Raw genomic sequence first — 56,594 nt, forward strand, 5'->3', positions numbered from 1 at the left:
GCGGAAGCGGCCCGGGCGCTCGGGGGTCTCGATCTTCTCGTCAACAATGCGGGGCTGGCCGATCCCCGCGGATGGACGGATGATCTCGAGAAGATGACGGACGATCTCTGGATGAGGGTCCTGCGGACGGATCTTCTCGGAGCGTTCAAATGCAGCCGGGCCGCGGCGCGCCTCATGCGGCGGGGGAAGATCATCAACGTCGCTTCCATCCCGGCGCTCGTGGGGGACCGGGAGGGGCTCGTCTACGCCGCCGCGAAGGCGGCCGTCGTCGGAATGACGAAGTCGCTCGCGGTGCTTCTGGCGCCGCGGATCCAGGTGAACTGCCTGGCGTTCGGCTCGCTGGCGACCTCGTGGGTCGAGTGGCTCTCCCCGGCCCGGCGCGCGGCCTACCGGCGGGCGATCCCTCTGGGACGCTTCGGGACGCCGGAGGAGGCGGCGCAGGCGGCGCTCTTCCTGGCGGAAAACGACTGGGTGACGGGCCAGACGCTCGTTCTGGACGGCGGGGAGGCGCGGGTGTGAGGAAGGCGCTCGTCTTGGTCTCCGGAGGGATCGACTCCGCGGTGGCGCTTTGGTGGGCGCGGGACCGGTACCGCGTCACGGCGCTGTCCTTCGAGGGGCCCGCCCGGCCGCGCGGGGAGCGCCGCGCCTGCGGCGAGATCGTGCGCCGCGCGGGCGTTCCGCATCTGACGGTTCCGGCGCCGTACCTGCGGCCGCGTCCGTCGGGATACATTCCGGCGCGGAACCTGGTGTTTCACGGCATCGCGCTGTCCATCGCCGAAGACCGGGGCATGGAGGCGGTTGTGGCGGGGCACAACCGGTCGGATGCGAAGATCTTCGAGGACGCCCGGCCGGAGTTCTTCCGGCGCCTGGAGCGCCTGGCCGGACGCGTCCGGATCGAACTTCCTCTGGCGCACTTCACGGACGCGCAGGTGGTGGCTCTGGGCCTGCGGTGGGGCGTGCCCCTCGAGGCGACGTGGAGCTGCTACCGGAACGGCTCCCGGCCGTGCCGCCGTTGCAGCGCCTGCCGGGATCGGCTAGAATCCTTCCGCGTCGCCGGAAGCGAGGATCCCCATGAAAGTCGGCGTTCTCGAGCATTTCGATAGCATGCATCTCCTGCCGGGCCACCCCAAGTGCGGGGTGCCCCACGGGCACACCTATCGCGTGGAGGTGGTCGTCGAGGGTCCCGTCCGGGACGGGATGGTCGTCGATTTCGACGTCCTCAAGCGGTCGCTCCGCGAGATCCTGAAGACCTACGACCACACGGATCTCAATCGTCTCCTCCCCATGCCCTCCTGCGAAAACATCGCGCTCGATCTTCTGGCCCGGCTCAAGAGCCGGGTTCCGCACGAGAAGATGTCCGTCCGCGTCTGGGAGGGCGACGGCAAGTGGGCCGAGTGCGAGGGGTAGGCCGCCGGGTCGAAAATCCCTCTTGACCCGGCCGGCGGAGCCGGGTAAGGTACTTAGTGTAAGATTGACACTAAGAGGAACCGCCGGATGACGGCCGAAACGGAACGCCGGGAGATCGTGGAGGACATCCTCCGCCTCAAGAAGGAACGGCGGGCGGTCATCCTGGCGCACAACTACCAGCGCGGCGAGATCCAGGACGTGGCGGACTTCCTGGGGGATTCCCTCGGGCTCACCCAGGCCGCGGCCCGCACCGACGCGCGCGTCATCGTCTTCTGCGGCGTCCACTTCATGGCCGAGACGGCCGCGATCATGAACCCCGACAAGATCGTGGTCATTCCCGACCGGGAGGCCGGATGCTCCCTGGCGGCCATGATCTCGGGGGAATCGCTCCGGCGCTGGAAGGCCGAACATCCCGGGGCCGTGGTCGTCTCCTACATCAACTGCACCGCCGAGGTGAAGGCGGAAAGCGACTACATCTGCACGTCCACGAACGCGCTCAAGATCGTCGAGGCGATCCCGCCCGACCGGGAGATCCTCTTCGCGCCCGATCAGTTCCTGGGCACCTACATCATGAAAAGGACCGGCCGCCGCATGCACCTCTGGCCGGGTTACTGTCACGTCCACAACAAGATCAAGACCGACAGGATCCAGGACCTCAAGAAGGAACATCCCGACGCGAAATTCATCATGCACCCCGAGTGCGGGTGCCTGACCTCCTGCATGCCCCTGGCGGACAAGATCGTTTCGACCGAGGGCATCATCCGCACCGTGCGCGAGTCGCCGGAGCGGAAGTTCATCGTGGGGACCGAAGTGGGGATCCTCCACCGCCTGCGCAAGGAGAATCCCGAGAAGGTCTTCTTCCCCGCGGCCGAGGAGGCCTCCTGCGAATTCATGAAGCTCAACACGCTCGAGAAGCTCCTGGCGTCCCTCGAGGACCTCGAATACCGCGTCACGGTTCCCGAGGAGATCGCCCGCAAGGCCCGCCGGGCCATCGAGCGGATGCTCGAAATCAGCGACCCGGGAGGATACGTGCGCAAGCCCGATCCGGCCGATTGACGCCGGTGGTATAGTAGGGCGTGGGGCGAGGCGCGCCCCTCGGGAGGGAACGATGCTCGACCGTGTGGGCGGGGGATTCAAGGAGTACGCGGCGCCGTCGCTGCGGCTGGGACTGGCGCTTGTTCTCATTCTGTACGGCGCGCGGCTCCTGCCGCCGTCGGAGCGCGTCGGGGAGCTCGTCGCCCTCGCCGTCACCCTTCTCGGAGGGCTCTTCATCCTGATCGGCTTCCTCACGAGGTGGGCCGCGGCCGCCGTGCTCGTCTGGTCCGCCTACAAGATCTTCAACGGCCCCGGGACCTCCGCCTTCATCCATTTCCACAGCCAGCTCTGGCTGGCCCTGCTCTCGATGAGCTTCGCGCTGTTCGGTCTGGGCGGCGGGAAGTGGAGCCTGGACGTCTCGAGCAAGCGCAAGAAGGACGAAGGTTAGAGGCACGGAAATCCGGAAAACCCGCTTGGTCCGGCCCGTCCGCCGTGGTAGGCTGAGGCCGTGACCGAGGCGCGCGACGTCACCCCGATTCTTCTGGCCGCCGGGGCCTCCACGCGCATGGGCCGGCCGAAGGCGCTCCTGGATTTCGACGGCCGCACGGTCCTCGATCTGGCCCTGGACGCGGTGCGCGGGCTGGGCACGCCGGTGGTGGTCCTGGGCGCCGCGCGGGAGGAGATCCAGGCGCGCGTGCCGCTCGGCTCGGTGCAGGTCGCCTACAACGACGACTGGGAGCGCGGCCAGACCTCGAGCCTGAAGGCGGGGCTTTCCTGCCTGGCGCCGGCCGCGGCGGCCTTCCTCTTCCACCCCGTGGACTTTCCGCTCGTGAGTCAGGAAGAAGTGGGTCGGCTCGTCGAGGCGTTCCTGGGCTGCAAGGACCCGCGCAAGGCGATCTTCATCCCCTCCTACGGCATGCAGCGCGGCCATCCCGTGCTCTGCCGCCGGGAGCTCGCCCCGGAGTTCCTGGCCCTGCCCGACGACGCTCCCGCGCGCACCGTCATCAACTTCCACCCGCAGAGAATCGCGTACGTGGACTACGACCAGGCGTATATTCTCATGGACATGGACACCCCCCAGGATTACGCCCGGTGCCTGGAAGCCTACCGGGAGCGCCGGAGGCGGCAGGATCGATGAGGGCGATCCAGGAACGGATCCTGCGGCTTCTCGACGAGGGCAAGGCCTTTGCGGTGGCGACCGTGGCCGAGGCCCGCGGAAGCGTCCCGGGAAAGCCCGGCGCCAAGATGGTCTATCTCGAGGACGGCACCCAGTACGGCACGGTCGGAGGCGCGGGCCTCGAGGAGAAGGTCAAGGCCCTCTGCCGCAAAGCCCTCGAGGAGCGCCGGGGCGGCCTTCACTCGTTCGATCTCATGTACTATAAGGAAGGAGCGCTCGACAGCCTGTGCGGCGGGAGCGTCCGGATCCTGATCGAATACATGGCTCCGACTCCGCACCTGCTCATCGCCGGCGGCGGCCATTGCGGCCTGGAGATCGCGCGTCTGTGCGATCAGCTCGGGTATTTCTATTCGGTCCTCGACGACCGCGCCGAGTACGCCTCGCGGGAACGCTTTCCGAACGCGCGGCGCGTCCTTCAGGCGACCCCGGAGGAGTTCTTCGCGCGCGAGGATCTCTCCCCCTACTCGCACGTGGTTCTCGTGGGCTGGTCCCACAAGATCGACACGGAGCTGCTCTTCCACCTCGTGCAGAAATTTCCGAGGTGGATCGGCGCCATCGCCTCCAAGACCAAGCGCCTGGAGATGTTCCGGCGGCTCCGGGCCCGCGGAATTCCGGAGGAGGCGCTCGGGCGCGTGGCGGCGCCCGTGGGGCTTCCCATCGGCGCGGAGACCCCGGCGGAGATCGCCGTGAGCATCCTGGCGCAGATCATCCAGACCGTGAAGAATCCGTCCGGAAGCCATGAGCCCAGCCAAGAGGCGGAGCCCGCCGGCCGCGGGACGGCGGACTAGGACGCTGGTCGCGGCGGCGCTGGCCGCCGCGTTCGGCGCCGCGCCGGCGGACGCGCAGGAGGGGGAGGCCCGTCCCCCGGCCGCGCCGTTCGAAGGCCGGGGGCGCCTGGTCTGCCTGCTCGAGGAGATGAAGGAGCGCCACGGACTGGAGCTGCCGCCGCTGCACGCGCACCTCGTCGGGTTCCGGGTGGACGACGGACCGGGACGACCTCCCCGGTACCTGACGATCCTGCGGACGAAGTCGTCCGAGGCGCTTTTTTCGGATCCCCGATTCCAGGGGCGGGATCTTCGCCTCCTGGGGCGGCTTTTTTCCGAGGGCGCGCTCCTCGAAGTCGCGCACATTCAGGGGTGGCGGGACGGGACGCTCGTGGAGCTTTACTATTGGTGCGATGTCTGCCGGATCCGCGAACCCGTGCCGGGGGCGTGTTCGTGCTGCCAGGATCCGGTCGAGTTCCGGGAGACGCCCGTCGAGCCGCGAAAATAGGTTCGCGTCGCGCGCTCGAGGCGTATAGTAGAGGGACCGCCGGGCTCGCCCCGGCGACCGAAGGAGCTGCACGATGAACGAAGACCCGAAGTCGCCCCGCGCCCGGGAATTCAGCCGCCGCGCCTTCCTCCAGAGCGCGGGGCTGGCGGGCGTGGCGGCCGGTTGCGCCTCGACGCCGTCGGAGTCCGCCGGCGGGACGCCCCCGCAGGGGCTCGGGCCGGGCGCCGTGCCGGTGACCCTCAAGGTCAACGGCCGCGAGATCCGGCTGGAGCTGGAGCCGCGCGTGACGCTCCTGGACGCGCTGCGGGACCACTTCGAAGCGGGCGGCGGACGTCCCGTGGATCTGACGGGGTCCAAGCGCGTGTGCGACCGGGGCTCCTGCGGCGCCTGCACGGTGATCCTCGACGGCCGCACGGCGTACGCCTGCTCCATCCTGGCCGTGGACGCCCAGGGACGCGAGATCCGCACGGTCGAGTCCTTCGAGAAGGCGGGGGCGCTCCACCCGGTGCAGGAGGAGTTCCTGGCCTGCGACGGGCTGATGTGCGGCTTCTGCACGCCGGGCTTCGTGGTGTCCTCGGTGGCGCTTCTCGAGCGCAATCCCTCGCCCACGCGCGAGGAGATCCGCCGGGCGCTCGACGGAAACATCTGCCGCTGCGGTACGCAGCCGCGCAGCCTCGAGGCGGTCGAGAAAGCCGCCGCCCGCATGAAGGGGAGGAGGTAGATCGCCATGCCCGAGTGGCCCAAGGAACGCCGGATCATCGGGACGGCCGTCCCCCGCGTGGACGGCGCGCTCAAGGTGACGGGAAAGGCCAAGTACTCCTACGACCGCGTCTTCCCGGGGCTTCTTCACGCCAAGATCCTGCGGTCCCCCCACGCGCACGCCAAGATCCGAAGCCTGGACCTCTCCGCCGCGGAGAAGATGCCCGGCGTCAAGGCCGTGCACGTCATCAAGAACGCGGGCGCGGAGCTCCGCTTCGTGGGGGACGAGATCGCCGCCGTGGCCGCCGAAACCGAGGAGCAGGCGCGCGACGCGGCGCGGGCGATCCGGGTGGAGTACGAGGTCCTGCCCCACGCGGTCACCGAGGAGGACGGCCGCAAGAACGTGACCGAGGCTCCCCAGGAGCAGAAGGCGGGAGACGTCGAGGCCGCGCTGCGCGGCGCGGCGGCCGCGATCGAGGGGACGTACGGATCCCCCGTCATCACCCACCTTTGCCTGGAGACCCACGGTCTCGTGGCGCAGTGGAGGAGCGAAAAGGAATTCGTCGTCTACTGCTCCACGCAGAACGTGAGCGGCGTGGGGCGCGACCTGAAGGGCCGCTTCCGCGACATGCCCGACCTCAAGGTGGTCTGCGAGACGCCTTTCATGGGCGGCGGCTTCGGCAGCAAGTTCGCCGCCGGCGTCGAGGGCGAGGTCGCGGTGCAGCTTTCCCGCAAGACCCGCCGGCCGGTCAAGCTCATGCTCGAACGCGAGGAGGAACAGATCGCCGGGGGCAACCGCCCGTCCCTCTTCGCGCGCGTCAAGGCCGGGGCGGACGCCCAGGGGAAGCTGGTGGCCTTCGACGCGGACTGCTGGGGCACGGGCGGCTACTCGGGCGGCCTGGGCCAGCGGCTGCCGTACATCTATGCGCCGCAGACCCGGCGCGTGCGGACGCTCCCCATTCCCACGAACTGCGACCGCCAGCGCGCCTGGCGCGCCCCGGGGAGCCCTCAGGCGTCCGTCATCATGGAACAGGCGATGGACGACCTGGCCGACAAGCTCGGCATCGACCCCGTGGAGTTCCGGATCAAGAACCTGCCGGACAACAACCTCAAGCCGATCTATGAGCGGGAGCTCAAGCTCGGAGCCGAGCGGATCGGCTGGGCCCGCCGGCACAAGCGCGGGGACGAGACCCCCGGTCCGCTCAAGCGCGGCCTCGGGTGCGCCCTTTCCACCTGGGGCGGCCGCGCCCACGACTCGCAGGCCACGACAACCCTTCATCCCGACGGCCGCGTCGAGGTCCGCTGCGGGACGCAGGACCTGGGGACGGGGACGACGACGCTCGTTCCCCTCGTGGCCGCCGAGATTCTCGGGCTCGAGGTGAAGGACGTCACCCCGCTCATCGGGACCTCGGACTATCCTCCGTCGGGGGCCAGCGGCGGCTCGACGACGTGCGGGGGCGTGAGCCTTTCGGTCGCCATGAGCGCGAAGAAGGCGCTCGAGGAGCTTTTCAAGAAGGTCGCTCCGGAGCTCGGCGCGGATCCCAAGGATCTTCAGGCGCAGGGCAAGCGCGTCTTCGTCCGGGGGAATCCGCAGAAGGGGCTTTCCTGGAAGCAGGCCTGCGCGCTTCTGGGGCAGCAGCCGGTGACCGCCGCCGGAAGCCGCGCCGAGGCCCCCGCGGGGATGTCGAGCGAGGGCGTCGGCGGCGCCCAGTTCGCCGACGTGACGGTGGACGTCGAAACCGGCGTCGTGCGGATCAACAAGATCGTGGCGGTGGCCGACTGCGGGATGGTGATGAACCGTCTCCTGTGCGAGAGCCAGGTCTACGGCGGCGTGGTCATGGGCGTCTGCCACGGTCTGTTCGAGGAACGCCGGATGGATCCGCGCACGGGCCGGATGCTCAACCCCGACATGGAATGGTACAAGGTGGCGGGTCACTCCGATCTCGGGGAGATCGAGGTGCATCTGCTGGACTATCCCGAGCGCGGGGTGATCGGGATCGGGGAGCCCCCGGTCATTCCGACCGCCGCGGCGATCGCCAACGCGGTGGCCAACGCGATCGGCGTGCGGGCGGGGATCGTGCCTCTGACCCCGCGGCGGGTGCTGGAGGCCCTGGCGGCCAAATAAGGGAGCCGAGCATGAAAGCCTTTACCTATCACAGCCCCACGAGCGAGCAGGCGGCCGTGAAGCTCCTGGGCGCCGGGGCGGTTCCGCTGGCCGGCGGCTCGAGTCTGCTGAATCTTCTGAAGGAGCGCGTGCTGGAGCCCGAGCGGGTGGTCAACCTCAAGGCGATCGCGGGGCTGGCCCGGATCGAGCCGGCGGGCGAGGGCCTGCGGATCGGGGCCAACGTGACGCTCGCGACGCTCCTCGAGAGCGCGGAGGTTCGGCGGGCCTATCCGGCGCTCGTCCAGGCGGCCGAGACCGTGGGCACGCCGCAGATCCGCAACGTGGCGACGGTCGGCGGGAATCTGTGCGCGCCGCCGGCCTGCTGGTACTACGTGCACGAGGGATTCCCCTGTCCGCGGAAGGGCGCGGCGCAGGCCTGTCCCGCCAAGGCCGGCGAGAACGAGTATCACGCCATTTTCGCGACCGACGGGCCGTGCGTCGCGGTGCACGCCTCGAGCCTGGCGCCGGCGCTGGTGGCCCTGGGAGCGCGGGTGCGGATCGCGGGGCCGGGAGGGGCGCGCGAACTCGAGATCGAGAAATTCTTCCGACTTCCCAAGGCGGGAGAGCACCGGGAAAACGTCTTGGCGGCCGACGAGATCGTGACGCACGTCGCGCTGGGGCCGGCGCGGCCCCGGAGCGCCACGTACGTGGTGCTTCACAAGGAATCCCACGACTGGCCGGTGGGGCTGGCGTCGGTGAGCCTGGAGATGGAGGGCGACGCGGTGCGGGCCGCCCGGGTGTGCCTGGGGGCGGTGGCGCCGGTGCCCTGGCGCGCGGCGGGAGCGGAGGCGGCGCTCGCCGGCAAGAAGGTGACGGCCGAGGTCGCCGCGCAGGCCGCGGAGGCGGCGGTGGCGGGGGCGGCGCCCCTGGCCCAGAACGCGTACAAGGTCGGGATCGCGCGGGCCGCGGTGCGGCGGGCGATCCTCCTGGCGGCCACGGGCAAGTGGATGTAGGAGGGGCGGACATGCCGAACGAGACGAACCGGTGGTGCCTTCACCTGCGGTGCAAGGAGATGTATTACTCCTCGCCGGCGGAGCCGCCCTCCGAGCGCGAGCAGGAGGAACGGCGCCTCTACGGCGAATGGGACAACCGCTCCTACTGGTGCCACTGCACCCAGACGGGCGTGGGGCCGGACGATCGGCTGGTGAGCCGATCGGAGTGCAGCCGGCCGGATCGAAAGTGCTACCGGGGGCTGGAACACCTGGCGTGAGACCGGCGCGGGTTCCGCCCGGGACCTTGATTCGCGCGCGGGCGGAGCGGAAAATGGAAGCGTTGATCGGTACGGAGGGAACGACCATGCGGTTTCTCGGAGCGATTCTGGCGCTCGGGCTGGCCTCGGCGGCGCCGGCGGCTTCGGACGGCGCGCCGTCGGTCCGGGGCCTTTACGTCGAGGCGCGCAGCTGCGACGTCTGGACGGGCCCGTGCTTCTCGAACTCGGAATTCAACGTCGTGGGCAACCTCGCCGTGGTGGGCTGGACGGTGACGGAAGGGGTGTGGGACGGCGTCCGGCTGGACGGCCGTTCGGTGGTGGCCGTGATCGAGGCGGAGGGGACGCTCATGACGACGGTGGAGGGCCGCACGCGGGCGGGCCTCTATGTGGACGCGGGGGCCACGTCGGAGCAGGCGCGGGCGCTCGAGGCGATGGCGCGGGCGCTGGCGCCGGGGCATCTCGGGCGGATCGTGCGGGTGGAGCGCCGGCCCATCTCGATCCGTGTGGAGGGCGCGGAGGCCACGCTCTCGGTCGGCCGCGACGAGGCGGTGGTCCGCACGGGGCCGCTGGGACATTGCGACGCCGTCTGCGGCAACGAGCAGCAGGCGTACGCTCCGATCGGCGCCGGCGCGCGGGTGCTCTGCGCGAAGGCCCTGGAGCACGCGTATCGGGGCACGGTGATCGAGGACCGCAGCTGGAGCTATCCGAACCGGCGCAGCGCCATGGTGGGGAGCTTCGAGCGGTAGCGGCGCGCGGATTCCGGGGATTTCCGGAGCGGCGGCGTCGTATCTCCTTTCATCGCGAGAAAAGAGGGTCCTTCATGAAGATCCGGACGGTCGGGGTCTTTCTCGTTCTGACGGCGGCGCCGGGGGAGTATGTGCTGGAGCCGCTGGGGGAGGCGGCGCCGGGGGAACTCGCCGCGGGGGTGCGGGGGGAACTGGCGGCTTCGGGCTTCCGGGCGGCCCAGGGGGGCAAGCCGTTCGTGGATCTCTGGCTCCGGAAGGAGGTGCCGCTGGGTCCGGCGCGGGATCTTCTGGGGGTGCGCTATCCGAAGCTGGAGGACGGGGTGCTTCTGGGGGCGGTGCGGTATCACGCGGAGGGGGCGGATTTCCGGGGGACGAAGATTCCGCCGGGCGTGTACACGCTTCGCTACATGACGCAGCCGGAGGACGGGGACCATCAGGGGACGGCGGAGAGCCGGGACTTCGCGCTGCTTTTGCCGGCCGGGGAAGACGGATCCGCGGCGCGGCTGAAGGCGGAGGAGGCGGTGCGTCTTTCGACCAAGGTGTCGCGCAAGAAGCATCCGGCGGTTCTTTACCTGGCGCCTCGCGAAGGGGGGGAGGGGGCGGCGCGGCTGGGTCGAGATGAGGAGAAGGGGTGGTGGTTCTTCGAGGTCCGGATTCCGGCCGCGGGGGGAGGGGAGGCGGTGAGGCTGGGGCTCGTCTTCGTGGGCAAGGCGGCCGAATAGCGGGCGCCTCAAGGGGCCGGCGGGGCGTTGCCGATTCTCTTCCTTAAGGATGCTCTATCGCCGGCCGATCGTTTACATTCCGCCGTACAGCTACTGCGACCGGGTGTGCGCGCGGTGCGCGATCGACAAGACCCGGTGTCTTCTCTATCAGGTCGAGATGGACGACTATCTTCATCGGGTGATCGACGGCGAGGAGGAGCCGGCGCCGGAGGAAGCGGCTCGCCGGATCGTGAGGCGGGCGGAGGCGGCGGCGCGTTCGGTGGAGGAGCGCGCGCGGGCGCTGGGGGCGGGGCAGGAGATTCCGGCGCGGCGAACGGAGGAGCGGCCGGAGGCCGCCGGTCCGGCGGCCGATCCGCTGCTCGGGCGGGCGGAGGCGCTCGTGCGGGAGGGGGCGGCGTTCCTGCGGGAGCGAGGAGAGGCGCTCGGGGGGGAGGAGCGGGCGCGGGTGCGGCACGCGCTTTTTCTCGTGCCCGGGAAGCTGGAGCGGGCGGCGCGTCCGGCGGGGGACGCCTTCGAGGAGGCCGACGCGATTCTTCAGGCGCAGGCGGCGCACCGGGCGCTCGGGGTGGTGGCGGAGGCAGCGGGGGCGGGGGAGCTTCGGGCGCGGGCGGAGGGGCTCCGGCGCGAGATCGAGGCGCGGTGGCTAATCCGGCCCTCGGAGCTTCTGGAACCGGTGCGGGACGGCGTCTGGTGGGGTCCGCTCCGGGACGTGACGGGGACGCTGCGTCGCCTGGCGGGCGGGTTCTGAGCCCGTGTGAGGTTTTCTTTTCCTTCATTTCCGGTCCGATCGGCGGGTCCGTCCGCTATAATGCAATATTGAAGGCGGACTTCGGACCGGGGGTGGGATTGGCGGGTGCGACGCGGCGGGAGGTGGAGGAGGTGCGCCGCCGGCTGCGGGAGCGGGCGGATGCGCGCGCGGCGCGGCTTCTGCGGGCGGGCGGGAAGACGCCGCACCGGGTGATCGGGGTGGTTCCCCCGGCGGTGCGGGAGGTGGCCCGCCAGGTCGCGCGCCGGCACCGGCGGGACGCGGGGCTTTCGGCGCTTTTCGGGGTGGCGCGCGCGCTCTGGCGGAGTCCCTGGCACGAGGAGCGTTCGGCGGCGATCCACATGCTGGCGGTCCTGTCGCGGCGGCTGGAGGCGCGGCACTGGGGGGAGTTCAAGCGCTGGATCGGGCAGGCGCGGACCGCCGAGCACTGCGACGCGATCGCCACGGGGCTTCTCGGGCCGCTCGTCAAGCGGGACCGGAGCTGGTGCCGGGTGCTCAAGCATTGGGCGCGGTCGCGCAACCCCTGGGAGCGGCGCGCGGCGGCGGGGGCGGTGTTCCTGCGGGTGCGGCACATGGGGGACGTGGAGGCGGGGCTGGAGATCTGCGAAGCCCTGATGCGGGACCCGTCCCCCGTGGTACAGGAGGGGGTGGGAGCGCTCCTTCAGGAGGCGCAGGCGGTGGACGCGAGAGCGACGGGAGAGTTCCTCGAGCGCTGGCGCGCCAAGGCGCGCCCCGAGATCCTGCGCGCGGCCGGGGCGGACCCTACGGACAAATAAACGGGGGTGCTGACATGCCCTCCCAAGGCCCCCTATAGGTTCGGTCCGTAAGTCACATCTATCCCCTTGGACTCGAGTTCCTTCCGGCTAGCTTCCGGCTTTCGTGTCAGCGCATTAGAAAAGTTAATCTCGTTTGTTCTTGACATTAGATGAATAAATAGTATTCTGTCGCGAATGCAGTTTGAGTCGCTCAAGGTGTACTGTGACGTGGCGCGGTACCGGAGCTTCTCCGAGGCCGCTCAGGCCAACGGCATTTCCCAGTCCGCCGCCAGCCAGATCGTCCTTCAGCTGGAGAAACGGCTGGGCGTGCGGCTTGTGGACCGCTCGCGGCGGCCGCTCGTTCTGACTGCGGAAGGCAGGGCCTACTACGACGGCTGCAAGCGCCTCGTCGAGGAATACCTCGAGGTCGAAGCCCGGGTGCGGACCCTGAGCGACCGGTTGGCCTCCCGCATCCGTGTAGCCGCGATTTACTCGGTGGGCCTGCGCGACATGAACCAGTACGTCGAGCGGTTCACCGCGCGGCACCCCGGGGTCCTCATCGAAATCGACTACCTCCATCCCGACCGGGTCTACGAAGCCGTCCTCGAAGGAACGGCCGATTTCGGGCTGGTTTCCTTTCCCCGCCGTTCCCGCAAGCTGACGGCGCTTCCGTGGCGCGAGGAGGAGATGGTCCTGGCCTGCGCGCCCGCCCATCCGCTGGCGGGGCGCGCGTCCGTGCGCCCCGGGGACCTGGCGGGCCAGAAGTACGTGGGTTTCGACCGGGGACTGGCGATCCGGAAGGAAGTGGACCGTTTCCTCCGCGAACACGGCGCGGCCGTGGACGTGGTCCTCGAGTTCGACAACATCGAAAACATCAAGGATGCCGTGGAGGTCTCCGCCGGCGTGGCGCTTCTGCCGCTGCCGGCCCTCCAGCGTGAAATCCAGGCCGGGACGCTCGCCGCCGTGCCGCTGGAGGGCGCGCGCTTCGTGCGCCCCCTGGGCATCATCCACCGGCGCAACCCCCGGCCCTCGGTCAACGCCCGCCGCTTCATCGAGCTGCTCCGCCGGCCCGACGAGCCGGCCGCCGCGCCTCCCGGCGCCGCGGCCCCGCCCGCGGCCCTCGCCGGAGGGGCCTCGAGGGCGTGCTAGGGCGGTCTTCCGGAAAGGTTTCCAAGTAGGGAGTGGGTCCCATGACGAATCACGGCGAACCGAAGGCGCAGGGCCTGTACGACCCGCGCTTCGAACATGACGCCTGCGGCGTCGGCTTCGTGGCCGATCTTCTCTCCCGCCCGTCCCACGAAATCGTCCGCCAGGCGCTCGAGGTCCTCGTCCATCTCGACCACCGCGGCGCCTGCGGCTGCGAAACCAACACCGGCGACGGCGCGGGCATTCTCCTTCAGACGCCCCACGCGTTCCTCGCCCGCCAGGCGGACCGCCTCGGCCTGCGCCTGCCCAAACCCGGAGGCTACGGCGCGGGCATGGTCTTCCTTCCCCGCGATCCCGCCTCCCGCGAAGGCTGCGAGAAGATCTTCGAGCGCGTCGTCGCCGAGGAGGGCCAGCGCCTCCTCGGATGGCGCGACGTCCCCACCGACAACCGGGACCTCGGCCCCACCGCCCGCGCCGCCGAGCCGCTCGTCCGCCAGATCTTCATCGGGCGTTCCGACGATCTGGCCGACGACCTCGCCTTCGAACGCAAGCTCTACGTCATCCGCCGCCGCGTCGAAAACGCCGTGCGCGCCTCGGATCTGCCGGGCCGCCGGTTCTTCTACGTCCCCAGCCTCTCCTTCAAGACCATCGTCTACAAGGGAATGCTCAAGGCCACGCAGCTGGCCTCCTACTACCCGGACCTCCGGGAGGCCGACGTCGAATCCGCGCTCGCCATGGTCCACTCGCGCTTCTCGACCAACACCTTCCCCAACTGGGCGCGCGCGCATCCGTACCGCTACCTCTGCCACAACGGGGAGATCAACACCCTTCGCGGCAACATCAACTGGATGCACGCCCGCGAGAAGCTCTTCGAAAGCCCCCTCTTCGGCCGGGACCTGGCGAAACTTCTGCCCATCATCGACGCCGAGGGGAGCGACTCGGCCATCTTCGACAACGTGCTCGAGATGCTGACCCTCACGGGGCGCTCGCTCCCCCACGCCGCCATGATGATGATCCCCGAGCCGTGGGCCAACCACGAGTCGATGAGCGACGAGAAGAAGGCCTTCTACGAGTACCACGGATGCCTCATGGAGCCGTGGGACGGCCCGGCGCTCATCGCCTTCACCGACGGCCGCCGCATCGGGGCCGTCCTGGACCGCAACGGGCTGCGCCCCGCCCGCTACACGATCACCAAGGACGATCTCGTCGTTCTGGCCAGCGAAACGGGCGTCCTCGACATTCCTCCGGAGCGCGTCCGCGTCAAAGGCCGCCTTCAGCCGGGACGCATGTTCCTGGCGGACCTCGATCTTCACCGCATCGTGGGCGACGCGGAGATCAAGCACCAGATCGCCTCCGAGCGGCCCTACCGCGTGTGGCTGAACGAGAACCTCGTCGAGCTGGAGAAGCTCCCGGCGGCTCCCGCGGCCCCCGCGCCCGAGCCGGACGCCCTCCTCGTCCAGCAGCACGCGTTCGGCTACACGACCGAGGACGTGAAGATCCTCGTGGCGCCCATGGCCCAGGACGGCGTGGAGCCGGTGGGCTCGATGGGTACGGACACGCCCCTGGCGGTCCTCTCCGACCGGCCGCAGCTGCTCTACAACTATTTCAAGCAGCTTTTCGCCCAGGTCACCAACCCGCCCGTGGACGCCATCCGCGAGGAAATCATCATGGCGACCGGAACCACGATCGGGCGGGAGGGGAATCTCCTGGATCCCCGGCCGGAGTCCTGCCGCCATATCAAGCTCAAGAATCCCGTGCTCACCAACGAGGAGCTCGCGCGCCTGAAGGCGCTCGACGGATTCCGCGGCTTCAAGGCGCGGACGCTGTCGATCCTCTATCCGGTCGCCGAGGGCGGAGCGGGCCTCGAGCGGGCGATGGACGAGCTTTGCCGGCAGGCGTCCCGGGCGATCGCGGAGGGGGCGGATCTCCTGGTCCTTTCCGACCGGGGCGTCCGAAAGGACCGGGCGCCGATCCCGGCGCTTCTGGCCGTGGCGGGCGTCCACCACCACCTGATCCGGGAAGGGACCCGCACGCGCGCGGCCCTCGTCGTCGAATCCGGGGAGCCGCGCGAGGTTCATCACTTCGCGATGCTGCTCGGGTACGGAGCGGGGGCGATCAACCCCTACCTGGCGCTCGACACGGTGGTGGAGCTTTGCCGCCGCGGGGCGCTCGGCGATCTCGACGAGGAGCACGCGGTCAAGAACTACGTCAAGGCCGCCGTCAAGGGAGTGGTCAAGGTGATCTCCAAGATGGGGATCTCGACCATCCAGAGCTACCGCGGCGCGCAGATCTTCGAGGCGATCGGCCTGGGGCGCGACGTCATCGACCGATACTTCACCTGGACCGCCTCGCGCGTGGGCGGCGTGGGCCTCGACGTGATCGCCGAGGAGGTCCGCCTGCGCCACGAGCGGGCTTTCCCGGACCGCCGGATCGACGGCCGCGTCCTCGACCCCGGCGGCCAGTATCAGTACCGCCGGGACGGGGAATACCATCTTTTCAACCCCGAGACGATCCACCGGCTCCAGTACGCCTGCCGCACGGGCAACTATCAGGTCTTCAAGGAGTACACGCGCCTGGTGGACGATCAGTCGCGCCGGATGTGCACGCTCCGGGGGCTCATGGAACTCAAGTACGCCGAGAAGCCCGTGCCGCTCGAGGAGGTCGAACCCGTCGAAGAAATCGTCAAGCGCTTCAAGACGGGGGCCATGTCCTACGGGTCGATTTCGAAGGAGGCGCACGAGGCGCTGGCGATCGCCATGAACCGGATCGGCGGGAAGTCCAACACCGGGGAAGGCGGCGAAGATCCCGCGCGCTACGTGCCCGACCCGAACGGCGATTCCCGCAACAGCGCGATCAAGCAGGTGGCCTCGGGCCGCTTCGGCGTGACGAGCCTCTACCTGGTCAACGCCCAGGAGCTTCAGATCAAGATCGCCCAGGGGGCCAAGCCCGGCGAGGGCGGCCAGCTTCCGGGGCACAAGGTCTATCCCTGGATCGCGAAGGTGCGGCACGCCACGCCGGGGGTGGGGCTCATCTCGCCGCCGCCCCATCACGACATCTATTCGATCGAGGATCTGGCGGAGCTCATCTACGACCTCAAGTGCTCCAACGACCGCGCCCGGGTGAGCGTCAAGCTCGTGGCGGAGGTGGGGGTGGGAACGATCGCCGCCGGCGTCGCGAAGGCCAAGGCGGACGTCGTCCTCATCAGCGGCCACGACGGCGGGACGGGCGCCTCGCCCCTGACCTCGATCAAGCACGCCGGGGTTCCCTGGGAGCTGGGGCTGGCGGAGACCCAGCAGGTGCTCGTTCTGAACAACCTCCGCAGCCGCATCCGCGTGGAGGCGGACGGGCAGCTCAAGACCGGCCGGGACGTCGTGATCGCGGCGCTTCTGGGGGCGGAGGAGTTCGGGTTCGCCACGGCGCCGCTCGTCGTGCTCGGATGCATCATGATGCGGGTGTGCCACCTCAACACGTGTCCGGTGGGGGTGGCCACGCAGGATCCCGCGCTCCGGAAGAAGTTCACGGGCGACCCGGCGCACGTGGTGAACTTCATGCGCTTCATCGCCCAGGAGGTCCGGGAGTACATGGCGCGGCTCGGGTTCCGGCGGCTCGACGAGATGGTCGGCCGCTCCGACCGGATCGAGATGCGCCGGGCGGTGGACCACTGGAAGGCGAAGGGGCTGGATTATGCGGAGATTCTTTATCGCCCGCCGGTGCCGGAGGGGACGCCGCTTCACTGCACCCAGGCGCAGGACCACGGGCTGGAGCGGACGCTCGACAAGGAGAAGCTCCTGCCCTTGTGCCGGCCGGCCCTGGAGCGGGGCGAGTCGGTGGCCGCGACGCTTCCGATCCGGAACGTGAACCGCACGGTGGGCACGATTCTGGGCAGCGAAGTGACGCGCCGGTACGGGGCCAAGGGGCTGCCGACGGACACGATCTGGCTCCACTTCCAGGGTTCGGCGGGGCAGAGCTTCGGGGCTTTCGTGCCGAAGGGGATCACGCTTGTTCTCGAAGGGGACGCCAACGACTATCTCGGCAAGGGCCTCTCGGGCGGCAAGATCATCGTCTATCCGCCGAAGGAGGCGACCTTCCTTCCCGAGGAGAACGTCATCGTGGGGAACGTGGCCTTCTACGGGGCCACGGACGGCGAGGCGTACATCCGGGGGATCGCGGGGGAGCGGTTCTGCGTGCGCAACAGCGGCGTCTCCGCGGTCGTCGAGGGCGTGGGGGATCACGGCTGCGAGTACATGACGGGCGGCCGGGTGATCGTGCTCGGGCCCACGGGGCGCAACTTCGCCGCCGGCATGTCGGGCGGATACGCGTACGTCCTGGACGAGGACGGCAGCTTCCCCTCGCGGTGCAACAAGGCGATGGTGGGGCTCTACCCGCTCGACGATCCCGAGGAGATCGAGAAGGTCCGCTCCCTGATCCTGCGGCACGCGCAGTATACCCAGAGCCAGAAGGCCTGGAGGGTGCTGGCGCTCTGGGAGGAAATGTGGCCGCGCTTCGTCAAGGTGCTGCCGCACGACTTCAAGCGGGCGCTCGAGGCGGAGCGGAAGGTCCGCGCCCTGGGCCTGCCGGAGGAAGAGGCGGAGATGGCGGCGTTCGAGCTGAACGCCTCCGACAAGGCGGCCCGCGTGGGAGGGATGTAGGTTCCGCATCGCGAACGAAAGGCGATCCATGGGCAAACCGACCGGCTTTATGGAGTTCCCGCGGGAGGCCCCGCCGTACCGGCCTCCCGCCGAGCGCGTGGGCGACTGGAAGGAGTTCCACATCCACGTGGAGGAGGAAAAGCTCCGCCGGCAGGGCGCGCGCTGCATGGACTGCGGCGTCCCCTTCTGCCACACGGGCACGCTCCTGGGGGGCATGGCCTCCGGGTGTCCGATTCACAATCTGATCCCGGAGTGGAACGACCTGGTCTACCGCGATCGCTGGCGGGAGGCGCTCGACCGGCTTCATAAGACGAACAATTTCCCCGAGTTCACGGGTCGGGTGTGTCCGGCGCCCTGCGAGGGCTCGTGCGTCCTGGGGATCAACGACAGCCCCGTCACGATCAAGACGATCGAGTGCGCGATCGTGGACAAGGGCTTCGAGATGGGCTGGATCCGGCCGGAGCCGCCCGAGCGCCGGACGGGGAAGAAGGTGGCCGTGGTGGGCTCGGGGCCGGCGGGGCTCGCCTGCGCCGCCCAGCTCAACCGGGCGGGGCACCTCGTGACCGTCTTCGAGCGGGACGACCGCATCGGGGGCCTTCTCATGTACGGCATCCCCAACATGAAGCTCGAGAAGGGGATCGTCGAGCGGCGGGTCCGCCTCCTGGAGGAGGAGGGGGTGATCTTTAAGACCGGCGTCGAGGTGGGGAAGAACTACCCCGCGGACCGTCTTCTGCGGGAGTTCGACGCCGTGGTGCTGGCGATCGGGGCGACCAAGCCGCGGGATCTGCCCGTCGAGGGGCGCTCCCTCCGGGGGATCCACTTCGCGATGGAGTTTCTCCTGAAGAACACCAAGAGCCTCCTCGACAGCGGCCATCGGGACGGGAATTACATCTCCGCCCGGGACAAGGACGTGATCGTGATCGGCGGCGGCGACACGGGGACCGACTGCGTGGGGACCGCGATGCGCCACGGCTGCCGGTCGCTCGTCCAGTTCGAGATCCTTCCGCGGCCGCCTCTGGAGCGGGCGCCGGACAATCCGTGGCCCCAGTGGCCGCGGGTGTACAAGCTCGACTACGGCCAGGAGGAGGCGGCGGCGCGCTTCGGCGGCGACCCGCGGGTGTACGCGATCACGACCAAGCGCTTCGTGGGCGACGCGGAGGGGCGCGTCCGCGAGGTCCACACGGTGCAGGTCCGATGGGAGAAGGGCCACAACGGCCGTCCCGCGATGGTCGAGATTCCGGGGACCGAGAAGGTCTGGCCCGCGCAGCTCGTGCTTCTGGCGCTCGGGTTCCTGGGCCCGGAGGAGTTCCTGCTCAAGCAGCTCGGGGTCGCCACGGACGAGCGCTCCAACGCCAAGGCGGAGTTCGGCTCGTTCGCCACGAGCGTCCCGAAGGTCTTCGCCGCAGGGGACGCGCGGCGGGGACAGTCGCTCGTCGTCTGGGCGATCGCCGAAGGCCGCCAGTGCGCCCGCGAGGTGGACCGCTACCTCATGGGACGGACCGCGCTGCCCTGAGTTGTTCGGGGGCTAGCGTTCTTCCTCCTTCAGGCGGCAGTTCCGGCACTGGCGGGCGTAGGGAATCGCCTCCAGTCGCTCCCGGGCGATGGGGCGCCCGCAGTCTTCGCACCGGCCGTAGGTGCCCTCCCGAAGTCTCGCCAGAGCCTCGTCGATCTCCCGCAGCTCCCGGGCTTCCTCGGAGCGAAGCTCCAGGGCCAGAGTCTGCTCGAACTGATCCGTTCCGAGGTCCGCCAGGTGGTTGGGCAGCGTGGAGATCTCCCCCGTCTCCGACGTCGACTCCCGCTCCAGGCGCCCCAGCCGTTCCAGGAGCTCCGTTCGGCGTTCTCGAAGAAGCGCTTCGAAGCGTTCAAGCTCCTCGGGCGCCAGAACTTCGCGAGGCGAAACCGACAGAACCGCCATTTCCCATCACCTCCCGGAAAGGCGCTAAAGCAAGTTTCGCGCCACGGGTGTGATGAGAAGATGTGCATAACACGTTGAATGTAAAAGCGTAAGAATGAAGGCTGCATGGAACCTTCGATGAGGCTGTAAAACGGGCAGATTGAGGGCTTGACATGGCAGGGTACCGAAATGTAGGGTGTGGCCTCCTTCGGTACGTAACGGTAGGATCCTTCGAGGATCCCTTCCACGAGGTGGGATCATGGCGGCGGGCGGCGAGCTGGGCACGGTCAACCGGCGGGATCTGAAGGAGCTCCGGCTCCTTTTCGAGATCAGCCAGATTCTCGACCGGAGCATGGATCTCAGGGACGTGGTGGGGCCGGCTCTGGAGGCCCTCTCGCAGCACACGGGGATGGTGCGCGGGACGCTGACGCTTCTGGACCGGCAGACGGGGGAAATCTTCATCGACGTGGCCCATGGGCTTTCGGAAAGCCAGAAGGAGCGGGGCCGCTACCGGCTGGGCGAGGGGGTCACCGGCAAAGTCATCCAGAGCGGCCGTCCCATGGTCGTCCCGCGGGTCTCGCAGGAGCCGCTCTTTCTCAACCGCACGGGCGCCCGCGACGGGCTGCGCAAGAAGGACATCGCCTTCATCTGCGTCCCGATCAAGATCGGCACCGAGGTGATCGGGGCGCTTTCGGCCGATCACGTCACCCCGAGGGACGTGGAGCTGGAGGAGGACGTCCGGATCCTCAGCATCATCGCCTCCATGATCGCCCAGGCGGTCCGGCTGCGGCAGTCCGCGCAGGAGGAGCGCCGCAAGCTCCTGGAGGAGAACCGGCGGCTTCAGGACGAGCTTCGGGACCGGTTCCGGCCGTCCAACATCATCGGCAACTCCAAGCAGATGCAGGACGTCTACGATCAGATCGCCCAGGTCTGCCGCTCCAGCACCACCGTCCTCATCCGCGGCGAGAGCGGCACGGGCAAGGAGCTCGTGGCCCACGCCATCCACTACAACAGCGCCCGCGCGTCCCGTCCTTTCATCCGCGTCAACTGCGCGGCGCTGCCGGAAACGCTCGTCGAAAGCGAGCTCTTCGGCCACGAGAAAGGCGCCTTCACGGGTGCCCTGGCCACCCGCCAGGGCCGTTTCGAGCTCGCCCACGGGGGGACCATTTTCCTCGACGAGGTCGGCGACTTCTCGCCCGCCACCCAGGTCAAGCTCCTGCGCGTTCTGCAGGAGCGCGAGTTCGAGCGCGTCGGCGGCTCCGCCTCGATCAAGGTGGACGTGCGCGTCATCGCCGCGACCAACCGCGACCTGGAGGCCATGATCGCCGAGGGCCGGTTCCGCCAGGACCTGTACTACCGCCTCAACGTCTTTTCCATCCACCTGCCGCCCCTGCGCGAGCGCAAGGCGGACATCCTGCTTCTGGCCGACTACTTCGTGGAGAAGTACGCCAAGCTTCACCACAAGAGCGTCAAGCGCATCTCCACGCCGGCCATCGACATGCTCATGAGCTATCACTGGCCGGGCAACGTCCGCGAGCTCGAAAACTGCATCGAACGCGCCGTCCTCGTCTCGGACGACGAGGTGATCCACGGGTATCACCTTCCGCCCACCCTCCAGACCGCCGAAGCCAGCGGCACCGTCACCGTGGGGCCGCTGCAGGCCGCCCTCGACAACGTCGAGCGGGAGATGATCATCGAGGCGCTCAAGAGCACCCGCGGGAACATGGCCAAGGCCGCCAAGGCCCTCGGCATCACCGAGCGTCTCATGGGGCTGCGCGTCCGCAAGCACGGCATCGACCCGAAGCGCTTCCGCGCCGACTGGTAGCGCGGACGTCCTGAAACCGTCTTTCCCTCCCGCGCTGTATACCCGGAACGATGATCCGGAGGATCCCGGCGCTGCTCCTGGCCGCCGCGCTCGGATGCCGAAACGACGGCGGCGACGGCGCTCGCGCCCGTCCCTTTCTCATGGGCTTCAGTCCCTGGCCGTACGATGCGACCCTCGAGGCCAAGGACTGGGTCTACGCGCGCATCCACGCCGAAGGAGACATCGTTTCGCACCATCTGGAGGAAGGGGTACCGTGGCCGGACATGGCGGACGGGCGCGGCTTCTCCGGTTCGTTCCTCGCGGAGCTCGAGGACCGCCGGAACCGGCGCGTGCCGGGGAAGAAGACGCTCATTCAGATCAACCCCTTGAACGTCTCCCGGACGGGTCTGGCCGCCTTCCGCGGCGCCACGCCCAACGAGCCGCTCCCTTCGCCCTGGGACGGATACGCCCTCGACAGCCCCCAGGTCAAGAGCGCCTTCCTGACCTACGCGCGCCAGATGGTGGAGTTTTTCGAGCCCGACTGTCTGCTCATCGGCGTCGAGGTCAATCTGCTCATCCGGAACAATCCCTCGCTCTGGCCGGCCTACGTCGATCTTCACCGCCATGTCTATTCGGGCCTCAAGGCGCTCTTTCCCGAACTTCCGGTGGCCGTGTCCTTCTTCAGCGTCCCGTTTTTCCCGGAAGCGTCGCCGGCCGACGACCTGGCCGCCCAGCGGGCGGGGCTGGCCGACCTGACGCCCTGGCTCGACTTCGTGGCCTTTTCGGTCCATCCCTTCATGAGCGCGTTCCTGGCCGACACGTTTCCGGACGACTCCTTCGACCGCCTCTTCGCGGAGACGGCCCGGCCGATCGCGATCTCGGAGAGCAGTTACCCCGCGCAAGTGTGGTCGAACGCCGCAGGAACGACGTGGTACGGATCGCCGGAGAAGCAGGATGCCTTTCTCGCCAAGATGCTCTCGGCGGCGGACCGGCGCCGCGCGCGGTTCGTCATCTGGTTCTGCATCCGCGATTACGACGCCCTCTGGAACGGCGTCCTCGGACGCTCGGAGGAGGCGCTCGTCTGGCGGGACACGGGCCTCTACGACGAAGCGGGGGCGGAGCGTCTTGCGCTGCGCTCGTGGCGCTCGTACCGCCTCCGCCCGTGGGCTCCCTGATTCCCCGGGCTTCCGCTTTCCGGTCCGTTCGCTTTACCGCGCCGTATCTTTTCGGGCGGGATCCTACCAAACGGTATCCCGACGGGGCCGCGCTCCGGGGGCGCCGGCTGGCATGAAGGTTGCTTCTCTCTCGTCGGTTTAAGATCCAGGGTCGGTCCCATGGAACCTCGGGAGGAGCCGTTGAAGCCGTTGACGCCTCGGCAGCGCGAGCTGATGCGCCTGATCCAGGGCCTCGCCCCGGACGCGCGGCATACGATCAAGATCGTCTGCCGGGGATCCGAGCCCTGGGAGATCCAGGAGATCGTCGAACATCGAAAGATCGGAGACGTGAAGCCCGACGGCGCCAAGTAGCGCAGAAGGGGTTTTCCGGCGCCCCGAGAGGGCGCCGGAGCCGGCACGGAGCCCACTCGAACTCAAGCCGGCGTCCCCGCGAGGGGATGCCGGCTTTTGTTTTTTCGGATCGCACGAGCCATGTGGGTCGCGGTTGCGCGGTTGGAGGACCTGCCTCCGCAAAGCGCGCGGGTGGCGCGCGCCGGAGGGCGCGAAATCGCTCTCGTCCACGGCAAGGACGGAATCTTCGCGCTCGACAACGTCTGCCCTCACGCGGGAGGCTCACTGGGGGAGGGCGTGGTGCAGGGGAACGGCGTCACCTGCCCCCTCCACGGCTGGCAGTTCGACGGCCCTTCGGGGAAATGTCTGACGGAAAAAAGAGCCCCTCAGGAACGCTACGCCGTCCGCGTGGAGAAGGCCGAGATCCTCGTGGAGCTGCCCGATCCCGCGGGTCCGACCGCCGCGCCGGCCTCCGAGTGGATCGCCGTGGCCGACGCCTCCGAGATGCGGCCGGGCACCGTGCGCGCCGCCAAGGCGGGCGCACAGGCCGTGGTTCTGGCCGCCACCGACCAGGGCGTCTTCGCCCTCGCCCAGGCCTGCTGCCACGAAGGCGGCCCCCTCGGAGAAGGCACCCTCGAGGGCAAAATCCTCACCTGCCCGTGGCACAACTGGCAGTTCGACTGCCGCACCGGAAAGTGCCTCACGGACAAGCGGTTCTCTCAGAAGACCTTCGAAACCAAGGTGGACGGAGGCAAAGTCTGGGTGCGTCCCGGCGCCGCCCCGCCGCCTTCGGCCAAGACGCCGGAAGATCCCGCCGTCGCCCTGAGCTCCGTCGAACAGTGGAAGCGGGCCAAGCACGGAATCGACGTCTGGCCGGACGTCCTGCGCTACGCGCGGGAGAAAACGCCCATGGACCGCATCGAGGTCCCCGACCTCGAGCGCATGAAGTGGTACGGCTTCTTCTATCGCAAGAACAACGACAACGACCGCTACATGGTCCGCGTCCGGATCCCCGGCTGCGAGATGACCAGCGAGCAGGCCCGCGCGCTCGCCTACATCGCCTACGAATCCGGGTACAGCATCCTCGACGTGACGACCCGAGGCAACATCCAGATCCAGGGCTTGACGATCGACAAGCTTCCGGCCGTCCGCGCGGCGCTGGAGCGCGTGGGACTGACCGCCCGACAGTCCGGACACGACAACGTCCGCAACGTGACCTCCCACCCCTACAGCGGCATCGACCCCGAGGAGCTCCTCGATACGAGGGATCTGGCCCGCCAGATCCAGGACCTCGTCATCGGCGACCGCGACTTTTCCGATCTTCCCCGCAAATTCAACATCGCCCTGGTAGGGCGCCCTTCGGCCCCCGCGCACGCCTGGACGCAGGATCTATGCTTCGTCGCCGCCCGCGGGCCCGACGGGTCGATCGGCTTCCGGCTGCTGCTCGGAGGCAACCAGGGGCAGGCGCCCCGCCTGAGCTGGCCGATCCCCGTGTTCGTCCGTCCCGGCGAAGTCCGCGAGGTCGCCGCCGCCGTTCTGCGCACCTTCCGCGAATGCGGCTGGCGGCACAATCGGCACCAAGTGCGCTTCCGGTTTCTCATCGAGCGCCTGGGGCCCGACGGGGTGCTTCTCGAGATCGAGAAACGCCTGGGCCGGGAAATGACGCGCTTCCCCCAGCCGCCTCCGCCCCCGGCGGGCGAAGAGGATTTCATCGGGTGGTTCAAGCAGAAGCAGGACGATCTCTGGGCGCTCGGGGTGTGCGTTCCCGTCGGGCGCCTCACCTGGGACCAGATGGAGGGCCTGGCCCTCGTGGCGCGCCAGTACGGCTCGGGGACCCTGCGGACGACCTACGACCAGAACCTCGTTCTGCCGGGGATTCCTTCGGCGGTGCGCCCGAAGGTGGGCTATGCCATCGCCCGCTACGGCCTGAGCTTCGAGCCGGATTCCTGGACCCGAAACACCGTGGCCTGCACCGGCAAGCAGTTCTGCAACCTCGCGGTCACCGAGACCAAAGGATACGCCTACCGGCTGATCGAGGAGCTGCGCCGCCGCAAGGTGCCGCTTCACGGAATTCACCTGGCGATGAGCGGATGCCCGAGTTCCTGCGCCATGAGCTACACGGCCGACATCGGCCTCAAGGGCGTCAAGATCCGCCGGGGGCTTCGGGTGGTGGACGCCTTCGACGTCTATCTGGGCGGCGGCTGCGCGGGCGAGATCCAGATGGGGGTCCTTTACCGGAAGGCCGTGCCGTTCGACCAGCTTCCCGAGCTTCTCGAGCGGGTGGTGCGGGAATTCTATCTCCGGCGCGGCGACAACGACACGTTCAGCGCCTACTGGCGGGCGCGCCTGCGCGGCGCCAAGGCCGAAAAACCCAAGGAGGATCTGCCCCGCTGGCTGTGCGGGGCGTGCGGACACCTTCACGTGGCGGAGGATCCGCCCCCCTTCTGTCCGGTGTGCGCGGCGCTGCGGGCCCGCTTCGAGCCCGCGCCTGAAGAAAGTCCCGCCTCCGAGACCCCGCCAACCGGCCCGTGGGCGTGCGGCTCCTGCGGGCATAAGCCCGAGGGGGATCCCCCCGAGCTCTGCCCCGTGTGCGGCGCTCCCCGGAGCGGGTTCCGCCGCGGAGCTCCGGCCGCCGCCCGGCCCGCGCCCCCCCCGGCGGGGAAGCGCCTTCTCATCGTGGGCGGAAGCATCGCCGGCCACACCGCCGCACAGACGGCCCGGGAACTCGACCCCGCCTGCCGCATCACCCTCGTCACCGACGAAAAGCATTCCTTCTACAACCGCCTCAATCTCACCCGATATCTCGCCGAGGAGGTCAAGCGCGACGATCTCTTCGACTACACGGCCGACTGGTACGCCGAGCGCCGCATCGAGGTCCTGACGGGCGCGCGCGTGATCGGCCTGGATCCCGTCAAGAAGACGGCCCTTCTCGACGAAGGCCGCGAACTTCCGTTCGACGCCTGCATCCTGGCCCACGGAAGTTCCGCCGCCCTGCCGCCCTTCTGGCGGCCCGACGTGCCGGGCGTGTTTCTCCTTCGGACGCTCGAGGACGTCGAGGGGATTCTGGGACGGGCCAAGCCGGGAGCCCGGGCGGTCGTCATCGGCGGCGGCGTCCTGGGACTCGAGGCGGCGTACGGAATCGTCAAGCGCGGCGGCTCGGTGCGGGTCTTTGAGCTCGCGCCCCGGCTCATGCCCCGGCAGCTCGACCTCGCCGCGGCGGCTCTCTTCGCGGAGAAGGTCCGCCGGAAGGGAATCGAAGCTCATTGCGGCGCGGCCGTGCGGACCCTCTCGGAGGGCGTTCTTGAGCTTTCCGACGGACGGCGGTTCGAGTTCGATCTGGCGGTGGTGTCCACCGGCATCCGCCCCAACATCGACTGGGTGAAACGCTCCGGGCTCCACTGTGCGCGAGGGGTGCTCGTGGACGATCGGATGCAGACGTCCGCCGAGGGGATCTTCGCGGCGGGGGACGTCGTCGAATGGCGCGGCCAGGTCGTGGGGCTTTGGGGAAACGCGATCGAGCAGGCCAAAGTGGCCGCGGCGGGCGCCGTCGGGAAACTCGCCTTTTTCCAGGGGTTCCTGCCGGTGACGATCCTCAAGTGTCTGGGGATTCCCCTCGTTTCCATGGGCGAAATTCTCGAGGACGGAGGCGGGGTGACCTCCCACGTGCGGAACGACGCCGCCGCGGGCACGTACCGGCGCGTCATCTTCCGCCACGGGATTCCGGTCGGCGGGATCCTTCTGGGAACGTCGGCGGGGATGGGCGAAATGCGCAAGCTCATCGAGGGAGGCCTGGAGCTCGAGAAGCTCAAGAAGAAGGTCGCCCCCGAGGAGGCGGTGGCCGTCCCATGATCGCCTACTTCCGATCGCTCGATCCGAAGGGGGTCCGCGCCGGCCTCCTCGCGGTGGCGGCGCTCGGGGCGGGAATCGTCCTGGGCTCCCGCACGCTGCGGTATTACGATCCGATTCTCCTGACGTACACCTTCGGGACGCTCTTCTCCGCCTTCGCGGTGGCGTACCGCTACGCGGTGTGGCTCCAGCGGCCGGCGACGCGCATGTACGCCGGACGGGTGCCGGAGCTTCTGCGACGGGGCGGCTGGGGACGGAACCTCGCGTTTCTGGCCCGCGCGGCCTGGGAGAACCTCCTGGCTCAGCGCTTCATTCGCCGGCGCGGCCGGCTCCGCTGGGTGACGCACTTCCTCATCGCCTGGGGCTGTGCCCTGGCGGGGGCCGTGACCTTTCCACTGGTCTTCGGATGGCTCCACTTCGAGAGCGTTCCCGAGCGGCCGGAAATCTACCGGGTGCTCTTTCTGGGGGTCGCGGTGGGAAGCTTCGACACGTCGTCTCCCGTGCGGTACGTCCTCTTCAATCTTCTCAATCTTTCGGCGGTCCTCGTGATCGTGGGGGTGGCTCTGGCGCTTCGCCGGAGGCTGCGGGATCCGGCGTCCCTGGCCCGCCAGCAGTTCGGAAACGATCTTGTGCCGCTCATCCTGCTTCTGGCGATTTCGGTGACGGGGCTCATGCTCACCTTCAGCACGCACGCGCTTGGAGGCGCCGGCTCCCAGGTGCTTTCCCTCGTTCATGCCCTCACGGTGTGCGCCACGCTCCTTTATCTGCCGTTCGGGAAGCTCTTTCACATCGTCCAGCGGCCGCTCCATCTGGCGGTGCATCTCTACCGCCGCGCGGAGGAGAAGGAGCCCGCCGCCCGCTGCCGTCGCTGCGGAGAGGCCTTCGCGCCGGCGCGGCAGATGGAGGATCTGCGACAGGTTCTGGCCGCGTCCGGATTGGCGCTTGAGGTCGATGTATGCCCCCGATGCCGGCGGCGCGCGATCGGCGTGAGCCAGGGGCGGTTCCTGGCGGAGGCGCGCCGTGGCTAGGCCGCCCCTTTCGATCGAGGATCTGGTGGCCGCCTACGGCCCGCGCCTCCACGACGCGCCGCCCGGGGGATGGGAAGACCGCCGGCCCCCCGACCGACGGGTCCGCACGCACTGCTGCTTCTGCGGCGTGCAGTGCGGCATTCAGCTCAAAGTCCGCGACGAACGCGTCGTGGGCTTCGAGCCGTGGGAGGAGTTCCCGGTCAACCGCGGCATGCTCTGTCCCAAGGGCGTCAAGCGGTACCTCCAGGGAAGCCATCCCGACCGGCTCCTGGCGCCTCTTGTCCGGACCGACGGGGGGTTCCGGGAGGCGGACTGGCCCGAGGCGCTCGATCTCGTGGAGGCGGGCATCCGGCGCGTCCAGGAGCGCTGGGGGAGGGACGCCTTCGCGGTGCTGTCGGGCGCGTCGCTGACGAACGAGAAGGCCTACCTCATGGGCAAGTTCGCCCGGGTGGCCCTGCGGACGAAGAACATCGACTACAACGGGCGCCTCTGCATGGTTTCCGCGGGAGCCGCCAACCGGATGGCGTTCGGCATCGACCGCGCGGCCAACCCCTGGAGCGACCTTCCGCTGGCCGAGACGATCATCGTGGCCGGGGCGAACATCGGCGAGTGTTTTCCGGTCCTGACGGATTACCTCTGGCGCGCCCGCGACCGGGGCGCGCGCCTTATCCTGATCGACCCCCGGATCACGCCTGTGGGGCGGACGGCGGATCTGGTTCTGCCCGTCCGCCCCGGGCGTGACTCTGCGCTTCTGAACGGGCTTCTGCACGTCTGCCTCCGGCGGGGGTGGATCGACCGCGACTTCATCGCGCATCACACGACGGGTTTCGAGGCGGTTGAGCGGGTCGTGCGGGAGTACACCCCGGAGCGCGTGGCGTCGATCGCCGGCGTTCCGGCGGTCGCGATCGAGCGCGCCGCGGAGGCGTGGGGAACGGCCCGGACGGGGATGTTCCTCCATGCGCGCGGCATCGAGCACCACACCAAGGGGGTCGAGAACTGCCTGGCGGCGATCAACCTCGTTCTGGCCACCGGCAAGATCGGCCGGCCGGGCTGCGGGTATTCCACGATCACCGGGCAGGGCAACGGCCAGGGCGGGCGCGAGCACGGCCAGCGGTGCAACCAGCTCCCGAGCGGCCGGGATATCGACAATCCCGAGCACCGCCGCCTCGTGGCCGAGCGCTGGGGAGTGTGCGAGGAGGAGCTGCCCGGGCCGGGGCTGCCCTCCACCCAGATGATGGAGGCGATCCACCGGGGGGAAATCCGCGGGCTTCTTTCGATCTGCTTCAATCCTCTGGTGTCGCTTCCGGACGCCGAGCACACGCGGGCGGCTCTCGAGAAGCTGGAGTTCTTCGCGGTCATCGACTTCTTCATGTCCGAAACGGCGCGCCATGCGGACGTGATTCTGCCCGGATCGCTTCACGAGGAGGACGAGGGGACGGTGACGACGGCCGAGGGACGCGTGGTGCGCGTCCGCCAGGCGGTCCGTCCGCCCGGAAAGGCCCGCCTCGACTGGGAAATCGTCTGCGATCTGGCGCGGCGGTTCGCCCCGTGGGACCGCTTTCCGTATTCGTGCGTGGAGGACATCTTCCGGGAGCTGCGGCACGTCTCGCGCGGCGGGACGTGCGACTACTACGGAATCACCTACGAGAAGATCGAGCGGCAGCACGGCGTATTCTGGCCCTGCCCGGAGCTCGACCATCCGGGCACGCCGCGGCTCTTCGAGGGGGGGCGCTTTTATCACCCGGACGGGCGGGCCCGGTTCCATGCGGTCGAGTACCGTCCGCCCGCGGAGGACGTGGACGAGGAGTATCCCGTGATCCTGACCACCGGCCGCGTGGTTTCCCAATACCTGAGCGGGAGCCAGACGCGCCGGATCGGTCCCCTCGTCGAGCAGTATCCCGAACCCCGGGTGGAGATGCATCCGGAGCTGGCGGCGCGCGTGGGGGTGGCCACCGGCGAGCGCGTGCGGGTGACGAGCCGCCGCGGCGAGGTGATCCTTCCGTGCCTGGTGACCCGGACGATCCGTCCGGACACGGTGTTCATCCCGTATCACTGGCCCGGCGAGAAGTCCGCGAACCGGCTGACGCTGCGGGCGCTCGATCCGGTTTCGAAGATTCCCGAGTTCAAGGTGTGCGCCGTGCGGGTGGAGAAGGCGCCGTGATCGATCCGGAGCTGGAGTTCGTCCTGGATCCCTCGCGCTGCATCGGCTGCCGCGCGTGCGTTCACGCCTGCGCGGAATGCGAGACGCACCGGGGAATCTCCATGATCCACCTCGAGGAGGCGGACCGGGCGGAGTCCACCCAGACGGTGCCGGTGGTGTGCCTGCACTGCGAGGATCCGGCCTGCGCCAACGCCTGTCCCGCCGATGCGATCAAGAAGACCGACGACGGCGTCGTGCAGTCGGCGCTGCAGTCGCGCTGCGTGGGGTGCTCGAACTGCGTTCTGGCGTGCCCGTTCGGGGTGCCCCGCTACGTCGCCCGGATCGACCAGATGATGAAGTGCGACCTGTGCTACGACCGCACGTCGGCCGGCAAGCGTCCGATGTGCGCCACGGTCTGTCCGAGCGGGGCGCTCTGGTTCGGGCCTCGGCGGGCGCTCGAGGGGACGCGCCGGGAGCGGCCCGCGTACCGGTTTCGGTTCGAGGGCCAGGTCGTGCGGACGAAGGTGGGCATGATGGTCCCTCCGGGGGCGGATGAGCTGGACGTGGCCCGCTGGATGGGGGAAGGAGGAGGCGATGGCCGGAACGCCGGCGTGGAAGGACGACTTCCCGATCTCGTGGGCCGATGACCACTACGTGACGCGGCGGGAGTTCACGAAGTCGCTGGTTCTGGTTTCGGGGGCGGCCTGCGCGGCCAACGGGACGCTGGCGGCGCTCGGGCTGCGCGACGCGCGGGCGGCGGCGCCGGAGCCCGTGCGGATCGGGACGGTGCGGGATCTTCCCGTCGGGGGTTCGCGGGTGTTCGAGTATCCGGGGCCGGGGGCGCCGTGCCTGCTCGTGCGCCTCGAGGAGGACCGTTTCGAGGCGTTCGGACAGAAGTGCACGCACCTGGGCTGCCCGGTGGTTTTCCGCGCGGCGACCCGGAAGCTTCACTGCCCGTGCCACGAAGGCTACTTCAGCGCCGAGGACGGGCGGGTGCTGGCGGGCCCGCCGCCGCGGCCGCTGCCCCGGATCGAGCTGGAACGCCGAGGAGACGAGCTGTGGGCGATCGGGATTCGTCGCTGAGAGCGCGGCGCGCCGAGCGGGCGCGGGAGATGTCCGTGATCTACGCCGTGATGGCGTGCCTGGTCCTTCTCATCCTCGTGCAGTTTCTTCTCCTCATGGCGGCGGTGGACGGATATCTGGCGGGACGGTGGGCGGGGCTTCTGCCGGCGGCGGGAGGCTCGGCGCTCTGCTTCGCGGCCTCCTGCGCGCTGGTCCGCTGCGTGGTTCCGCGACGGGAAGGGGGGCCGCGATGCGGATAGGGGACTTCCTGAGGTCGGGACACAAGCCGACGCTTCTTCTGGCCTTCCTCTACTTCGACGTGAGCTTCATGGTGTGGGTTCTCGTGGGGGCGCTCGGGATCTTCATCGCCGAGGAGTTCGGGCTGACGCCGGCTCAGAAGGGGCTGATGGCCGCGGTGCCGATCCTGGGCGGGGCGCTTCTTCGCGTGCCGATGGGGATTCTGGTGGATCGAGTCGGGCCGCGGCGGGCGGGGATTCTCGGTCAGATCGCGGTGCTGGCGCCTTTGGCCTGGGGGTGGCTCGGGGCCGCGCGTTGGGGCGAGGTGCTGGCCCTGGGCCTGCTCCTGGGGGTGGCGGGAAGCAGCTTCGCGGTGGCGCTGCCTCTGGCGGGGCGCTGGTATCCGCCCCGTCATCAGGGGCTGGCGATGGGGATCGCCGGGGCGGGCAACAGCGGGACGGTGGTGGCCGCGCTTCTGGCGCCGCGGCTGGCGGAGTCGTGGGGCTGGCGGGCGGTGTTCGGCGGTGCGCTTCTGCCGGCGCTCGTCGTGCTGGGGCTTTTCGTTCTTTGGGCGCGCGAAGCGCCGGGCCGTCCGGCCCCCCGGCCGCTCCGGGCGTATGTCGATCTCTGGAGAAAGCGCGACACGCTCGGGTTTTCGCTCCTTTACGCGGTCACGTTCGGGGGCTTCGTGGGACTGGCGAGTTTCCTGGCGGTGTTCTTTCATGATCAATACGCAATGGGGCGGATTGCGGCGGGAAATCTCGCCGCCTTGTGCGTCTTTGCGGGAAGCTTCATGAGGCCGGTGGGAGGATTCCTGGCGGACCGGTGGGGCGGGTTGCGGGTTCTGGTCCTGGTTCTGACGGGGGCGTCGCTGGGGTTGGGGGCGGCGGGGCTGGGTCCGCCCGCGGCGGGGGCGGCGGCGCTGCTGGTGGGCGCGCTCGCCTGTCTGGGGCTCGGAAACGGCGCGGTTTTTCAGCTCGTTCCGCAGCGTTTTCGGGAGGATCTCGGCGCCGCCACGGGCATGATCGGCGCGGCGGGCGGCCTGGGAGGCTTTCTGGTGCCGAACGTGCTGGGGCTGTGCCGGGAACTGACGGGAGCTTACGCGGCGGGGTTTTTTGTCCTGAGCCTGGCGGGGGCTTACGGAGTGGCCCTCCTGGGGTGGCAGCGGGAGCGGTGGGGGCGTTCGAAGGTCGAGCCGGGCGTACATCCGCCGGAGCCGTCCGCGCTTCGGCCCGCGGAGGCGGGTTCGCGTGGTTGATCGGGAGCTGGAGGCGTTCCTGGAGGAGTTCGATTCGTGCGCCACGGCGCCCACGCGGCGGCTGATGGGGGCGTACGTGCGCGGACAGCTGGCGCCGCTGGAGCGCAAGACGGTGCGGTCGCTGGCGCGCGCGGCGGGCGTGGCGGCGCGGACGCTCCAGGAGTTTCTGTCGCTGCACCGGTGGGACGAGGAGCGGGTGCGGTCGCTCGTGGCGCGAATCGGGGCGCGCCGGCACGGGGCCGCCGCCGAGGCCGCGTTTCTGCATCTTTCGGGCCGGCCCAAGAAGGGAGACCGCACGCCGGGCGTCGACCGGCAGCATTGTCCCTCCACGGGGCGCGTCGAGAACTGCTGTGTTCTCGTTCACCTGGGGCGGGTGGACGGGACGTTTCGATGTCTTCTGGAGAGCGACGTCTCTCTGTCCGAGCGTTGGGCCCAGGAGGAGCGTCGCCTCCGGGCCGGCATTCCGGAGGGGGTTGCCGGGCGCTCGAAGGGGCGCGTGGCGCTGGATCTCCTGGAGCGCGCCGAGCGGCGGGGGCTTCGGTTCGGCTGCGTTCTGGCGACGCGCGACCTGGGGCGGGAGCCGGAGTGGGTGGAGGAGGTGGCTCGCCGGGGACGGGCCTTCCTCGTCGAGGTTCCGGGGGATTTCGCAGGGCGCGCCGCGGGAAGAGAAGGGCCGGTCCGCGATCTGGCGGGCGCGGGGGATGCGCTTCTGGCTTTCGCCTTACGCGGAAATGAAGAAGATCGGCCGCTGAGACTGCTGGCGCTCCGGGAGGGCGGGTATTTTGTGACCAACCTTCCGGGTTCGCTCGAGGATCTGGCTGAACGCGCGCGGGACGTGGCGCGTCTCGAAAAGGCGTTCGCGGCGGACCGGCGCGCGGTGGGGCTGGAGGAGTTCGAGGTCCGCGGCTACCGTTCGCTGCGGCGGCACTTGGCGCTTTCGGCGGTGAGTCTTCTTTATTTGGCCTTGAGGCGCCAGGAATCGCCGATGGCCCGGCCGTTCGAGGGGCCCGTGGCGCTCTGAAGGCGCAAGTAGCGCATCATACCGAAGAGTGTCTTTTTCCATCGGATCCTACCGCCCGGTAGGACTCCTTTTCTTTCCGCGTCCGGCCGCCGTTCTCGCAACCTGATGATCTCCAAGGAGATTTATCGATTTCCGGGGCGGCCGTGGGTGTGGCACAGGGGTTGCGGTGGAGGGCGGCAGGCGACCGTGCGGGCGTTCCGCGCGGCGGCGTCCGGGGTTGCCAGGGACGCGATCGAAGGGGTGGCGCTTCTTCGAAGAAAGGGGACTGGAGTCATGCGCAGGCACGGGCGGTGGATGGCCAAGCTCGCGGTGGTGCTTCTGGTCGGGTTCGTCAGTTCGATCGCCTGGGCGGCGATTCAGGACAAACCGGCCGAGCCGACGAAGTCGGCGCCGGCCGCGGTGGACTGGGGCGCGAAGATCAAGGAGGCCCTGGGGTCCCAGAAGGTGATGGCGGACACCGTCTGGACGCTCATCGCCGGGATGCTCGTCTTCTTCATGAACCTCGGATTTGCGTGCGTGGAGACGGGCCTGTGCCGGGCGAAGAACGCGGTCAACATTCTGTCCAAGAACTTCATCGTCTTCGCGGCCAGCTCGCTGGCGTTCTGGTTCCTGGGGTGGGGACTGATGTTCGGCGACGGAAACTCGTTCGTGGGGACGAGCGGGCTTTTCTGCGTCGGGGGAGCCGACGCCAGTCCCCTGACGGGCGACGACTACAAGAACGCGGGAGGCGTCTACAGCGCCATCAGCTGGAGCGGGACTCCGCTCTGGACGAAATTCTTCTTCCAGCTCGTCTTCTGCGGCACGGCGGCCACCATCGTCTCGGGCGCCGTGGCCGAGCGCATCAAGTACGGCTCCTTCATTCTCTTCACGCTCTTCATGGGCATGGTGATCTACCCCGTGGTGGGCCACTGGATCTGGGGCGGCGGGTGGGCTTCCTCCATGGGCATGGTGGACTTCGCCGGCTCGACCCAGGTGCACTCGATCGGCGGGTGGGCCGCCTTGGCCGGAGTGCTTATGCTGGGGCCCCGCATCGGAAAATACGGGCCGGACGGAAGGGTCAACCCGATTCCGGGACACTCGATGGCGCTGGCCACGATCGGGACCTTCGTGCTCTGGTTCGGCTGGTTCGGCTTCAACCCCGGCAGCACGATGGGCGTGGATCCGGAAGCCATCGGCGAGATCGCCATGACCACGAACATGGCGGCCGCGGCGGCCACCGTGACGGCGACCCTGACGAGCTGGGTGCTGATGGGCAAGCCCGATCTCGGCATGACGCTCAACGGTTCGCTCGCGGGCCTGGTGGCGATCACGGCCCCCTGCGCGTTCGTGACGGTGGGAGCTTCGGTGCTCATCGGCGCGATCGCGGGCGTTCTCGTGGTGGTCTCGGTGATCTTCTTCGACAAGATCAAGGTGGACGATCCGGTGGGCGCGCTGTCCGTCCACCTGGCCAACGGCGTGTTCGGCACCCTCTGCGTGGGCCTTTTCGCCACCCCGGATCGGATCGGCCGGTCGGGAAATTCCGCCGCGACGGCGGGTCTTTTCTACGGCGGCGGCTTCGCCCAGCTCGGCAAGCAGCTGGCGGCGATCGGGGCGACCGCGGCGTACGTCTTGGTGGCGTCCTTCATCTTCTGGGGCATCATCAAGGCGACGGTCGGGATGCGGGTGTCGGCCGAGGAAGAGGTTCAGGGCCTGGACATCGGCGAGCACGGCCAGGAGGCCTACCCCGGCTTCCAGATGGTGCAGAAGTAGGGCAGGGAACAAGAAAGAGGAGAACGACCGTGAAAAAAGTGGAAGCCGTCATCAAGCCCTTCAAGCTCGACGAGGTCAAGGCCGCGCTGAGCCAGGTCGGCGTTCAGGGTCTCACCGTCACCGAGGTCCGGGGTTTCGGCCGCCAGAAAGGCCACAAGGAGCAGTACCGCGGGACCGAATACACGGTGGACCTCGTGCCCAAGGTCAAAATCGAGGTGGTCGTCTCGGATGCCTCGACTCCCGCCGTGGTCGAAGCCATCATCCGGTCCGCCCGCACGGGCGAGATCGGAGACGGAAAGATCTTCGTCTCGCCCCTCGAACAGGTCGTCCGCATCCGCACGGGCGAAAAGGGCGAGGCGGCGGTGTAGGAATCCCGTCTTCCGGGAGGGTCCGCCGACGGGGAGCGGACCGCGGCGGACCCCCCGGCATTCCGGCCCCCTGGAGGGAGGAGGAAACGGGCCTCCGGACGCAAGGAGGCGCCGGTTGCCCCGCGGGCCGGCCGCCGATATCATGCGGGTCCCATGGGCGAAGTCCTGGCCGCGGGCGGCCTGAAAGAGGGCTTGGCGCGGGAGCGCCTCCAGATCGAGGCGCTGCACCGCGCCGGCGCTCTCGGCGGACAGGTGTCCTCCGCCCTGACCGACCTGTACGACCGCGCCGTCGGCCGCGCGTACCGCGAGGCGGTCGAGCGCCTGCCCGCCGCCGAGCGCCCCCATGTCCTTCGGGAGCTGGCGCTCGTCGCCGTCGGCGGCTACGGGAGGGGCGACATGGCCCCTTACTCGGATGTGGACCTCCTTTTCCTCCATGTCCGCCGCCCCCGGGCTTCGGTTCTCGAGCTCGTCTCGGCGCTCGTGCGGGATCTTTGGGACGCGGGACTCAAGCTCTCCCAGAGCGTCCGCTCCCCTTCGGACGCGATCGCGTTTGCGCGGAAGGACTTTCCGCTGCGCACCTCCCTCATGGAGGCGCGGCTCGTCGTGGGAAGCGCCGCGCTCTTCGCCGAACTTCAGCGCCGCTGCCACCGTCTGATCGCCTCGTCGTCGCTGGAGCGCTTCATCGACGCCTGCCTTCAGGAGCGAGCCCAGGAGCACCGCGACACGGTGGCCAGCGTCAACCTCCTGGAGCCCAACGTCAAGAAGAGCCCCGGCGGACTGCGGGACGTGCACCTCTTGCGCTGGATCGCCCTGTCGCGGTACGGGACGCGCGATCCGGAAATGCTCCGCGTGGGCGGCGTGCTCACGGCCGAGGACGCTCAGACGCTTTCGGCGGGCGCCGAGTTTCTCTATCGTATCCGCCACGAGCTTCACTTCCACGCCCGCGGGGCCCAGGACGTCCTCACGCGCGAGGAGCAGGTCCGCATCGCCCGCTGGCTCGGGTTCGAGGATCAGGGGCCGCTCCTGGGCGTGGAACGCTTCATGCAGCAGTACTACCGGCACACGACGGCGGTCCACGACCTGGCGATGCGCTTTGCCGCCGGGGCGCGCCGGCGGGGACTGGCCCGCCGGGCGCTGGACCGTTTCCTCACCCGGCGGGTCGAGGAGCATTTTCTCCTGGGCCGCGAGACGATCGCGATCGATTCCCAGGCCCCTCCGGAGGAGCTGCGCCGGGCGGATGTTCTGCTGCGCCTTTTCGACCTGGCCCGCAAGCACGGCGTGGCCGTCGCCCACGAGACGCTGGAGCGCGTGCGCGCCGCCGCGCCGGGCTGCGAGCTGACGCCGGAGGCGCGCCGCCGGTTCCTGGAGATCATGGCGGACCCCGAGGGGCTCGGCGGCCTGGTCCGGAACCTCCACCGGGTGGGACTTCTGGGGCGCTTCATCCCCGCCTTCGAGCACGCCCGCTGCCTGATGCAGTTCAACCAGTACCACAAGTACACCGTGGACGAGCACTCCATCCGCGCCCTCGAGGCCGCCGCCGCGCGCGCCCGCGACCCGGGTCCCATCGGACAGGCCTACCGGGAAACCCGCCGCAAGGACGTTCTCCACCTGGCCGTCCTCCTGCACGACATCGGCAAGGGGCGCGAGGAGGATCACAGCGAGGTGGGACGGCGGATCGCCGAGGAACTGGGACGGGAGCTGGGGCTCGACGAGCACGACCGCGCCCAGCTCGTCTTCCTCGTCCACAAACACCTCCTCATGGCCCACACCGCCTTCCGGCGCGACGTCGCCGACGTCAAGACGATCGTCCAGTTCGTCCGGGCCGTGGGGACCCTGGAGACGCTCCGGATGCTCTACGTCCTGACGGCGGCCGACACGGAGGCCGTCGCGCCCGGAAGCTTCACGGGATGGAAGGAGTCGCTCCTGACGGAGCTCTACATGCGCGCGTCGGAGGAGCTCTCCGGTTCCGCTCCGGTGGCCGACGAACGCCAGCGCGCTGAGGCCGTGCGTTCGGCGCTTCGCGCGCGCCTGGCCGTCCGGGAGCCCCTCGAAGCCCTGGAACGCCGCCTGGCGGCCATGCCCGACGCCTATCTTCTGCGCACCGATCCGGAAACGCTGGCGGCTCACCTGCGCATTCACGCGGAGCTCGATTCCGAACGGGGCGTCCGCGTGGAATCGGTCTATCTCAAGGAGACGGGACTGACCCAGTACACCGTCTTCGCGCGGGAATCGCTCACCCCCGGAATCTTCTCGAAGATCACCGGCGTCCTGGCCGCCGAGCGCTTCCAGATCGTCGACGCCCAGATCGTGACCTGGTCGGACGGATTCGTCGTGGACGCCTTCCGAGGCGTGGACACCGATTTCCCGGGAGAACCCCCGCCCTACCGCCGGACTGAAATCGCCGGCCGGATCGAGGAAGTCCTGCTCGGGCGGCGGACGGTGGAGGCGCTCTTCGCCGCCCGGCGGGCTCCCTCGCCGCCGAACCCGCTGCGGGTCTCCTCGGGTTCCACCCAGGTCGAGATCGACAACGCCAGCTCCGACCGCTACACCATCGTCGAGGTCTTTGCGGACGACCGCCTGGGACTTCTCTACACGATCGCCCGGACCCTCTTCGAGATGGGGTTGTCCATCTCGTCGGCCAAGATTTCCACGCGGCTCGACCAGGTGGTGGACGTCTTCTACGTCACCGACCGCCAGGGGGCCAAGCTCACCGACGGCGAACGGAGCGAAGCGGTCCGGCGACGCCTCCTGGAAGTTCTGGACGCCTTCCGATAGCGCTCTCGGGTGTTAAGGATCATGGGGGCGGAGAAGGAGGGTTCATGGGACGGTTCGTCGCCTGGGGTCTCGTCCTGGCCGCGTTCGGGGGACCGTCGGGGGCTCAGGAGGAGTCCGGCGCGGGCCTCCGCGCCGGCGCGGCCGCGAGCAACATCACGCCGTTTCTGGGCGAGCCGATCGTGGGCGGCTGGGATTCGCCTCCGGCCGCGCACATTCACGACGAGCTTCACGCCCGCTGCCTGGCGCTCGACGACGGCCGCACGCGGCTTCTCTTCGTCGTCTGCGACAACGTCGGAGTGTCCCGCGAGGTCTTCGACGAAGCCCGCGGGTTGATCGAAAAGGAGACGGGCGTCCCCGGGGCGCATGTCCTTTTGTCCTCGACGCACACGCATTCGGCGACGTCCGCGCGCGGCCGCGGCCCGCTGGGAGGGGGGCCGCTTTCGGACTACGCGCGCTTCCTCGCCCGCCGGATCGCCGACGCCGCCCGCCGGGCGCTCAACCATCTGGAGCCCGCCCGGATCGCCTGGGGATCCGTGCAGGCTCCGGAGCATCTTTTCAACCGCCGCTATTTCATGAAGCCCGGCGTTGCGATTCCCAACCCGTTCGGCGGCGAGGACCGGGTGCTCATGAATCCCGGGGTGGGGAACCCGAATGTGGACCGGCCCGCCGGCCCCGTGGATCCCGAGCTGGCCTTCCTCTCCGTGCGCGCCCGCGACGGCCGGCCCCTGGCGCTTCTGGCCGTGTATTCGCTGCATTACGTGGGCGGCGTCCCCGCGGGGCACGTGTCGGCGGACTATTTCGGGGTTTTCGCCGAGCGTGTGGGCGAGCTTCTGGGAGCGTCCCGCCACGACCGCCCCTTCGTCGGGATCCTGGCCAACGGCACCAGCGGGGACGTCAACAACATCGACGTTCTCGGGAAACCCGAGCGCCTGCCTCCCTACGAAAAGATGCGCCGGGTGGCCGACGCGCTGGCCGAGAAGGTCGCCCGGGCCGAGCGGGAGCTGGTCGGGGACGACCGATGCACGCTCGGGGCCCGGATGCGGGACCTGGTGCTCAGGGTGCGCAAGCCCACGGCGGAGCAGCTCGCCCGCGCGCGGGAGGTGCTGGCCCGGCCTCCGGACGCCAAGCCGAGGCATCCGCGGGAAGCGGTCTACGCGCGCCGGGCGCTTGAACTTTCCGAGGCGCCCGAGGAGGTGTCGGTGCCCCTTCAGGCGGTGCGGGTCGGGGACGTGGGCATCGCGGCCGTTCCGTTCGAAGTGTTCACCGAGATCGGCCTGGAGCTCAAGCGCCGCATTCCGCTGCCGCGCCGGTTCACGGTCTCGCTGGCCAACGGGTCCTACGGGTACCTGCCGACGCCCGAGCAGCACGCGCTCGGAGGGTACGAGACCTGGCTGGGGACCAACCGCGTGGAGGTCGAGGCCTCCGTCAAGATCGTCGAAGGGCTCCTGCGTCTTTTCGACGAGCTCGCGGGGCCGCGTTAAGGTTGTCGGGCCCGGTCCTGAAAAGCTAGAATGTCCGGCCGGTCGTTGAGGCCGTACTTTCGTCGCGCGGGACCTCTTTCAAGGGGGATAGGGATGGGCATTCCTCGATTTCTGGGGGCGCTTGCGGTGGCGGCCGTCGGGGCGGCGGGGCCGGTCTCGGCGTGGGGTCAGGATCCGGCGTCTTTGGAGAAGAGAGTGGCCGAACTGGAGGCCAAAGCGGCCGCTCCGGTGAACTCCGGCGACAACGCCTGGATGCTGGTCTCGTGCGCGCTGGTTCTCATGATGACCGGTCCGGGACTGGCGCTCTTCTACGGGGGGCTCGTCCGCCGGAAGAACGTGCTGTCCACCATGATGCACAGCATGTTTCTGATGGGGCTGATGTCGCTGCTTTGGTTTCTCTACGGCTACAGCGTAGCGTTCGCCGACGGGAACGCCGTTTTCGGCAGCCCCGCGACCTACTTCATGATGCGGGGGGTGAGCGCTTCCGAGCCCAATGCGACCTACGCGGCGACGATCCCGCACCAGACCTTCATGCTGTTCCAGCTCATGTTCGCGATCATCACTCCGGCGCTCATCTCGGGAGCCTATGCGGAGCGGATCAAGTTCAGCGCCATGGTGCTTTTCACCCTCCTGTGGGCCACGGTGGTCTACTTTCCGCTGGCGCACATGGTGTGGGGCAACGGGGGGCTTTTCAACTGGGCGCTCGGCGGAAAGATCCCGGCGCTGGATTTCGCCGGAGGCACGGTGGTCCACATCAGCTCGGGCGTTTCGGCCCTCGTGTGCGCGGTCGTCGTGGGCCGGCGCCTGGGGTATCCGGGGCAGCCCATGCCGCCGCACAATGTGGTCTACAGCATGGTCGGCGCGGCGCTGCTCTGGGTGGGCTGGTTCGGCTTCAACGCCGGCAGCGCGCTCTCGGCGGGTTCGGGGGCCACGTCGGCCTTTGCGGCCACCCATTTCGCCGCGGCCGCGGCGGCGGTCAGCTGGGCGGGGGCCGAATGGGTTTTGCGGGGCAAGCCCAGCGCCCTGGGCGCCGCCTCGGGCATGGTGGCGGGTCTGGTGGCGGTGACCCCCGCGGCCGGTTTCGTCACCATCCCGGCCGCCGTGGCGATCGGCCTGGTCGCCGGGGTCGTCTGCTATCTGGCGGCCGCCAAGCTCAAGTACGTCCTCGGCTACGACGATTCGCTGGACGCTTTCGGCGTGCACGGGGTCGGCGGCACCCTCGGGGCGATCCTGACGGGGCTGCTGGCCAGCAAGGAGGTGAATCCCGCGATCTTCAAGGAGGAAGCCGGGAAGGTGATCTACGACTACTCGGGCGGGGCGGGACAGTGCTTCAACCAGCTGCTGGCCGCCGGCATCACCTGGGTGTGGGCGGCGGTCGCGAGCTTCGTCCTCTTGAAAATCATCGATGCCCTGGTGGGCCTGCGTCCGACGGAGGCCGAGGAGAATCAGGGCCTGGACCTCACGCTTCACGGCGAGGCGGCTTATAATTAGAGGGAAAAGGAGATCCGCGGTGAAGAAAGTCGAAGCCATCATCAAGCCGTTCAAGCTCGACGAAGTGAAGAACGCCCTTTCGAAGATCGGCGTTCAGGGACTGACCGTCACCGAGGTCCGCGGCTTCGGGCGCCAGAAGGGCCACAAGGAACAGTACCGCGGCGCGGAGTACACGATCGACTTCGTGCCCAAGGTGAAAGTCGAGGTCGTCGTGGCCGACTCCGCCGTGGCCGGCGTCGTGGACGCCATCACCCGCGCCGCCCGCACGGGCGAGATCGGGGACGGCAAGATCTTCGTCTCGACGCTCGACGAGGCGATCCGCATCCGGACCGGGGAACGGGGCGAGGCCGCGGTCTAGGCGGCGGGGTTGACGGCGACCGACGGATCGATAGGATAAGGCACCTATGGACCGCATTCCCATGACGCGGGAGGGGTACGAGCAGATCCGCAGGAAACTCGACCACCTCAAGAACGTGGAACTTCCCCGCCTCCAGAAGGCGCTGGGAGAGGCGCGCGAGCTGGGGGATCTCTCCGAGAATTCGGAGTTCGACGCCGCGCGCTCCGAAATGTGGAACGTGGACCAGCAGATCGCGGAGCTGGAACAGAAGCTCGCCCTGGCCGACGTCATCGACCCCTCGGCTCTGAAACTCGACGCGATCGCCATCGGCGCGTTCGTGCGGGCGGAGGACCTGGAAACGCGCCGGAGGGAGGAGTTCCTGCTCGTGGGGGAAGGGGAAGTCCGCAACGACGTGGACACGGTCTCGGTCGTCTCCCCCCTCGGTCAGGCCTTCCTGGGCAAGAAGGTCGGGGACGTGGCCGAGGTCCAGGCGCCCCGGGGGCGGATCCGCTACCGGGTCCTCGAGTTCCGGTATGGCTAGTCGCGGCGGCCCTCCCGGGAAGCGCCGGCAGGCCCGCACGTACGCCTCGGCCGCCCGCTCGGGGCTGGACGCTCCGTTGCCGCGGATCGAGACGTGGGAGAACCAGTTCCCCCGGACCACGATCACCATCGTCGATCCGGAGTACAACGCCATCTGTCCCAAGACGGGCCTGCCGGATTTCGGGACGTTGACCGTCCAGTACGAGCCGGACCGGAAAGTGATCGAGCTGAAGTCCTTCAAGCTCTACATCACCGCCTTCCGGAACCTGGGGATCTTTTACGAGAACGCGGTCAACCGCGTGCTCCGGGACCTCGTGGCCGCGTGCGATCCCGTGTGGATGGCGGTGACGGGGGAGTTCGCCGCCCGCGGAGGCATCCGCACGCGCGTGGACGTGCGCTACGAGCGGGGGCGCTGAACGGCCGCCTCGGGGCCAACCGCGTCTCCCACCCGCACTTCCCCCGACGCGACCACGCGGGCGAGCAGGCCCCGGCGGTTTCCGATCCGCGCGCGCAGGCCCGGCCGCACGGAATCAATGAAGGCGCACGGCTCGCAGGGCTTGGTGATCTCGAGGACCGCCGAGCCCACGCGCAGAAGCGTGCCCGGCGCCAGCGCCGTCAGATCGATCCCCCGCGTGACGATGTTTTCGCGGACTTCGCCGGGGGACAGGCCGAAACGGTCGCAGTCCTCTTGCGCCATGAGGAGCACCTGGCGGGAGCTTCCGGGGCGCGCGTGGTGGTCCCCCTCGATGCCCAGCCCCGCGACGAGGCGCAGGCTCGGGCGCGCCTCCATCGGCCGCCGTCCCCCGGGACAGCGCTGGAGGTGGATCACGAGGGCCACCGGGCCATTATAGCGTCGGCCGGGCGGCACGTCCCTATTCGTCCCGGTCGCCTTCGGCCTTTTGGGTTCCCTCGCGCAGATGGCGCTCGATACGGTCGATTTCGAGGAGGAATTCCTCCCGGAATCCTGCGGAGACCGGCGGGCGGCGCGGAGTCCGGCCTCGGGTGCGCCGAGCGGGTTTCTTCTTTCTCATTCCTCGTTCTCCCCTTTCTTTTCGAGCGCTCCCGCCGGAGCCGCGTTATGGATCCGCCCGCCGGCGCCGTTGCCCGGCCCCGTGGGATCGGGTATCCTGCGGGCGAATGAAGCTGGATCCGGATCCGTCGCTCGGTCGCGCGCTTGAGATCGCCCGCGCCGTTCGGGACGCCGGGGGGCGCGCCTACCTGGTCGGGGGGCTGGTCCGCGACCGCGTTCGGGCGGCGCTTCTCGGGGAGCCGCCCTCGGAGGCGCGGGATTTGGATCTCGAAGTGTACGGCCTGCCGGGAAACGCCCTGCGCTCGCTTCTGGAGCGGTTCGGGCGGGTGGACACGGTGGGAGAATCGTTCCGGGTCTACAAGATCGGCGACGTGGACGTGAGCCTTCCGCGGCGCGACCAGAAGAGGGCTCCCGGCCACCGGGGCTTTACGATCGAGGGGGATCCGGACATGTCCGTGCGGGAGGCCAGTCGACGCCGGGATTTCACGATCAACGCGCTTCTCTGGGACCTCCTGACGGGGGAAGTGCTGGATCCGTGGGGCGGGATCGAGGACCTTCGCGCCCGGCGGCTGCGCGCGGTAGACCCCGCCACGTTCGGAGAGGATCCGCTCCGGGTGCTCCGGGCGATGCAGTTCGCGGCGCGCTTCGAGTTCGCGATCGATCCGGGGACCGTGGCCCTGGCGCGCGGCATCCCGCTCGAGGAGCTTCCGGCGGAGCGCCTCTGGGGGGAATTCGAGAAGCTGCTCCTCCGGGCGCGGCGCCCGTCGATCGGCCTGGCGGCGGGGCTCGAGATGGGCGTGATGGACCGGCTTTTTCCGGAACTTAAGGCTCTGGTAGGGTGTCCGCAGGAGCCGGCCTGGCATCCCGAGGGCGACGTGTGGGTCCACACGCTTCAGGCGGTGGACGTGGCCGCGGGTCTCGTCGAAGATCTTTCCTACCCCCGGAAGGCGGCGGTTCTTCTGGGAACGCTCTGTCACGACCTGGGAAAGCCGCCGACCACGCGGGTGATCGACGGCCGGATCCGGTCGCTTCATCACGAGGAGGAAGGCGTGCCGCCCGCGCGGCGGCTTCTGGACCGCCTGAATGTCCACACGCTGGACGGCTTCGACGTTCGACGGCAGGTCCTGGCGATTGTGGCCAATCACCTTAAACCGGGGCTCTTCTACAGGGAGCGGGACCGGCTGGGGGACGGCGCCTTCCGGCGCCTGGCCGCCAAGTGCGAGCTCGATCTGCTCTATCGCGTGGCCAAGGCGGATTCGCTGGGCCGCCGGGCTCCGGGAGCGCCGGAACCGGACGCGGAGGCGCAGGAATGGTTCATCCGCAAGGCGCGGGAGCTGGCGGTGGAGCACGGGCCGCCGAGGCCGCTCCTGATGGGGCGCCACCTTCTCGAGATGGGGGTGGCGCCGGGGCCGGCCATGGGGCGGCTCCTGCACGAAGTCTACCAGCTTCAGCTCGACGGGCAGGTCCGCACGCTCGAGGAAGCGCGGGAGGCGGCGCGGCGGCTTCTCGGCGTTACGCCTTCCGAGGGTTCCCCGTAGAAGCCCCTTCGGGCGTCCGCGCCGCGCGCTTGCGGTCCAGGCGCAGTTTGTACTCGATCGAGTCCACGAGGGCCTGCCAGGACGCCTCGATGATGTTGTGGGACACCCCTACGGTGCCCCACGTCTCATGTCCGTCCCCGGAGGCGATGAGCACGCGCGTCTTGGCGCTGGTGCCCTGGGTGCCCTCGAGGATGCGGACCTTGTAGTCCCGGAGCGACATCGTCTTGAGCGTCGGGTAGAAGGCGTCGAGCGCCTTCCGCAGGGCGTTGTCCAGGGCGCTGACGGGTCCGTTTCCCTCGGCGGCGGCGTGTTCGGGGATGCCGTTGACCTTGAGCTTGATCGTGGCCTCGGCGGCCGGAGCGGCGTCTCCGCGTTTCTCCACGACGACGCGCCAGCCTTCGAGCTCGAAGCTGCCGCGATGGCGTCCCAGGGCCTTCTCCATGAGAAGCTCGAAGGAGCCCTCGGCGCCCTCGAACTCGTAGCCCTGATCCTCGAGCTCCTTGAGAAGCTGGAGGATCTGGCGGGTTTCCGGCGTGTTCTTGCTGAGATCGATTCCGTACTGGGCCGCCTTCCAGAGGACGTTGGACTGGCCCGAAAGTTCCGAGACCAGCACGCGGCGATGGTTGCCGACGAGCTCGGGGTTGACGTGTTCGTAGGTCTGAGGGTGCTTGGAGACGGCCGCCACGTGAGCCCCGCCCTTGTGGGCGAAGGCGGAGTCTCCGACGTAGGGCTGATGCTGCCAGGGCGGGCGGTTGGCCAGTTCCGAGACGAACCGCGAGACGTCGCGCAGCTGGGCCAGGGATCCTTCCGGCAGGCACGGAAGGCCGAGCTTCAGCATGATGTTGGGGATGATCGAACAGAGGTTGGCGTTGCCGCAGCGCTCGCCGTAGCCGTTGATCGTTCCCTGAACGTGGTCCACGCCTTCGAGCACCGCCGCCAGGCTGTTGGCCACCGCGCACTCGCCGTCGTTGTGGACGTGGATCCCGAGCGGCGCGCGGACATGCCGGCGGACCTCGCGGATGATCTCGACGACCTCGTGGGGCAGGGTGCCCCCGTTGGTGTCGCAGAGGACCAGGCACGAGGCGCCGGCCTCCTCGGCCGCCCGCAGGGTCCGCAGAGCGTACTCGCGGTTGCTCTTGAAGCCGTCGAAGAAGTGCTCCGCGTCGTAGACGACTTCCTCGAAGCGCGGCTTGAGGAAGCCCACGGAGTCGGAGATCATCGCGAGGTTCTCCTCGAGGGAGGCGTTGAGCACCTCGAGCACCTGGAAGTCCCAGGTTTTGCCGAAGATCGTGGCGACGGAAGCGCCCGATTCGACGAGCCGGCGGAGGTTGGAGTCCGCGGAGGCGGCGGTATGGGGGCGCCGCGTCGATCCGAAGGCGGCGAGCTTCGCGCGGCGGAGGGGCACTTCCTTCATGCGTTCGAAGAAGCGCACGTCCTTGGGGTTCGAGCCCGGCCAGCCTCCCTCGATGTAGTGGACGCCGAACTCGTCCAGGCGCCGGGCGATGCGCACCTTGTCCTCCATGGAGAAGGTGACGCCTTCGCCCTGAGTGCCGTCGCGCAGCGTCGTATCGTAGATTTTGATCCGCCGGCTCATGATCCGACCCTCCATGTCCCGGGCCGCGAGGCCTCGTTCGGGTTCGATGAATGAGGAAAAGGTCAACGGGTGGGGGCTCCACGCCCGGATTCCGGGCCCGGAGCGGGCGGGCGGCGGCGCCGGGCCGCGCCCGCGCTAGGTAATTCGACGGAGGTCCGTTCCGGCGAAGCCTCGCATAGGTTTCCTAACATCTCCGATCGGGACTGGTTTTTCAAGAGGAATATGCTAGAATCCGCAGGATGTCGCTCAGCCTCATTCTCCTCACGCTGGCCACCACCGTGGTCTTCGAAGTTCTCACCTGCGCCGGCCGGTTCTTCCTGGGCTTGCGCTCGTGCGAGATCGCCCCGCGCTACACGCGCTACACGCTCGGGGTGCGGATCCATCACGGGTACGTGGGCGCCGTGGCCATGCCGCCGGGCTTCATGGTCTCCTCGGATCCCGTCTTTTCGCCCGTCCTTCTGGCGGTGGCGGGCGGTCTTGTCCTGTCCGATCTCGTGCATCACTTCGTTGTTCTCCCCCTGATCACCGGCGAATTCGATTAGATCCCGCGATTTCCCCGGACGCCTGAACCGCCCTTCGGCTATACTCTCCTCAACGCGCAGTGGGGGCTAAAGATACGCCGGTCGACGCGCCCCTGGAGGCGCCGGCCGTATTCGAGGCGCGTCCCTCCCTGCGGGAAAGGAGGTGATCCAGTGCAGGTGGGTGAAAGTATTCGGAGGCTCTCGAGCTAGCGGGAGCAGGCGTGCTCTCGCCTGCCGCGGGAGCCACGGTACTCTGAACCTCGCGAAGGGGCCCCGTCCGGAAACGGCCGGGGCCCTTTCTTTTTCGGCCCGGGCGCGGGAGTCACCGCCAGTCCGCCAGGAAGACGTTGAGGTCGCGCCGCGGATCGCGCGCGCCGCGGTTGGAGATGAAGACGAGCCGCCGGCCGTCCGGGGAGAAGTGGGGAAAGCTGTCGAATCCTTCGTGCCGCGTGAGCCGCCGGAGGCCCGTGCCGTCGGGACGGATCGCGTAAAGGGAGAAGCGGCCCGGCGCGTCGGCCTCCAGGTTGGAGGCGAAGACGATCGTCCGCCCGTCGGGGTGGAAGCAGGGAGCCCAGTTGGCCTTGCCGTTCCGCGTCAGCGCCCGCTCTTCGGTGCCGTCCGGGCGGGCCAGGTAGATTTCGAACCGGCATCGATTCGGACGCAGCACTCGCCGCGAGAGGAGCCTCCGATATTCTTCCTCTTCTTCGGGAGTCTCCGGATAAAAGGCGCGGTAGACCAGCCATTGTCCGTCGGGCGAGAAGAAGGCGCCGCCCGCGTAGCCGCGCCGGTGGTTCACTTTCCGGAGGCCGGTCCCGTCCACGTTCATCGTGTAAAGACCGATCCCGCCGTCGCGGTGGGAGGTGAAAACGATGCGCCGGCCGTCGGGAGCGACGGTCGCCTCGGCGTCGTAACCGTCGTGGTCGGTGAGCTGCCGGAGCGTGCCGTCGGTTTCGCGGAGGAAAAGGTCGAACGTGCGGTGGAACGCCCAGGCGTAGCCTTCGCGGCGGTCGGGCGGGGGGGGAGGCTCGGCCCCGTGGTGATGGGTGGAGGAGAAGATCATCCGCCCGTCCGGAAGGTAGTAGGCGCAGGTGGCCTTCCCGCGGCCGTCGGTGATCCGCCGGAGCGCGCGCGTTTCGAGGTCCAACTCGTAGATCTGGTCGGCCGCGTCTCCGGGGCGGACGGCCATGAGGACCAGGCGTCGTCCGTCGAAGGAGAAGTAGGCTTCCGCGTGGGTCCCGCCCTCGGTGAGGGGACGCGGGTCGCGGGGGTAGGGCTCGGGCGGCCCGGGCTCGAGCGTTCCGCATCCGGCCAGAAAGAGCGCAAGCCCCATGCGGCGCATGAGGGCTCATCCTACGTCGCCGGCCCGCGGGCGTCAACGACCCCCCTTTTTTCGCGCGGCCGGGGCCGTCGCCGGGTAGAATGGGGCATGCCTCGGAAACGCCGGCGCCGGCCGTTCGTGGTCGGAAAGGACTTCCGGACCGACGGGAAGGAGCGCGTCACGCGGGGCGAGGACTACGTGGTGCACGGGGGAACGGCGCTCACGCACGAGGAGACCGTGGACCTCGTCAACGAGTTCTCCAAGCGGCTGCGCAAGGAAGGCTCTCCCGACGCCTCGACCGCCGCGGAAATCCTGCGCGAAGTGCTCTACGAACGCCGCCGCCGCAACTGACGCCGGAGCGCCCGCCGCAGCCAGGGCGTCAGGCGCCCCGCGGGACGCGCCGCGAAGAGCCAGGCGTCCACTTCGCGGGGGTTGGGACGCACGCGTTCGACCGTTCCGACGAAGACGGCGCAGATTTCGTTTTCGCCGTCCCCGCGGTATCGCGCCGTGTACGCGAAGCGGTCCACCTCGCGCAGCCGCGGCCGCACGCCCATTTCCTCGAAGACGCGCCGCCGCGCCGCCCGCGCGTAGGTCTCGCCTTCCTCCACATGGCCGGCGACGGTTCCGTCCCAGTATCCCGGCCACAGCCACTTGCGCCGGTGCCGCCGCGCCAGAAGAAGCTCCCCGCGGCGGTTGTAGAGCATCACGAGAAAGGCGCGATGGCGCCGGCCGCGGCCCTCGTGGCAGGCGCGCCGCGAGGCGGTGCCGATCACGCGGTCGCGCGCGTCCACGAGGAGGAGCCGGCGGGGCATCGGGGCCCATTAGACGGCCGGCCGCGCCGGGTGTCAAGCGGGCGGACGGCTCCCTTGTATTTTATGATTTATAAGTTATAATTAGCCGGGACGGCTCTCTCCGGGCGGCGCGGGGCGCGCGCCGCGCGGGGGCGGGCCGTGTCCGAGGAGAGGGGGGACGCATGGCGATCGCCTTCGCGCTTTTCGGCTGGATGTTCGGGACGCCGGCGGCTCAGGATCCGGCGTCCGCCGGACCGACCGTGGCCCTGCCGCCGGGACTTCCGGAACCCGCCCCCGCGGTCATCCCCCCGCCTCCCCCGCCCTCCACGGCGCCTCTGCTTCCGGATCCGGCCCCGAGCGCCGGGCTCGGCGGCTTTCTCGTGGGCTCCTTCGCCGTCCTCGGCCTTCTGGGAGGCGCGTTTCTCCTGCTTCGCCGCTTCGCCCGCGGAACGCGGCTTCTCGGCGGAGGCGCCATCGAAGTCCTCGCCCGCCGCGCCCTGGGGCCCCGCCAGGAGGTCTTCCTCGTCGACGTCGGCCCGCGCGTCTTCCTCATCGGGGCCACCCGCGACCGGCTGGCCCCCCTCGGGACGTTCGCGCCCGAGGAGGCCGCGGAGCTGAGGGCGCGCCTCGGCGCCGCTCCTGCGGAACCCGCCCCGCGTCCGGCCTCCCCCGTCCCCGCCCCGCCCGCCGGAGAGGACGACGGGGATCCGTACGACTCGCTCGTCGAAGAGCTCGCGGAGATTCGAAAAACGGTCCACGCCTGGAAGGCCTAGGGACCGCGCCCGGGGGACCCTCGTGAAACGGAAAGGGGCGACGATTCTGGCGTGCCTGGCCGGTCTGGCCGCGGCGGCCGCGTCGGCTCACGCGGCGCAGGAGCCGGGGTTCGACCCGCTCCGCCTGGCCCGCGACGCGGGCAAACCGGAGAACGTCCGCGGAGCCCTCGACCTCGTCGTGGGACTCACGGTCCTTTCGCTCGCCCCGGCCCTCCTGGTCCTGGTCACGTCGTTCACCCGCATCGTCATCGTCCTTTCCTTCGTCCGGCGCGCGATCGGCGCCCCGGAGCTTCCGCCGAATCCCGTCCTGACCGGCCTGGCCCTCCTTCTCACGTTCATGGTCATGGCTCCCACCTTCGGAGCCGTCAAGCGCGATGCGCTCGATCCCTATACGCAGCCGGCCCCGGAGCGCCGCATCTCCCAGGAGGAAGCCTTCCGGCGCGCCTCGGGACACCTGCGCGCCTTCATGTTTCAGCACGTCCGCGTCCGGGATCTCGGGCTCTTCATGGATCTGAGCCGCCAGCCCCGCCGGGAGCGCGGCTGGACGCCGGACGACGTCCCGACCGAAGTCCTCATTCCCGCCTTCGTCACAAGCGAACTGCGCCGGGCCTTCGTGATGGGCTTCGCGATTCTCCTGCCGTTTCTCGTCATCGACCTCGTGGTCTCGGCCGTCCTCGTCGCGCTGGGCATGTTCGTCCTGCCCCCCGCGGTGGTCTCGCTGCCCTTCAAGGTCCTGCTGTTCATCCTGGTGGACGGGTGGAACCTCGTCGTGGGATCGCTGGTGAAGAGTTTCCATGGATAGCGCTTCGGTCTCGCTCGCGGTGGACCTGGCCCGGCAGGCGCTCTGGGTGGCGGCGAAGCTGTCGCTGCCGGTGCTTCTGACGGGCCTGACCGTCGGCCTGGTCGTCGCCGTCCTCCAGGCGGCCACCCAGGTGCAGGACGCCACGGTCAACCAGGTGCCCAAGATGCTGGCCGTGGGGGCCGCGCTTTTTCTGGCGATGCCCTGGCTTCTGGCGACGCTGGTCGAGTACTGCGTCGCGCTGGTGCGCGACATGGGAGCCTGGTTCCGGTAGGCGGACGATGGAGAAGATCTTCGAGCTCGGCCGGGCGGAGGCGCCCTTCTTCGCGCTGACGTTTTTCCGCGCGTCCGGGCTCGTGCTTCCGGCCCCGGTTCTCGGAAGCGCGAGCCTTCCGGCGCCGCTCAAAGCCTTTCTCGCGCTCGCCCTGGCGGCGGTGTTCTTCCCGTGGGTGGGCCGCCCGGCCGCTCCCCCTTCGGGCATGGCCGCTTTCTTCCTGGCCGCCGCCGGGGAATTCGCCGTGGGCGCCTTCGTGGGATTTTCGGCCTGGATCCTGTTCGCCGCCGTGCGCTCCGCCGGCCGCCTGCTCGATCAGGAGCTCGGAATCTCCGCGGCGTCCCTCCTGGATCCCCTGACGCCCGAGTCCTCGTCGGTCCTGGCCGGCTTCAAGGTCCTCCTGGCCGCGGTTCTTTACCTCCTCATCGACGGCCATCACCTCCTCATCGCGGCCCTGGCCGACAGCTTCCGCGCCGTTCCCCTGCCGGCGGCGGGTCCGTCCGAGACCACGCTCCTTCAGGCGGCCCGGTCGCTTCCCGCGGATCTTTTCCGCATGGCCGTCCAGATCGCCGCGCCGGCCTGGACGGCGGCCTTCCTCGTCACGATCGCCGCCGCCTTCGCCGCGCGGGCGGTCCCGGACCTCAACGCCTTCGCCCTGTCCTTCGCCCTGCGGCTCCTCGTCGGCGTCCTGGTTCTGGCGGCGGGCGTGGGGCTTTTCGCCGAGAACTTTCGCGCGCTTCATGAGGCGCACTTCGGAGCCGTGCGCGGACTCGTCGCGCGGTGGGGAGGATGAGCCGCCGTGCCTGAGGACCGGTTCGACGAGCGGACGGAACCCGCGACGCCGCGGCGGCGCCAGGAGGCGCGCGCCCGCGGCCATGTGGCCCGGAGCGCGGACCTGGCGGCGGCGGTCGTTCTGCTCGGCGGCGTGGCGGCGCTGGCCGTCTTCGGACGGTCGCTGGCGGGGGGACTTTTCGACTTCACGCGCGACGCGCTGGGAAATCTGGCCGCCGCGACGGCGGAAGGGGACGCGCCGGCGGTCCGGCTCCGGGCGGCTTTCCATGCGGCCCTGGCGGCTTCGCTTCCGGTGGTCGCGATTCCGGCGCTTGCCGCCGCGGCGGCCAGCGTGGCGCAGGTGGGATTTTTGTGGGCCTGGCCGGCGGTGGCGCCGGACTTGGCGCGGCTGGATCCGGCGGCGGGACTGGGGAGGATCTTCTCGGGCCGCGCCCTCCTGCGCGCGGGGGCCGCCCTGGCCAAGGTCGCGGCGGTCGCGGCGGTGGCGGGCCTCACGCTCTGGGCCGAGCGGGAACGCGTCGCCGCGCTCGGGGCCCGGTCCGCCGAGGAGCTCGCGCGGGCGTGGTCGGGCGCGACGGCGGTTCTGGCGCTGCGGGCGGGCCTGGCGCTCCTGGCGCTCGGGTTGGCGGACTACGCGGTCGCACGGTGGCTCTACGAGCGCGACCTGCGCATGAGCCGCGCGGAGCGGCTCGAGGAGCAGCGGCGCACGGAGGGGGATCCGCGCGTGAAGGAACGCCGCCGCGCGCTCCGCCGCGGGTTTGTCGCCGCGGCCGCGCCGCAGGGAACCCTCGAAGGGGCGGCCGTTCTCGTCGTGGAGCCGGATCGGGCCGCCGTGGCTCTGAAGTACGACCCGGAGCGCGATCCGGCGCCCGTCGTGGCGGCCCGTGCGACCGGTCGCGCCGCCGAACGCCTGCGGGAAGCGGCCCTCGCGGCGGACGTGCCGGTCGTGGAGCGCGGGGTGGCGCGGACGCTCTGCCGCAAGGTCGAGGTGGGCCGGCCCATCCCCGAAGGGGCGTTCCCGGAAGTGGCGGAAATCCTGGCGTTCATCGTCCGCCTCAAGGGCGGGGCGCCGGCATCGTAGGGAGGAGGCGAGCATGGAGGCGAAGCTGAGGCTGACGGTCGCCGGGGGCGAGGCGATCGACCTTGTCCTCAAGGGCCCGGCGCGGGCCATCGAGGAGCTGATCGAGCGGCTGCGGGCCATGGCGGGGCCGCTCGACGTGACCGGCGGGCAGTGCTGCTGGTCGATGACGGGGAAGGACACGACGGTCCACCTCGTGGTGGATTCCGACCGGGCGGCGTCGTAGGACGGCCCGGCTCGGAGGAGAACACGGAATGCGTTGGGCGGAAGGGCTCGGCAAGCACCGGGACGTGGCGCTCGTCCTGTCGGTGCTGGCGATCCTGGGGACGATCTTCGTCCCGCTGCCGCCCTTCGTCCTGGATGCGCTCCTGACGCTGTCCCTGACGGCCTCGCTTCTGATCCTGGTGACCGTGATCCACGTCCGGGATCCGCTGGAGCTTTCCGCCTTTCCGGCGGTGCTTCTTCTGACGACGGCGTTCCGCCTGGCCCTCAACGTGGCCACGACGCGGCAGATCCTGGCCAACGCCGGGCAGGAGGGGACGGGCGCGGCCGGCCGCATGGTCGAGGCCTTCGGCCGGTTCGTGGCGGCCGACGAACCGGTGATCGGCTTCGTGATCTTCGGGATCCTGGTTCTGGTCAATTTCGTGGTGATCACGAAGGGGGCCGGGCGGATTTCCGAAGTGGCCGCGCGGTTTGCCCTGGACGCGCTGCCGGGCAAGCAGATGGCCGTCGACGCGGATCTCAACGCGGGGCTGATCGACGAGGCGGAGGCCCGGCGGCGGCGCGAGCGGATCGCGCGGGAGGCGGACTTTCACGGGGCCATGGACGGGGCTTCGAAGTTCGTGCGGGGCGACGCCGTGGCGGGCCTCGTGATCACCTTTCTCAACATCGCGGCCGGTTTCGCGGTGGGCTGCCTGCGTCACGGGATGAGCGCCGCGGACGCGCTTTCGACCTACACGATTCTGACGATCGGGGACGGGCTGGTAACCCAGGTGCCGGCGCTCGTGGTTTCGCTGGCCGCGGGTCTCATGGTCTCGCGGGCGGCGGCGCGGGAGGACCTGGGCCGCGAGGTGTTCGGGCAGGTTTTTTCCGAGCGGCGGGCGCTCTGGACCGGCGCGGGCTTCCTGGGAGCGCTCGCGGCGACGGGCCTCCTTTTCGGGAGCGGCCTCCCGGTGGTGCCGATGGCGGCGGGGGCGGCGCTTCTGGCCTGGGGGGCGCGCGCCCTGGCGCAGGCCGAGAAGGCCGCCCGGGAACGGGAAGCGGCGGCCGCCCGCGCTCCGGCGGCTCCCGCGCCCGAAAAGGTGGAAAGCCTGCTGCGCGTCGAGCCCGTGGAACTCGAGGTGGGCTACGGCCTCGTGCGGCTCGTGGAGCCCGCGCAGGGGGGCGATCTCCTCGACCGGATCTCGCGCCTGCGCCGGCAGATGGCCGTGGAGCTCGGCCTCGTGGTGCCGCCCGTGCGGGTGCGGGACAACGGGCAGCTTCCGGCCGCCGGGTACGCGATCCGCATCTACGGGACGCCCGTGGCCGAAGGGACGCTGCGCGCCGACCGCCTGCTGGCGATGGACGCGGGCGGCGCCTCGGGGGCGCTCGAGGGGGAAAAGACGCGCGAGCCGGCCTTCGGGCTTTCGGCCTTCTGGATCGCGCCGTCCGATCGCGGCCGCGCCGAAGCGCTGGGCTACACGGTGGCCGAACCGGCGGCCGTTCTGGCCACGCACCTGGGCGAGGTGCTCCGCCGGCACGCCCACGAGCTTCTGACGCGGGATGAGGTGCAGAGTCTGCTCAAGACGCTCAAGGAGACGCGGCCCGCCGTGGTGGAGGAGGTCGTGCCGGCGATCCTCAAGCCCGGCGAAGTTCAGAAAGTCCTCCAGAATCTTCTGCGGGAAGGCGTCTCGATCCGCGATCTCGGGACGATCCTCGAGGTTCTGGGCGATCATGCGCCGCGCTCGCGGGATCCCGAGGCGCTCACGGAGCACGTCCGGCGGGCGCTGGCGCGGACGATCTGCCGCGCCCATCTGGAAAAGGACGGGCGGATGCGCGTCATCACGCTCGACCCGAAGCTCGAGGATCTGATCCGGTCGGCGACGGAGCGGACGGAGCGGGGCGCGGAGCTCGGCCTGGCGCCGGCGGTGGCGGCCCGGCTGGCGGAGCGCCTGAAGCGGGAAGCCGAGCGGCTGGAGGCGGCGGGGCATGCGCCGGTGATCCTCTGCTCTCCCGCGGTGCGCCCGCACGTGCGCCGGATCGCGGAGGCGGTGCGTCCGGGCATGGCGGTGCTTTCCTACGGCGAAATCGTTCGGGACGTGCGCGTGGAGGCTTGGGGCACGGTAACGGCGGACGCCTAGGCGCCCGCCCTGGAGAGAGGGGATGCAGATACGTCGGTACGTGGGAACGGACGAGGCGGAGCTCCTCCGTCGCATCCGATCGGAGCTCGGGCCGGACGCGGTGATCCTGCATTCGGCGTACGGCCGCCGGTCGGGGTGGCTGGGACTGTTCGGGCGCCCGCGGATCGAAATCGTGGCGGGCGGCGGCTTCAAGATCGTGCGGGACTTTGCGGGGCCGGCGGCCCGGGGCCAGAGTCCGCCGGCCGGGCGGGGGGGGGCGGCGCCGGACGCGCTGCGCCGGGAGATCGCGGAGATCCGGCGGCTGATCTCCGAAACGCAGGCGCGGGTCGAACGGGCGCGGGGGGTGGACGGCCCGCCCGAGCTGGTCGAAGAGTACGCGACCCTGGCGGCCTCGCGGGTCTCGGAGGATCTGGCGCGGAAGATGGTGGCCCGCCTGCGGGCGGCGCTTCCGCCCGGGGAGCTCCGCGACCGGGCGCGGCTGCGCGCCTCGATCCGGGATCTGGTCAAGGGGATGATCCGCTGCACCGAAGGGATCGCGCTGCGGCCGGGACGATGCGTGCGGGTGGCCTTCATCGGGCCGACGGGAGTGGGCAAGACCACGACGATCGCCAAGCTGATCTCGATCTACGCGCATCGGGGGCGCGAGGTCGCCGTGATCACGAACGACACGTACCGGATCGCCGCCGCCGAGCAGATCCGGAGAGTGGCGCAGCTCGTGGGCGTGCCCATCCGGGTCTGTCCCCGGCCGGCCGACGTGGAGCGGGCGCTGGAGGAATTCGCGGGGCGGGATCTCGTGCTTCTGGACACGGCGGGGCGCAGCCAGCGCAACGCGCGGCGCCTTGAGGAGCTGCGGGAGGTGCTGGCCGCCGCCCGCCCCGATGAGACGCATCTGGTGGTGTCGATGACGACGCAGCCCGAGACCGTGGTGGAGGTCGCCGAGCGTTTCGCCCCGTGCGGCTACGACCGGCTGGTGATCACCAAGCTCGACGAAGCGATCAAAGTCGGGGTGGTGCTCGACGTCCTGTCGCGCGTGCAGGCGGAGCTGTCCTTCGTGACCACGGGGCAGGAGATCCCCAGGGACATCGAGGTGGCGGATTCGGAACGCCTGGCGTCGCTGATCCTCGGGGAGGAGTCGCTATGAACGCGCTGGAGAAACGGAACTTCGGAAAGATCGTGCCCGAGGATCCGCCGCTGGCGCCGGCCCGGGACCAGGCGGAAGGAGTGCGGCGGCTGGCGCGGTCGCGGCCGCGGCACGCGCGGGTTCTGGCGGTCACCAGCGGCAAGGGCGGCGTGGGGAAGACCAACGTGGCGGTGAACCTCGCGATCGGCATAGCCCAGCGGGGCAAGAAGGTGGTGCTGGTGGACCTCGACCTGGGGCTGGCGAACGCGGACATCCTGCTCGACCTGACCTCGAAGTACACGCTGGCGCAGGTCCTGACGGGGCGCAGGACGATCGAGGAGGT

Annotated in this window: 56 protein-coding genes (1 of these 56 running past the window's edge); 50 read left to right on the forward strand and 6 right to left on the reverse strand. The window is 69.6% G+C overall.

Annotation, left to right across the window (positions count from 1 at the left end):
- From VNO22_16200 to VNO22_16290, 19 genes are all read left to right on the forward strand, one after another.
- On the forward strand, positions 1-519 hold a 519-nt coding region (locus VNO22_16200; GenBank protein HXG62913.1), incomplete at its 5' end, for an SDR family oxidoreductase.
- Entirely contained in the window at positions 516-1,103 is a 588-nt protein-coding gene (locus VNO22_16205) for a 7-cyano-7-deazaguanine synthase (GenBank protein HXG62914.1), read from the forward strand. The genes VNO22_16200 and VNO22_16205, both read left to right, overlap by 4 nt.
- The gene (locus VNO22_16210) at positions 1,072-1,407 is read left to right on the forward strand and encodes a 6-carboxytetrahydropterin synthase (GenBank protein ID HXG62915.1); all 336 of its coding nucleotides are present in this window, start codon (positions 1,072-1,074) and stop codon (positions 1,405-1,407) included. Before VNO22_16205 ends, VNO22_16210 begins: the two co-directional genes overlap by 32 nt.
- Before the next feature lie 87 nt (positions 1,408-1,494).
- Positions 1,495-2,463, forward strand: a complete 969-nt coding sequence (gene nadA, locus VNO22_16215) for a quinolinate synthase NadA (protein ID HXG62916.1) — start codon at positions 1,495-1,497, stop codon at positions 2,461-2,463.
- A 52-nt stretch (positions 2,464-2,515) separates the two neighbouring features.
- Entirely contained in the window at positions 2,516-2,890 is a 375-nt protein-coding gene (locus VNO22_16220) for a DoxX family protein (GenBank protein ID HXG62917.1), read from the forward strand.
- Between the two features lie 60 nt (positions 2,891-2,950).
- Positions 2,951-3,580 carry a nucleotidyltransferase family protein gene (locus VNO22_16225; GenBank protein ID HXG62918.1) on the forward strand — a complete coding sequence of 210 codons (630 nt, stop codon included), beginning with the start codon at positions 2,951-2,953 and terminating at the stop codon, positions 3,578-3,580.
- Positions 3,577-4,407 (forward strand): XdhC/CoxI family protein, encoded by an 831-nt coding sequence (locus VNO22_16230; GenBank protein HXG62919.1) that lies wholly within the window; start codon positions 3,577-3,579, stop codon positions 4,405-4,407. The genes VNO22_16225 and VNO22_16230 overlap by 4 nt, the downstream gene beginning before the upstream one ends.
- The gene (locus tag VNO22_16235) at positions 4,358-4,891 is read left to right on the forward strand and encodes a hypothetical protein (GenBank protein ID HXG62920.1); all 534 of its coding nucleotides are present in this window, start codon (positions 4,358-4,360) and stop codon (positions 4,889-4,891) included. The genes VNO22_16230 and VNO22_16235 overlap by 50 nt, the downstream gene beginning before the upstream one ends.
- Before the next feature lie 73 nt (positions 4,892-4,964).
- The gene (locus VNO22_16240; GenBank protein ID HXG62921.1) at positions 4,965-5,612 is read left to right on the forward strand and encodes a (2Fe-2S)-binding protein; all 648 of its coding nucleotides are present in this window, start codon (positions 4,965-4,967) and stop codon (positions 5,610-5,612) included.
- Between the two features lie 6 nt (positions 5,613-5,618).
- Entirely contained in the window at positions 5,619-7,715 is a 2,097-nt protein-coding gene (locus tag VNO22_16245; GenBank protein HXG62922.1) for a xanthine dehydrogenase family protein molybdopterin-binding subunit, read from the forward strand.
- Between the two features lie 11 nt (positions 7,716-7,726).
- A complete protein-coding gene (locus VNO22_16250; GenBank protein HXG62923.1) occupies positions 7,727-8,707 on the forward strand; it encodes an FAD binding domain-containing protein in 981 nt (326 codons plus the stop codon).
- Positions 8,708-8,718: 11 nt separating this feature from the next.
- Positions 8,719-8,964 (forward strand): hypothetical protein, encoded by a 246-nt coding sequence (locus tag VNO22_16255; GenBank protein ID HXG62924.1) that lies wholly within the window; start codon positions 8,719-8,721, stop codon positions 8,962-8,964.
- A gap of 86 nt (positions 8,965-9,050) precedes the next feature.
- Positions 9,051-9,710: a DUF1326 domain-containing protein gene (locus VNO22_16260; GenBank protein HXG62925.1), complete on the forward strand. Its 660-nt coding sequence runs from the start codon at positions 9,051-9,053 to the stop codon at positions 9,708-9,710.
- Between the two features lie 74 nt (positions 9,711-9,784).
- Entirely contained in the window at positions 9,785-10,432 is a 648-nt protein-coding gene (locus VNO22_16265) for a hypothetical protein (protein ID HXG62926.1), read from the forward strand.
- A gap of 49 nt (positions 10,433-10,481) precedes the next feature.
- Positions 10,482-11,180 (forward strand): hypothetical protein, encoded by a 699-nt coding sequence (locus VNO22_16270; protein HXG62927.1) that lies wholly within the window; start codon positions 10,482-10,484, stop codon positions 11,178-11,180.
- A gap of 68 nt (positions 11,181-11,248) precedes the next feature.
- Positions 11,249-11,974: a DNA alkylation repair protein gene (locus tag VNO22_16275; protein HXG62928.1), complete on the forward strand. Its 726-nt coding sequence runs from the start codon at positions 11,249-11,251 to the stop codon at positions 11,972-11,974.
- A 174-nt stretch (positions 11,975-12,148) separates the two neighbouring features.
- Positions 12,149-13,102, forward strand: a complete 954-nt coding sequence (locus VNO22_16280) for a LysR family transcriptional regulator (GenBank protein ID HXG62929.1) — start codon at positions 12,149-12,151, stop codon at positions 13,100-13,102.
- Positions 13,103-13,143: 41 nt separating this feature from the next.
- Complete coding sequence (gene gltB / locus VNO22_16285; protein HXG62930.1) at positions 13,144-17,748, forward strand: glutamate synthase large subunit; 4,605 nt, start codon at positions 13,144-13,146, stop codon at positions 17,746-17,748.
- 28 nt (positions 17,749-17,776) lie between these two features.
- Positions 17,777-19,261 (forward strand): glutamate synthase subunit beta, encoded by a 1,485-nt coding sequence (locus VNO22_16290; protein HXG62931.1) that lies wholly within the window; start codon positions 17,777-17,779, stop codon positions 19,259-19,261.
- A 12-nt stretch (positions 19,262-19,273) separates the two neighbouring features.
- On the opposite strand, the gene VNO22_16295 is transcribed toward VNO22_16290, so the two are convergent.
- Positions 19,274-19,663, reverse strand: a complete 390-nt coding sequence (locus VNO22_16295) for a TraR/DksA C4-type zinc finger protein (protein ID HXG62932.1) — start codon at positions 19,661-19,663, stop codon at positions 19,274-19,276.
- Positions 19,664-19,901: 238 nt separating this feature from the next.
- On the opposite strand from VNO22_16295, the gene nifA reads away from it, so the two are divergent.
- From nifA to queF, 19 genes are all read left to right on the forward strand, one after another.
- On the forward strand, positions 19,902-21,467 hold the full coding sequence (gene nifA, locus VNO22_16300; protein HXG62933.1) for a nif-specific transcriptional activator NifA: 1,566 nt from the start codon (positions 19,902-19,904) through the stop codon (positions 21,465-21,467).
- A gap of 50 nt (positions 21,468-21,517) precedes the next feature.
- On the forward strand, positions 21,518-22,621 hold the full coding sequence (locus VNO22_16305; protein ID HXG62934.1) for a hypothetical protein: 1,104 nt from the start codon (positions 21,518-21,520) through the stop codon (positions 22,619-22,621).
- Positions 22,622-22,780: 159 nt separating this feature from the next.
- Positions 22,781-22,972 carry a hypothetical protein gene (locus VNO22_16310; GenBank protein ID HXG62935.1) on the forward strand — a complete coding sequence of 64 codons (192 nt, stop codon included), beginning with the start codon at positions 22,781-22,783 and terminating at the stop codon, positions 22,970-22,972.
- 120 nt (positions 22,973-23,092) lie between these two features.
- Complete coding sequence (gene cobG, locus VNO22_16315) at positions 23,093-26,800, forward strand: precorrin-3B synthase (protein HXG62936.1); 3,708 nt, start codon at positions 23,093-23,095, stop codon at positions 26,798-26,800.
- Positions 26,797-27,825 carry an MFS transporter gene (locus VNO22_16320; protein HXG62937.1) on the forward strand — a complete coding sequence of 343 codons (1,029 nt, stop codon included), beginning with the start codon at positions 26,797-26,799 and terminating at the stop codon, positions 27,823-27,825. Before cobG ends, VNO22_16320 begins: the two co-directional genes overlap by 4 nt.
- On the forward strand, positions 27,818-29,986 hold the full coding sequence (locus tag VNO22_16325; protein ID HXG62938.1) for a molybdopterin oxidoreductase family protein: 2,169 nt from the start codon (positions 27,818-27,820) through the stop codon (positions 29,984-29,986). The genes VNO22_16320 and VNO22_16325 overlap by 8 nt, the downstream gene beginning before the upstream one ends.
- The gene (locus VNO22_16330) at positions 29,983-30,612 is read left to right on the forward strand and encodes a 4Fe-4S dicluster domain-containing protein (GenBank protein ID HXG62939.1); all 630 of its coding nucleotides are present in this window, start codon (positions 29,983-29,985) and stop codon (positions 30,610-30,612) included. The genes VNO22_16325 and VNO22_16330 overlap by 4 nt, the downstream gene beginning before the upstream one ends.
- Entirely contained in the window at positions 30,560-31,048 is a 489-nt protein-coding gene (locus VNO22_16335; GenBank protein HXG62940.1) for a Rieske 2Fe-2S domain-containing protein, read from the forward strand. The genes VNO22_16330 and VNO22_16335 overlap by 53 nt, the downstream gene beginning before the upstream one ends.
- The gene (locus VNO22_16340) at positions 31,024-31,287 is read left to right on the forward strand and encodes a DUF6755 family protein (GenBank protein ID HXG62941.1); all 264 of its coding nucleotides are present in this window, start codon (positions 31,024-31,026) and stop codon (positions 31,285-31,287) included. The genes VNO22_16335 and VNO22_16340 overlap by 25 nt, the downstream gene beginning before the upstream one ends.
- Complete coding sequence (locus tag VNO22_16345) at positions 31,278-32,522, forward strand: MFS transporter (protein HXG62942.1); 1,245 nt, start codon at positions 31,278-31,280, stop codon at positions 32,520-32,522. Before VNO22_16340 ends, VNO22_16345 begins: the two co-directional genes overlap by 10 nt.
- On the forward strand, positions 32,515-33,543 hold the full coding sequence (locus VNO22_16350; GenBank protein ID HXG62943.1) for a transposase: 1,029 nt from the start codon (positions 32,515-32,517) through the stop codon (positions 33,541-33,543). The genes VNO22_16345 and VNO22_16350 overlap by 8 nt, the downstream gene beginning before the upstream one ends.
- 273 nt (positions 33,544-33,816) lie before the next feature.
- Complete coding sequence (gene amt / locus VNO22_16355) at positions 33,817-35,292, forward strand: ammonium transporter (protein HXG62944.1); 1,476 nt, start codon at positions 33,817-33,819, stop codon at positions 35,290-35,292.
- A 29-nt stretch (positions 35,293-35,321) separates the two neighbouring features.
- Positions 35,322-35,660: a P-II family nitrogen regulator gene (locus tag VNO22_16360; protein ID HXG62945.1), complete on the forward strand. Its 339-nt coding sequence runs from the start codon at positions 35,322-35,324 to the stop codon at positions 35,658-35,660.
- 153 nt (positions 35,661-35,813) lie between these two features.
- Positions 35,814-38,435 (forward strand): [protein-PII] uridylyltransferase, encoded by a 2,622-nt coding sequence (gene glnD, locus VNO22_16365; GenBank protein ID HXG62946.1) that lies wholly within the window; start codon positions 35,814-35,816, stop codon positions 38,433-38,435.
- Between the two features lie 44 nt (positions 38,436-38,479).
- A complete protein-coding gene (locus tag VNO22_16370; GenBank protein HXG62947.1) occupies positions 38,480-39,916 on the forward strand; it encodes a hypothetical protein in 1,437 nt (478 codons plus the stop codon).
- Positions 39,917-40,009: 93 nt separating this feature from the next.
- The gene (locus VNO22_16375) at positions 40,010-41,407 is read left to right on the forward strand and encodes an ammonium transporter (GenBank protein ID HXG62948.1); all 1,398 of its coding nucleotides are present in this window, start codon (positions 40,010-40,012) and stop codon (positions 41,405-41,407) included.
- 19 nt (positions 41,408-41,426) lie between these two features.
- The gene (locus VNO22_16380) at positions 41,427-41,765 is read left to right on the forward strand and encodes a P-II family nitrogen regulator (protein HXG62949.1); all 339 of its coding nucleotides are present in this window, start codon (positions 41,427-41,429) and stop codon (positions 41,763-41,765) included.
- Between the two features lie 46 nt (positions 41,766-41,811).
- Positions 41,812-42,285: a transcription elongation factor GreA gene (gene greA / locus VNO22_16385; protein ID HXG62950.1), complete on the forward strand. Its 474-nt coding sequence runs from the start codon at positions 41,812-41,814 to the stop codon at positions 42,283-42,285.
- The gene (gene queF / locus VNO22_16390; protein HXG62951.1) at positions 42,278-42,700 is read left to right on the forward strand and encodes a preQ(1) synthase; all 423 of its coding nucleotides are present in this window, start codon (positions 42,278-42,280) and stop codon (positions 42,698-42,700) included. Before greA ends, queF begins: the two co-directional genes overlap by 8 nt.
- Here the strand turns inward: queF and VNO22_16395 are convergent.
- On the reverse strand, positions 42,682-43,122 hold the full coding sequence (locus tag VNO22_16395; protein ID HXG62952.1) for an MOSC domain-containing protein: 441 nt from the start codon (positions 43,120-43,122) through the stop codon (positions 42,682-42,684). The two genes, queF and VNO22_16395, sit on opposite strands and share 19 nt — an antisense overlap.
- Before the next feature lie 34 nt (positions 43,123-43,156).
- Positions 43,157-43,315 carry a hypothetical protein gene (locus VNO22_16400; protein ID HXG62953.1) on the reverse strand — a complete coding sequence of 53 codons (159 nt, stop codon included), beginning with the start codon at positions 43,313-43,315 and terminating at the stop codon, positions 43,157-43,159.
- Between the two features lie 106 nt (positions 43,316-43,421).
- Here VNO22_16400 and VNO22_16405 point away from each other — a divergent pair, with 106 nt between their 5' ends.
- Positions 43,422-44,852 (forward strand): HD domain-containing protein, encoded by a 1,431-nt coding sequence (locus VNO22_16405; protein ID HXG62954.1) that lies wholly within the window; start codon positions 43,422-43,424, stop codon positions 44,850-44,852.
- Here the strand turns inward: VNO22_16405 and cimA are convergent.
- Complete coding sequence (gene cimA / locus VNO22_16410; GenBank protein HXG62955.1) at positions 44,827-46,446, reverse strand: citramalate synthase; 1,620 nt, start codon at positions 46,444-46,446, stop codon at positions 44,827-44,829. The genes VNO22_16405 and cimA overlap by 26 nt on opposite strands.
- Positions 46,447-46,685: 239 nt before the next feature.
- Between cimA and VNO22_16415 the strand changes: the two genes are divergently transcribed.
- Positions 46,686-46,988: a hypothetical protein gene (locus tag VNO22_16415; GenBank protein HXG62956.1), complete on the forward strand. Its 303-nt coding sequence runs from the start codon at positions 46,686-46,688 to the stop codon at positions 46,986-46,988.
- Between the two features lie 301 nt (positions 46,989-47,289).
- Here the strand turns inward: VNO22_16415 and VNO22_16420 are convergent, their stop codons facing one another.
- Positions 47,290-48,306 carry a hypothetical protein gene (locus tag VNO22_16420; GenBank protein ID HXG62957.1) on the reverse strand — a complete coding sequence of 339 codons (1,017 nt, stop codon included), beginning with the start codon at positions 48,304-48,306 and terminating at the stop codon, positions 47,290-47,292.
- A gap of 87 nt (positions 48,307-48,393) precedes the next feature.
- Between VNO22_16420 and VNO22_16425 the strand changes: the two genes are divergently transcribed.
- A complete protein-coding gene (locus VNO22_16425) occupies positions 48,394-48,636 on the forward strand; it encodes a hypothetical protein (GenBank protein HXG62958.1) in 243 nt (80 codons plus the stop codon).
- Here the strand turns inward: VNO22_16425 and VNO22_16430 are convergent.
- Positions 48,612-49,097, reverse strand: a complete 486-nt coding sequence (locus VNO22_16430; GenBank protein ID HXG62959.1) for an NUDIX domain-containing protein — start codon at positions 49,095-49,097, stop codon at positions 48,612-48,614. The genes VNO22_16425 and VNO22_16430 overlap by 25 nt on opposite strands.
- 161 nt (positions 49,098-49,258) lie before the next feature.
- Here VNO22_16430 and VNO22_16435 point away from each other — a divergent pair, with 161 nt between their 5' ends.
- The 9 genes in view from VNO22_16435 to VNO22_16475 are tightly spaced (at most 28 nt apart) and all read left to right on the forward strand, a layout consistent with a single transcriptional unit that may run on beyond the window.
- Positions 49,259-49,849 (forward strand): flagellar biosynthetic protein FliO, encoded by a 591-nt coding sequence (locus VNO22_16435; protein ID HXG62960.1) that lies wholly within the window; start codon positions 49,259-49,261, stop codon positions 49,847-49,849.
- A gap of 22 nt (positions 49,850-49,871) precedes the next feature.
- Positions 49,872-50,651 carry a flagellar type III secretion system pore protein FliP gene (fliP, locus tag VNO22_16440; GenBank protein HXG62961.1) on the forward strand — a complete coding sequence of 260 codons (780 nt, stop codon included), beginning with the start codon at positions 49,872-49,874 and terminating at the stop codon, positions 50,649-50,651.
- Positions 50,644-50,922, forward strand: coding sequence for a flagellar biosynthetic protein FliQ (locus VNO22_16445; protein HXG62962.1), 279 nt, complete (start codon positions 50,644-50,646; stop codon positions 50,920-50,922). Before fliP ends, VNO22_16445 begins: the two co-directional genes overlap by 8 nt.
- 7 nt (positions 50,923-50,929) lie before the next feature.
- Entirely contained in the window at positions 50,930-51,715 is a 786-nt protein-coding gene (locus VNO22_16450) for a flagellar biosynthetic protein FliR (protein ID HXG62963.1), read from the forward strand.
- A gap of 6 nt (positions 51,716-51,721) precedes the next feature.
- Positions 51,722-52,795, forward strand: a complete 1,074-nt coding sequence (locus VNO22_16455) for an EscU/YscU/HrcU family type III secretion system export apparatus switch protein (GenBank protein ID HXG62964.1) — start codon at positions 51,722-51,724, stop codon at positions 52,793-52,795.
- 13 nt (positions 52,796-52,808) lie between these two features.
- Positions 52,809-53,018, forward strand: coding sequence for a hypothetical protein (locus tag VNO22_16460; protein HXG62965.1), 210 nt, complete (start codon positions 52,809-52,811; stop codon positions 53,016-53,018).
- A 28-nt stretch (positions 53,019-53,046) separates the two neighbouring features.
- Positions 53,047-55,131 carry a flagellar biosynthesis protein FlhA gene (gene flhA / locus VNO22_16465; GenBank protein ID HXG62966.1) on the forward strand — a complete coding sequence of 695 codons (2,085 nt, stop codon included), beginning with the start codon at positions 53,047-53,049 and terminating at the stop codon, positions 55,129-55,131.
- Positions 55,132-55,153: 22 nt separating this feature from the next.
- Positions 55,154-56,272, forward strand: coding sequence for a GTP-binding protein (locus VNO22_16470; GenBank protein HXG62967.1), 1,119 nt, complete (start codon positions 55,154-55,156; stop codon positions 56,270-56,272).
- Positions 56,269-56,594: the 5' end (the start) of a MinD/ParA family protein gene (locus VNO22_16475; GenBank protein HXG62968.1), read on the forward strand. 595 nt of this gene lie beyond the right edge of the window; the window shows 326 of its 921 coding nt (coding positions 1-326); it begins with the start codon at positions 56,269-56,271; its stop codon lies beyond the right edge, outside the window. The genes VNO22_16470 and VNO22_16475 overlap by 4 nt, the downstream gene beginning before the upstream one ends.

The organism is Planctomycetota bacterium, assembly GCA_035574235.1.
In the GTDB taxonomy this organism is placed as follows: domain Bacteria; phylum Planctomycetota; class MHYJ01; order MHYJ01; family JACPRB01; genus DATLZA01.

Coding starts and splice junctions, on each gene's coding strand:
- VNO22_16210 (HXG62915.1), top strand. CDS start 1,072: ATGAAAGTCGGCGTTCTCGAGCATTTCGATAGCATGCATCTCCTGCCG.
- nadA (HXG62916.1), top strand. CDS start 1,495: ATGACGGCCGAAACGGAACGCCGGGAGATCGTGGAGGACATCCTCCGC.
- VNO22_16220 (HXG62917.1), top strand. CDS start 2,516: ATGCTCGACCGTGTGGGCGGGGGATTCAAGGAGTACGCGGCGCCGTCG.
- VNO22_16230 (HXG62919.1), top strand. CDS start 3,577: ATGAGGGCGATCCAGGAACGGATCCTGCGGCTTCTCGACGAGGGCAAG.
- VNO22_16235 (HXG62920.1), top strand. CDS start 4,358: ATGAGCCCAGCCAAGAGGCGGAGCCCGCCGGCCGCGGGACGGCGGACT.
- VNO22_16240 (HXG62921.1), top strand. CDS start 4,965: ATGAACGAAGACCCGAAGTCGCCCCGCGCCCGGGAATTCAGCCGCCGC.
- VNO22_16245 (HXG62922.1), top strand. CDS start 5,619: ATGCCCGAGTGGCCCAAGGAACGCCGGATCATCGGGACGGCCGTCCCC.
- VNO22_16250 (HXG62923.1), top strand. CDS start 7,727: ATGAAAGCCTTTACCTATCACAGCCCCACGAGCGAGCAGGCGGCCGTG.
- VNO22_16255 (HXG62924.1), top strand. CDS start 8,719: ATGCCGAACGAGACGAACCGGTGGTGCCTTCACCTGCGGTGCAAGGAG.
- VNO22_16260 (HXG62925.1), top strand. CDS start 9,051: ATGCGGTTTCTCGGAGCGATTCTGGCGCTCGGGCTGGCCTCGGCGGCG.
- VNO22_16265 (HXG62926.1), top strand. CDS start 9,785: ATGAAGATCCGGACGGTCGGGGTCTTTCTCGTTCTGACGGCGGCGCCG.
- VNO22_16270 (HXG62927.1), top strand. CDS start 10,482: ATGCTCTATCGCCGGCCGATCGTTTACATTCCGCCGTACAGCTACTGC.
- VNO22_16280 (HXG62929.1), top strand. CDS start 12,149: ATGCAGTTTGAGTCGCTCAAGGTGTACTGTGACGTGGCGCGGTACCGG.
- gltB (HXG62930.1), top strand. CDS start 13,144: ATGACGAATCACGGCGAACCGAAGGCGCAGGGCCTGTACGACCCGCGC.
- VNO22_16290 (HXG62931.1), top strand. CDS start 17,777: ATGGGCAAACCGACCGGCTTTATGGAGTTCCCGCGGGAGGCCCCGCCG.
- VNO22_16295 (HXG62932.1), bottom strand. CDS start 19,663: ATGGCGGTTCTGTCGGTTTCGCCTCGCGAAGTTCTGGCGCCCGAGGAG.
- nifA (HXG62933.1), top strand. CDS start 19,902: ATGGCGGCGGGCGGCGAGCTGGGCACGGTCAACCGGCGGGATCTGAAG.
- VNO22_16305 (HXG62934.1), top strand. CDS start 21,518: ATGATCCGGAGGATCCCGGCGCTGCTCCTGGCCGCCGCGCTCGGATGC.
- VNO22_16310 (HXG62935.1), top strand. CDS start 22,781: ATGGAACCTCGGGAGGAGCCGTTGAAGCCGTTGACGCCTCGGCAGCGC.
- cobG (HXG62936.1), top strand. CDS start 23,093: ATGTGGGTCGCGGTTGCGCGGTTGGAGGACCTGCCTCCGCAAAGCGCG.
- VNO22_16320 (HXG62937.1), top strand. CDS start 26,797: ATGATCGCCTACTTCCGATCGCTCGATCCGAAGGGGGTCCGCGCCGGC.
- VNO22_16335 (HXG62940.1), top strand. CDS start 30,560: ATGGCCGGAACGCCGGCGTGGAAGGACGACTTCCCGATCTCGTGGGCC.
- VNO22_16345 (HXG62942.1), top strand. CDS start 31,278: ATGCGGATAGGGGACTTCCTGAGGTCGGGACACAAGCCGACGCTTCTT.
- amt (HXG62944.1), top strand. CDS start 33,817: ATGCGCAGGCACGGGCGGTGGATGGCCAAGCTCGCGGTGGTGCTTCTG.
- glnD (HXG62946.1), top strand. CDS start 35,814: ATGGGCGAAGTCCTGGCCGCGGGCGGCCTGAAAGAGGGCTTGGCGCGG.
- VNO22_16370 (HXG62947.1), top strand. CDS start 38,480: ATGGGACGGTTCGTCGCCTGGGGTCTCGTCCTGGCCGCGTTCGGGGGA.
- VNO22_16375 (HXG62948.1), top strand. CDS start 40,010: ATGGGCATTCCTCGATTTCTGGGGGCGCTTGCGGTGGCGGCCGTCGGG.
- greA (HXG62950.1), top strand. CDS start 41,812: ATGGACCGCATTCCCATGACGCGGGAGGGGTACGAGCAGATCCGCAGG.
- queF (HXG62951.1), top strand. CDS start 42,278: ATGGCTAGTCGCGGCGGCCCTCCCGGGAAGCGCCGGCAGGCCCGCACG.
- VNO22_16400 (HXG62953.1), bottom strand. CDS start 43,315: ATGAGAAAGAAGAAACCCGCTCGGCGCACCCGAGGCCGGACTCCGCGC.
- VNO22_16405 (HXG62954.1), top strand. CDS start 43,422: ATGAAGCTGGATCCGGATCCGTCGCTCGGTCGCGCGCTTGAGATCGCC.
- cimA (HXG62955.1), bottom strand. CDS start 46,446: ATGAGCCGGCGGATCAAAATCTACGATACGACGCTGCGCGACGGCACT.
- VNO22_16415 (HXG62956.1), top strand. CDS start 46,686: ATGTCGCTCAGCCTCATTCTCCTCACGCTGGCCACCACCGTGGTCTTC.
- VNO22_16420 (HXG62957.1), bottom strand. CDS start 48,306: ATGCGCCGCATGGGGCTTGCGCTCTTTCTGGCCGGATGCGGAACGCTC.
- VNO22_16425 (HXG62958.1), top strand. CDS start 48,394: ATGCCTCGGAAACGCCGGCGCCGGCCGTTCGTGGTCGGAAAGGACTTC.
- VNO22_16430 (HXG62959.1), bottom strand. CDS start 49,097: ATGCCCCGCCGGCTCCTCCTCGTGGACGCGCGCGACCGCGTGATCGGC.
- VNO22_16435 (HXG62960.1), top strand. CDS start 49,259: ATGGCGATCGCCTTCGCGCTTTTCGGCTGGATGTTCGGGACGCCGGCG.
- VNO22_16445 (HXG62962.1), top strand. CDS start 50,644: ATGGATAGCGCTTCGGTCTCGCTCGCGGTGGACCTGGCCCGGCAGGCG.
- VNO22_16450 (HXG62963.1), top strand. CDS start 50,930: ATGGAGAAGATCTTCGAGCTCGGCCGGGCGGAGGCGCCCTTCTTCGCG.
- VNO22_16460 (HXG62965.1), top strand. CDS start 52,809: ATGGAGGCGAAGCTGAGGCTGACGGTCGCCGGGGGCGAGGCGATCGAC.
- flhA (HXG62966.1), top strand. CDS start 53,047: ATGCGTTGGGCGGAAGGGCTCGGCAAGCACCGGGACGTGGCGCTCGTC.
- VNO22_16470 (HXG62967.1), top strand. CDS start 55,154: ATGCAGATACGTCGGTACGTGGGAACGGACGAGGCGGAGCTCCTCCGT.